Annotated in this window: 45 protein-coding genes, 1 tRNA gene and 1 pseudogene (2 of these 47 only partly in view); 26 read left to right on the top strand and 21 right to left on the bottom strand. The window is 70.9% G+C overall.

The features are described 5' to 3' along the window. Window positions 1-1,752: the 5' portion of a glycoside hydrolase family 6 protein gene (locus ACF08B_RS29415; RefSeq protein ID WP_392320165.1), read on the bottom strand. It extends 336 nt beyond the left edge of the window; the window shows 1,752 of its 2,088 coding nt (coding positions 1-1,752); the start codon lies at window positions 1,750-1,752; its stop codon lies beyond the left edge, outside the window. Window positions 1,753-2,627: 875 nt separating this feature from the next. On the opposite strand from ACF08B_RS29415, the gene ACF08B_RS29410 reads away from it, so the two are divergent. Next, window positions 2,628-4,454, top strand: coding sequence for a cellulase family glycosylhydrolase (locus ACF08B_RS29410; protein WP_392320164.1), 1,827 nt, complete (start codon window positions 2,628-2,630; stop codon window positions 4,452-4,454). A 124-nt stretch (window positions 4,455-4,578) separates the two neighbouring features. Here ACF08B_RS29410 and ACF08B_RS29405 read toward each other — a convergent pair whose 3' ends face one another. Then, window positions 4,579-4,896, bottom strand: coding sequence for a hypothetical protein (locus ACF08B_RS29405; protein WP_392320163.1), 318 nt, complete (start codon window positions 4,894-4,896; stop codon window positions 4,579-4,581). Between the two features lie 156 nt (window positions 4,897-5,052). On the opposite strand from ACF08B_RS29405, the gene ACF08B_RS29400 reads away from it, so the two are divergent. Next, window positions 5,053-6,705, top strand: a complete 1,653-nt coding sequence (locus ACF08B_RS29400; protein ID WP_392320162.1) for a penicillin-binding transpeptidase domain-containing protein — start codon at window positions 5,053-5,055, stop codon at window positions 6,703-6,705. Window positions 6,706-6,840: 135 nt separating this feature from the next. Here ACF08B_RS29400 and ACF08B_RS29395 read toward each other — a convergent pair whose 3' ends face one another. Then, window positions 6,841-8,271, bottom strand: a complete 1,431-nt coding sequence (locus tag ACF08B_RS29395) for a cellulose binding domain-containing protein (protein ID WP_392320161.1) — start codon at window positions 8,269-8,271, stop codon at window positions 6,841-6,843. 309 nt (window positions 8,272-8,580) lie between these two features. Between ACF08B_RS29395 and ACF08B_RS29390 the strand changes: the two genes are divergently transcribed. The 4 genes from ACF08B_RS29390 to rph all read left to right on the top strand — a co-directional run bounded on the left by ACF08B_RS29390 (window position 8,581) and on the right by rph (window position 14,135). Continuing rightward, a complete protein-coding gene (locus ACF08B_RS29390) occupies window positions 8,581-9,426 on the top strand; it encodes a GntR family transcriptional regulator (protein WP_392320160.1) in 846 nt (281 codons plus the stop codon). Window positions 9,427-9,482: 56 nt separating this feature from the next. Continuing rightward, window positions 9,483-10,565, top strand: coding sequence for a hypothetical protein (locus ACF08B_RS29385; protein WP_392320159.1), 1,083 nt, complete (start codon window positions 9,483-9,485; stop codon window positions 10,563-10,565). Further along, window positions 10,523-11,368: an endonuclease/exonuclease/phosphatase family protein gene (locus ACF08B_RS29380; protein WP_392320158.1), complete on the top strand. Its 846-nt coding sequence runs from the start codon at window positions 10,523-10,525 to the stop codon at window positions 11,366-11,368. The genes ACF08B_RS29385 and ACF08B_RS29380 overlap by 43 nt, the downstream gene beginning before the upstream one ends. 169 nt (window positions 11,369-11,537) lie before the next feature. Next, on the top strand, window positions 11,538-14,135 hold the full coding sequence (gene rph / locus ACF08B_RS29375) for a rifamycin-inactivating phosphotransferase (protein ID WP_392320157.1): 2,598 nt from the start codon (window positions 11,538-11,540) through the stop codon (window positions 14,133-14,135). Window positions 14,136-14,207: 72 nt separating this feature from the next. On the opposite strand, the gene ACF08B_RS29370 is transcribed toward rph, so the two are convergent. Next, window positions 14,208-16,595, bottom strand: coding sequence for a GH92 family glycosyl hydrolase (locus ACF08B_RS29370; protein WP_392320156.1), 2,388 nt, complete (start codon window positions 16,593-16,595; stop codon window positions 14,208-14,210). Window positions 16,596-16,951: 356 nt separating this feature from the next. Here ACF08B_RS29370 and ACF08B_RS29365 point away from each other — a divergent pair, with 356 nt between their 5' ends. Further along, on the top strand, window positions 16,952-17,557 hold the full coding sequence (locus tag ACF08B_RS29365; protein ID WP_392320155.1) for a hypothetical protein: 606 nt from the start codon (window positions 16,952-16,954) through the stop codon (window positions 17,555-17,557). Window positions 17,558-17,710: 153 nt separating this feature from the next. On the opposite strand, the gene ACF08B_RS29360 is transcribed toward ACF08B_RS29365, so the two are convergent. Beyond that, on the bottom strand, window positions 17,711-18,517 hold the full coding sequence (locus tag ACF08B_RS29360; protein ID WP_392320154.1) for an SDR family NAD(P)-dependent oxidoreductase: 807 nt from the start codon (window positions 18,515-18,517) through the stop codon (window positions 17,711-17,713). 226 nt (window positions 18,518-18,743) lie between these two features. Here ACF08B_RS29360 and ACF08B_RS29355 point away from each other — a divergent pair, with 226 nt between their 5' ends. From ACF08B_RS29355 to ACF08B_RS29335, 5 genes are all read left to right on the top strand, one after another. Then, window positions 18,744-19,619, top strand: coding sequence for a PhzF family phenazine biosynthesis isomerase (locus ACF08B_RS29355; protein ID WP_392320153.1), 876 nt, complete (start codon window positions 18,744-18,746; stop codon window positions 19,617-19,619). Between the two features lie 399 nt (window positions 19,620-20,018). Next, complete coding sequence (locus ACF08B_RS29350; protein WP_392320152.1) at window positions 20,019-21,029, top strand: L,D-transpeptidase; 1,011 nt, start codon at window positions 20,019-20,021, stop codon at window positions 21,027-21,029. A gap of 59 nt (window positions 21,030-21,088) precedes the next feature. Continuing rightward, window positions 21,089-21,595: a SigE family RNA polymerase sigma factor gene (locus ACF08B_RS29345; RefSeq protein ID WP_392320151.1), complete on the top strand. Its 507-nt coding sequence runs from the start codon at window positions 21,089-21,091 to the stop codon at window positions 21,593-21,595. Beyond that, window positions 21,588-22,283 (top strand): hypothetical protein, encoded by a 696-nt coding sequence (locus ACF08B_RS29340; RefSeq protein ID WP_392320150.1) that lies wholly within the window; start codon window positions 21,588-21,590, stop codon window positions 22,281-22,283. Before ACF08B_RS29345 ends, ACF08B_RS29340 begins: the two co-directional genes overlap by 8 nt. Window positions 22,284-22,401: 118 nt before the next feature. Beyond that, window positions 22,402-22,794 carry a nuclear transport factor 2 family protein gene (locus tag ACF08B_RS29335; RefSeq protein WP_392320149.1) on the top strand — a complete coding sequence of 131 codons (393 nt, stop codon included), beginning with the start codon at window positions 22,402-22,404 and terminating at the stop codon, window positions 22,792-22,794. Window positions 22,795-22,852: 58 nt separating this feature from the next. On the opposite strand, the gene ACF08B_RS29330 is transcribed toward ACF08B_RS29335, so the two are convergent. Next, window positions 22,853-24,199 (bottom strand): penicillin-binding transpeptidase domain-containing protein, encoded by a 1,347-nt coding sequence (locus ACF08B_RS29330; RefSeq protein WP_392320148.1) that lies wholly within the window; start codon window positions 24,197-24,199, stop codon window positions 22,853-22,855. Window positions 24,200-24,611: 412 nt separating this feature from the next. Between ACF08B_RS29330 and ACF08B_RS29325 the strand changes: the two genes are divergently transcribed. Then, the gene (locus tag ACF08B_RS29325; protein WP_392320257.1) at window positions 24,612-25,145 is read left to right on the top strand and encodes a hypothetical protein; all 534 of its coding nucleotides are present in this window, start codon (window positions 24,612-24,614) and stop codon (window positions 25,143-25,145) included. Between the two features lie 139 nt (window positions 25,146-25,284). Here the strand turns inward: ACF08B_RS29325 and ACF08B_RS29320 are convergent. Beyond that, a pseudogene (locus ACF08B_RS29320) lies at window positions 25,285-26,208 on the bottom strand (LysR family transcriptional regulator); the annotation flags it as partial. A 133-nt stretch (window positions 26,209-26,341) separates the two neighbouring features. On the opposite strand from ACF08B_RS29320, the gene ACF08B_RS29315 reads away from it, so the two are divergent. Continuing rightward, window positions 26,342-27,622 (top strand): MFS transporter, encoded by a 1,281-nt coding sequence (locus ACF08B_RS29315; protein ID WP_392320147.1) that lies wholly within the window; start codon window positions 26,342-26,344, stop codon window positions 27,620-27,622. A 74-nt stretch (window positions 27,623-27,696) separates the two neighbouring features. On the opposite strand, the gene ACF08B_RS29310 is transcribed toward ACF08B_RS29315, so the two are convergent. Both ACF08B_RS29310 and ACF08B_RS29305 read right to left on the bottom strand, forming a co-directional pair. Then, the gene (locus tag ACF08B_RS29310; RefSeq protein WP_392320146.1) at window positions 27,697-29,082 is read right to left on the bottom strand and encodes an APC family permease; all 1,386 of its coding nucleotides are present in this window, start codon (window positions 29,080-29,082) and stop codon (window positions 27,697-27,699) included. Continuing rightward, complete coding sequence (locus tag ACF08B_RS29305) at window positions 29,079-30,014, bottom strand: carbon-nitrogen hydrolase family protein (RefSeq protein WP_392320145.1); 936 nt, start codon at window positions 30,012-30,014, stop codon at window positions 29,079-29,081. Before ACF08B_RS29305 ends, ACF08B_RS29310 begins: the two co-directional genes overlap by 4 nt. Window positions 30,015-30,134: 120 nt before the next feature. Between ACF08B_RS29305 and ACF08B_RS29300 the strand changes: the two genes are divergently transcribed. Both ACF08B_RS29300 and ACF08B_RS29295 read left to right on the top strand, forming a co-directional pair. Continuing rightward, window positions 30,135-30,761: a TetR/AcrR family transcriptional regulator gene (locus ACF08B_RS29300; protein ID WP_392320144.1), complete on the top strand. Its 627-nt coding sequence runs from the start codon at window positions 30,135-30,137 to the stop codon at window positions 30,759-30,761. A gap of 156 nt (window positions 30,762-30,917) precedes the next feature. After that, window positions 30,918-31,784 (top strand): GyrI-like domain-containing protein, encoded by an 867-nt coding sequence (locus tag ACF08B_RS29295; RefSeq protein ID WP_392320143.1) that lies wholly within the window; start codon window positions 30,918-30,920, stop codon window positions 31,782-31,784. 74 nt (window positions 31,785-31,858) lie between these two features. On the opposite strand, the gene ACF08B_RS29290 is transcribed toward ACF08B_RS29295, so the two are convergent. After that, the gene (locus ACF08B_RS29290) at window positions 31,859-35,944 is read right to left on the bottom strand and encodes a discoidin domain-containing protein (RefSeq protein WP_392320142.1); all 4,086 of its coding nucleotides are present in this window, start codon (window positions 35,942-35,944) and stop codon (window positions 31,859-31,861) included. Window positions 35,945-36,685: 741 nt separating this feature from the next. Between ACF08B_RS29290 and ACF08B_RS29285 the strand changes: the two genes are divergently transcribed. After that, window positions 36,686-39,205 (top strand): Pls/PosA family non-ribosomal peptide synthetase, encoded by a 2,520-nt coding sequence (locus tag ACF08B_RS29285; protein WP_392320141.1) that lies wholly within the window; start codon window positions 36,686-36,688, stop codon window positions 39,203-39,205. Between the two features lie 291 nt (window positions 39,206-39,496). Continuing rightward, the gene (locus ACF08B_RS29280) at window positions 39,497-40,252 is read left to right on the top strand and encodes a GNAT family N-acetyltransferase (protein ID WP_392320140.1); all 756 of its coding nucleotides are present in this window, start codon (window positions 39,497-39,499) and stop codon (window positions 40,250-40,252) included. 194 nt (window positions 40,253-40,446) lie between these two features. Here the strand turns inward: ACF08B_RS29280 and ACF08B_RS29275 are convergent, their stop codons facing one another. After that, window positions 40,447-41,040, bottom strand: coding sequence for a peroxiredoxin-like family protein (locus ACF08B_RS29275; RefSeq protein ID WP_392320139.1), 594 nt, complete (start codon window positions 41,038-41,040; stop codon window positions 40,447-40,449). 68 nt (window positions 41,041-41,108) lie between these two features. On the opposite strand from ACF08B_RS29275, the gene ACF08B_RS29270 reads away from it, so the two are divergent. Further along, window positions 41,109-41,723, top strand: a complete 615-nt coding sequence (locus ACF08B_RS29270; RefSeq protein WP_392320138.1) for a TetR/AcrR family transcriptional regulator — start codon at window positions 41,109-41,111, stop codon at window positions 41,721-41,723. Window positions 41,724-41,868: 145 nt separating this feature from the next. On the opposite strand, the gene ACF08B_RS29265 is transcribed toward ACF08B_RS29270, so the two are convergent. From ACF08B_RS29265 to ACF08B_RS29255, 3 genes are all read right to left on the bottom strand, one after another. After that, entirely contained in the window at window positions 41,869-42,648 is a 780-nt protein-coding gene (locus ACF08B_RS29265) for a class I SAM-dependent methyltransferase (RefSeq protein WP_392320137.1), read from the bottom strand. Window positions 42,649-42,724: 76 nt separating this feature from the next. Further along, window positions 42,725-43,612 carry an SMP-30/gluconolactonase/LRE family protein gene (locus ACF08B_RS29260; protein WP_392320136.1) on the bottom strand — a complete coding sequence of 296 codons (888 nt, stop codon included), beginning with the start codon at window positions 43,610-43,612 and terminating at the stop codon, window positions 42,725-42,727. 270 nt (window positions 43,613-43,882) lie between these two features. Next, window positions 43,883-43,959 (bottom strand) — tRNA-Met (locus ACF08B_RS29255). 246 nt (window positions 43,960-44,205) lie between these two features. On the opposite strand from ACF08B_RS29255, the gene ACF08B_RS29250 reads away from it, so the two are divergent. The 4 genes from ACF08B_RS29250 to ACF08B_RS29235 all read left to right on the top strand — a co-directional run bounded on the left by ACF08B_RS29250 (window position 44,206) and on the right by ACF08B_RS29235 (window position 47,556). Next, complete coding sequence (locus ACF08B_RS29250) at window positions 44,206-44,820, top strand: hypothetical protein (RefSeq protein ID WP_392320135.1); 615 nt, start codon at window positions 44,206-44,208, stop codon at window positions 44,818-44,820. A 130-nt stretch (window positions 44,821-44,950) separates the two neighbouring features. Then, complete coding sequence (locus ACF08B_RS29245) at window positions 44,951-45,553, top strand: hypothetical protein (RefSeq protein WP_392320134.1); 603 nt, start codon at window positions 44,951-44,953, stop codon at window positions 45,551-45,553. 460 nt (window positions 45,554-46,013) lie between these two features. Then, window positions 46,014-46,865, top strand: a complete 852-nt coding sequence (locus ACF08B_RS29240) for a hypothetical protein (RefSeq protein WP_392320133.1) — start codon at window positions 46,014-46,016, stop codon at window positions 46,863-46,865. A gap of 223 nt (window positions 46,866-47,088) precedes the next feature. After that, complete coding sequence (locus tag ACF08B_RS29235; RefSeq protein WP_392320254.1) at window positions 47,089-47,556, top strand: hypothetical protein; 468 nt, start codon at window positions 47,089-47,091, stop codon at window positions 47,554-47,556. 45 nt (window positions 47,557-47,601) lie between these two features. On the opposite strand, the gene ACF08B_RS29230 is transcribed toward ACF08B_RS29235, so the two are convergent. The 6 genes from ACF08B_RS29230 to ACF08B_RS29205 all read right to left on the bottom strand — a co-directional run bounded on the left by ACF08B_RS29230 (window position 47,602) and on the right by ACF08B_RS29205 (window position 54,834). Continuing rightward, on the bottom strand, window positions 47,602-48,090 hold the full coding sequence (locus ACF08B_RS29230) for a hypothetical protein (RefSeq protein WP_392320132.1): 489 nt from the start codon (window positions 48,088-48,090) through the stop codon (window positions 47,602-47,604). Continuing rightward, window positions 48,087-50,576 carry a molybdopterin oxidoreductase family protein gene (locus ACF08B_RS29225; RefSeq protein WP_392320131.1) on the bottom strand — a complete coding sequence of 830 codons (2,490 nt, stop codon included), beginning with the start codon at window positions 50,574-50,576 and terminating at the stop codon, window positions 48,087-48,089. Before ACF08B_RS29225 ends, ACF08B_RS29230 begins: the two co-directional genes overlap by 4 nt. Before the next feature lie 140 nt (window positions 50,577-50,716). Then, window positions 50,717-51,304 (bottom strand): DUF488 family protein, encoded by a 588-nt coding sequence (locus ACF08B_RS29220; protein ID WP_392320130.1) that lies wholly within the window; start codon window positions 51,302-51,304, stop codon window positions 50,717-50,719. A gap of 214 nt (window positions 51,305-51,518) precedes the next feature. Continuing rightward, window positions 51,519-52,370 carry an SDR family NAD(P)-dependent oxidoreductase gene (locus ACF08B_RS29215; protein WP_392320129.1) on the bottom strand — a complete coding sequence of 284 codons (852 nt, stop codon included), beginning with the start codon at window positions 52,368-52,370 and terminating at the stop codon, window positions 51,519-51,521. Further along, on the bottom strand, window positions 52,367-53,335 hold the full coding sequence (locus ACF08B_RS29210) for an alpha/beta fold hydrolase (RefSeq protein ID WP_392320128.1): 969 nt from the start codon (window positions 53,333-53,335) through the stop codon (window positions 52,367-52,369). Before ACF08B_RS29210 ends, ACF08B_RS29215 begins: the two co-directional genes overlap by 4 nt. Beyond that, window positions 53,332-54,834, bottom strand: a complete 1,503-nt coding sequence (locus ACF08B_RS29205; RefSeq protein WP_392320127.1) for a flavin-containing monooxygenase — start codon at window positions 54,832-54,834, stop codon at window positions 53,332-53,334. The genes ACF08B_RS29210 and ACF08B_RS29205 overlap by 4 nt, the downstream gene beginning before the upstream one ends. 127 nt (window positions 54,835-54,961) lie before the next feature. On the opposite strand from ACF08B_RS29205, the gene ACF08B_RS29200 reads away from it, so the two are divergent. Next, window positions 54,962-56,179, top strand: coding sequence for a PucR family transcriptional regulator (locus tag ACF08B_RS29200; protein WP_392320126.1), 1,218 nt, complete (start codon window positions 54,962-54,964; stop codon window positions 56,177-56,179). A gap of 73 nt (window positions 56,180-56,252) precedes the next feature. Then, window positions 56,253-56,846: a hypothetical protein gene (locus ACF08B_RS29195; protein WP_392320125.1), complete on the top strand. Its 594-nt coding sequence runs from the start codon at window positions 56,253-56,255 to the stop codon at window positions 56,844-56,846. A 31-nt stretch (window positions 56,847-56,877) separates the two neighbouring features. Here the strand turns inward: ACF08B_RS29195 and ACF08B_RS29190 are convergent, their stop codons facing one another. Beyond that, on the bottom strand, window positions 56,878-57,453 hold the full coding sequence (locus ACF08B_RS29190; protein WP_392320124.1) for a hypothetical protein: 576 nt from the start codon (window positions 57,451-57,453) through the stop codon (window positions 56,878-56,880). Window positions 57,454-57,621: 168 nt separating this feature from the next. Here ACF08B_RS29190 and ACF08B_RS29185 point away from each other — a divergent pair, with 168 nt between their 5' ends. Beyond that, window positions 57,622-57,671: the 5' portion of a sensor histidine kinase gene (locus ACF08B_RS29185; RefSeq protein ID WP_392320123.1), read on the top strand. 1,261 nt of this gene lie beyond the right edge of the window; the window shows 50 of its 1,311 coding nt (coding positions 1-50); the start codon lies at window positions 57,622-57,624; its stop codon lies off the right edge, out of view.

Below are 57,671 nucleotides of genomic sequence, written 5' to 3'. Positions count from 1 at the left end.
CACCCTGGACAGGTCGACGGCGCCGGTGCCCGTGTTGACTAGCTGGAGACCGGGCTTGATCTGGTTGTCGCCGGTGGCGGAGTCGTTGTTCTTGTACTGCGCCTTCAGGCCGCTGGTGCCGCCGCCCCCACCGCCGGACGTCTTCGTCGTCGCGGCGATCGCCGCCGAGGCCGCGGAGACGTTCCCTGCCGCGTCGCGCGCCTTGACCGTGTACCTGTAGGTGGTGGCGGGCGACAGACCCTGATCGGTGTAGGAGGTGCCGGTGGCTGTCCCGGCCTTCACGCCGTCGCGGTAGACGTCGTAGCCGGCCACTCCGGTGTCGTCGGTGGCGGCGGTCCAGGTGAGGGAGACGCTGTCTGCGGTTGTCGCGGAGACGGTCAGGCCGGTGGGTGCCGTCGGCGCCTTCGTGTCACCGCCGGTTCCGCCGCCCGAACCGTCCACGGGCGGGTAGGCGTTGGCGAGCAACTGGCGGAACTGGGCGGAGAACCAGTGACCGGCCAGCGGCGCGTCGGCCAGCGCTCCGGTGGGGTTGTTGCCGTTGCGCGCGTTGCCGGTGTACGTCGGGTCGCACATCCGGTCGAAGCTCTTGCCCTCGTCGTTGTCGATGGCCTTGCTCGCGCCGTCCGACTCGCCCGGCGGCTTGGCCCAGACGTAGGCGTCGACGCCGGGATCGGGTGCGGTGGCCGGACGTTCGCCGAGTCCCGCGCCGCTCTGGTTGCACCAGTTGCCGGCGTGGATGCGACGGTCGACGCGGCCGCCGTCGACGTAGGCGTCCACGCTCGTCGCCGGACCGGGACCGGTCGGCCTCGCGGAGCCGCCCCAGCCGTTGCGGGAGGTGTCGATCAGCATGCCGATGCCGCTGTCGAAGCCCTGGGCGACCAGCGCGGTGCGCAGGCCCTGGGCGTACGTCGTCTCGTCCACGTACTGGTTCCAGTCGATCCACTTCGACTGGCGGACGGTCTGCCCGTTCACCGTGTCGGTGATCTTGACGTTGGGTTCCTTGGTGGCCGAATAGTTGGCGGTGTTCACGATGAAGCCGGTCACGTCGCCGACGGTGGCGCCGCTGGTCGTCGCGGCCTTCTTGAACTCCTGCGCGGAGGGCACCAGGTTGCTGTCCCAGCCGAGCCAGCCGTGGTGGCCCGCGTCGATGTAGTTGTACGTGTTCGGCAGCGCTCCGAGCTTGTGCAGGGCGTAGCCCACGCCCTTCTCGTAGTTGCCGTTGGACTTCATGGTGGCGCACTCGGGAGTGGACCCGGCCGTGCCGCCGGCGTTGGTGACCAGATTGGGCAGCGAGTCGGGTTCGACGAGGTTGACGATGCGCAGGCTCGCGTAGGCCGGGTCGGCGAGGACCGTGGCGATGGGGTCGATGTACTCGGTCTCGTAGCGCCCCAGGTCGTCGGGACCCAGCTCGCCGTTGGAGGCGAGTGCCGCGCAGTCACGGCCGGGCAGGTCGTAGATCACCAGTTGCACCAGGTTGGCGCCCTGTGCCTTGGCCGCGTCCAGGTGCGCCTTCAGACCGCGCGCCTCGGAGGTGCCGTTGATCGCGGCGATGCGGTCGAGCCAGACGAAGGTGGGCTGGTCGGCGACGGCTGAACCGCCGGGTTCCGCGGCCTCCCTGGCCGACCAGTCGGGGTTCACATAGGGCTTGGCGCCCACGTAGGGGTTGTCGAGTTTGGCGGCGGCCGACGCGGTGCCCGGCAGGGCCGCCACGCACAGTCCCGCCGCCAGTACGACGGACGCGACGGACGCCATGGCCGCTCGCTCGCGGCGACGTCGGGGCTGCGGTGGCGGGGCGTCCGGTTCGCACAAGCGTGTGATGGGCCTAGGGAGGGACATGAAGCGACTCCTGATTGACGGCGGTCCGGTGACCGGCGGTGGGGCAGGCGCGGTCCGACCGCGGACGGTCGGCTTCGCGGGCGCCCGGGCGTGCCCACTGGGCGGGCACGGGCGGTTCAGGCTGCTTGTACGGGGTGCGCGCGTGCTGCGACGGGTGCGACTGGTGCGATCAGGAAGGTGCGCGGCGTACCTCGGTCCGACCGGAGCCCGGTCTGCGACACCGTGGCTAGGGGCGCCCTACCGATCACGGGGAGTGCGGGCGGACGGAGAGAAGCGGGCCGACGTGTGCCCCACCGCCCGGCCGGGGGCGCACCGGCAGTCCGGTCCGGCCTTCCGTCGAGCGGGCAAGCGATGAACCGACCGGCTGAACGGCCGGCCGGCGGGGCACGATCCGGTGCCGGGGTACGACGACCGTGGCGGAGCACTCGGGGGGGGGCGGTGCCCGGCCGCTGGAACACGCGGAGGACAGGACACCGGAACTGGGAGCGCTCCCACGGTGATGCCGTCCGGCCACTCGTGTCAACACCCTTGCCGCGAAGGGTCTTTCGCTCCGGATCCTCACGCGGGGCACAGCGATTGCGACCGCAGGTATTGACGTGTGCACGCTTAGTGGCTTCCATGGGCGCAGTCCGGCTCCGACGAGCCGGGCCGGCCCGGGGCGGGACACCCCGGACGGCCCGCGGGAGCCGCCGGCCGGACGCCCTCCAGCACCCGAACCCGGTAGGCAGTACCCCACGCCTGACCATGGGAGCGCTCCCACCCCACATAGGCCCGCCGAGAGGACCCCCACGATGCGTCATCCTCCCGCTCACCGCCTCGGCCGCACCCTCGCCGCCCTTCTCTGCGCGACCGCCGTCGCGCTGGTCCCCCTGCTGTCCCTACCGGCCACCGCGCAGGCCGCGGCGCCCTCCGAGCCGCATCGACCGGCGGCGGCCACCGCTCCGGGTGCCGGCTACTGGCACACCAGCGGGCGCCGGATCCTCGATGCGCAGAACGCGCCCGTGCGGATCGCCGGGGTCAACTGGTTCGGCTTCGAGACCGCCAACTACGCGCCGCACGGACTCTGGTCGCGTGACTACATGTCGATGACGGACCAGATGAAGTCGCTCGGCTACAACACGATCCGGCTGCCCTACAGCGACGACATCTTCAAGAACACCACCCCCAACGGCATCTCGTACGCGGGCGGCATCAACGCCGATCTGGAAGGTCTGACGTCGCTCCAGGTCATGGACAAGATCGTCGGCTACGCGGGCTCGGTCGGCATGAAGGTGATCCTCGACCGCCATCGACCCGACTCCTCGGGGCAGTCGGCGCTCTGGTACACCTCGGCAGTACCCGAGACCACCTGGATCGGCGACCTCAAGGCCCTGGCCGCCCGCTACCTGGGCGACACCGCCGTCATCGGCATCGACCTGCACAACGAACCGCACGATCCGGCGTGTTGGGGCTGCGGTGACGCGGCCACCGACTGGCGGCTCGCCGCTGAACGCGCCGGCAACGCGGTACTGTCCGTCAACCCGGACCTGCTGGTCTTCGTGGAGGGCGTGCAGACGGTCGGCGGCCAGAGTTACTGGTGGGGCGGCAATCTCGCCGGCGCCGGTTCGGCCCCGGTGCGCCTGAACGTGCAGGGCCGCCTGGTGTACTCGGCGCACGACTACGCCACCAGCGTGGCTCAGCAGCCCTGGTTCGGCGACGTGTCGTTCCCGGCGAACATGCCCGGCATCTGGGACAAGTACTGGGGCTACCTCTTCAAGCAGAACACCGCCCCGGTGCTCCTCGGCGAGTTCGGCACCACCCTCCAGTCCGCTGTCGACCAGAAGTGGCTGGCCGCGCTGGTGGACTACCTGCGTCCCACCGGTACGTACGGCGCGGACAGCTTCAACTGGACGTTCTGGTCGTGGAATCCGAACTCCGGTGACACCGGCGGCATCCTCAAGGACGACTGGCAGACGGTGGACACGGTGAAGGACGGCTACCTCGCGTCCGTCAAGGCACCCGGGTTCGGCGGAGGCGGCTCCGGCGGCGACACCACGGCGCCCTCGGTTCCGACGGGGCTCAAGGTGACCGGCACGACGGCGTCCTCGGTCTCGCTCACGTGGTCGGCGTCCTCCGACGACACCGGCGTGGCGGGGTACGACGTCTACCGGGGCACGGGCAAGGTCGGTTCGGTCACCGGCATCTCGTTCACCGACAGTGGGCTGACGGCGGGCACCGCGTACGACTACACGGTCCGGGCGCGGGACTCGGCAGGCAACACTTCGGCGGCCTCCGCCACCCTCACCGCGACCACGGCCGGCACCGGCGGGGGCGGGGACACGGGGTGCTCGACCGCCTACAAGGTGAGCAGCGACTGGGGCAGCGGCTTCAACGCCGACGTCACGGTCACGAACACCGGCCGCGCCACGACGAAGTCATGGCAGGTCACCTGGATTTGGCCGGGCGGCCAGACCGTCACCGGGATGTGGAACGCCTCCTACACCCAGAGCGGCCGGACGGTGACGGTCACCGATGCCGGTCACAACGGCGCCGTCGCGCCCGGCGCGTCCACCTCGTTCGGCTTCGGAGCGGCCCCGGGCGGTGCGGGTACACCGGTCCTGGCCTGTCACGCGGGCTGAGGCCCGACGCACCGTGCGGGGAGAGCCGGCCGGCGGGACGTAGCACGGGGCGACGGAGTGGCCGGTCGCAGTCGTACGCCGTGGCCGGCCACGGCGCTCCCCCGTCCCCGCGGACCGCGGAGGGTCAGGTGAGGGCGTCGCGGAGGTATCCGGGCAGCATCTGACAGACCGAGGGGTTCACCGTCGAGCCGTGCGTGCGGAGGTCGTCCGGCGAGATGGTCAGGCTGCCGCCCGCGCCGGTGCGGACGACGGCCCGGAACGTTTCCCCACCGCGGGCCGGAACCCTGGCGAGGTGGCCGGCCAGGGCGGCACGGCCCAGCTCTCCCGGGTCGACGTCGGTGGTCGTACGGCCGTAGCCCTTGCAGATCCACACGCGGCTGAACGGCTCATACCGCTGGACCTCCCACACCACCAGGCCGTCGGCGTCACTCTCAGAAGACATGACTGCGATCATGCCCCGAACCGCCGACCACACCGCCGCTACCAGCGAGTACTGGCCGAAAACAGTGATGGGCGGCGGGAGCCAGAGGTTGACGTCCGGTAACGATCTCCCGATGTCGGCCACACCAGTACATGGAACATACATACGATCCCCCGTATGAACAGAGCTGTGAAGATCGGCCTCGCCGGTACGTGCACCGCCCTGCTCGTCCTCGGGGGAATCGGTACGTACAACATCGTGCACAGCCTGAGCTCCCCGGGCGACGGCACACCGGCTGCCGGGGGCACCTTCGACGCGGCGGCGCTGTCGAGCACGCCGCCGTCCAACGCCGAAGCGGTCGAGCTGACCCGCGCGTTCCTGGACAGCTGGTCGCATCAGCACCTCGACGGCGCGGCGAGCGACACCGACGTGCCGAACACCGCCGGACAGGCTCTGCGGGACTACGCGGAGGGCCTGCGGCTGAAGAAGCTGTCCTTCGCTCGCGTGCACGCCGCCGGGCCCTCGGCGGTCACCCAGGGCGCCACCAAGGTCGACTTCGAGGTCACCGCACGCGTCGCGGGTGGCACGTGGACGTACCCGAGTGCGGTGGCCGTGCTGAAGAGCGCGGAGGGGGTGCTCGCCGTCCACTGGAACAACTCGGTGCTGTACCCGGGCCTGGCGGAGGACCAGTCGTTGACCGCGGGTGAGCTCCCCGCCGACGCGAGCGCCGTGAAGGTGGTGGCACGCGACGGGAAGACGAACCTGTCCGCTTTCCCGTCCCTGCGGGAGATCACCACGACGATCCGCCAGAACGCCCGGGCCACCGGAGGCAGCACCGGGACCGGCGTCGCCGTGGTCGACGGCGGCGGCGCACTCGTGGAGCGAGTGAAGGTCTTCTCCAAGGGACGGGCGCCGGTCATCAAGACGACCATCGACGCCCGGCTCCAGGCGGTCGCCGAGAAGGCGGTGAAGGACTCCCACTTGCAGGACAAGCCCGCCGGGACGGTGGCGCTCGACTGGAACAACGGCCACATCCTGGCGATCGCGCACACCGGTGCGGACGGGGACATCGCCATCAACGGCATCAAGTCACCGGGCTCCACGATGAAGATCATCACCTCGGCGGCGCTGTTCGACCAGGCCGGCCTGACGGCGAACAGCCCGGCGCCGTGCACCGATTCACTGATGGCCAACAGCCAGGTGTTCCACAACGATCCAGGCGTGAAGGCCAACCCGTCCTCGTCCCTCGCCCAGGCGTTCACGGTGTCGTGCAACACCTCCTTCATCAAGGACGGCTTCCACCATCTGGTGCACGGCGGGGACGCCTCCGCGCTGCACGACGAGGCCGTGAACGTCTTCGGCATGGGCAGTTGGTCGATCGGCGGCGGAGTGGCCACCACCGACCCGAGCATCCCGCCGGACGTACAGGGCAGTGACCAGGCCGCGCAGTTCATCGGCCAGGGCAAGGTCACGGCCACTCCCCTGTTCATGGCGTCCGTGGCGGCGACCGTGCGCAATGTCGGCTTCGAACAGCCGGTCATCCTTTTGGGGCAGCACCAGGACACCGCGCCGCGGCCCATCTCCGCGCGAACGGCCGGGGCTCTGCAGTCGATGATGCGCGGCGTCGCCGCCTCGGGTACGGCGGCTCCGCGGCTGGGCGGCCTGGCGGGCGTCGGCGCCAAGACGGGCACCGCCGAGGAGGGCGACCACACCAACGGCTGGCTGACCGCCTACAACTCCCGCATCTCGGTGGCAGCCCTCGTCGAAGGCGGCAGGTCCGGCGTGGACTCCGCCGGCTATGTCGTACGGCAACTGCTCACCGCGGGCTGACGCCCGTCCCGCCCGAACCGGCGGGCGCCGGGCGTCGTGACCGCGCCCGTCCTCCACGCGCCCTTCTCCCGGCGTGATCGCCGCGGGGTCCCGGCACGCGAGGTGCCGGGACCCTGTGCACGGACGGGCTGCCGGTCAGGACGAAGGCACGGTGTCCTCGAACGTGGTGCCGGCCGAGCGGTAGGCGGCCACCTTCGCCGCCACCGTCGCCGGGGTGAGCACCTGGTCCTTGACGTGCAGGACGTAGTCGACCTGCTCGTCGTACTTCCGCGGGCTGGTGCTGCTCTGGCCCGTCAGGTCGATGAGCCACTGGTTGAAGTTGATCGACATGGGCCGCTCCGGCAGGTAGGCGGCGTCGTGCGTGCCGAAGAGCCGGCCGTCGATGTAGTAGCGGATCGTGCTGTTGTCGATGGTGAGGACGACGTCGTGCCAGCCGTCGTAGCTCTGCCGGCCCTCGGTGTGCTGGTTCACGGCCTGCCACGGGTCGGGGTTGTAGGTCTCCCAGGACGTCGTGTACAGGATGTTCGACGGCTCGCCCCAGCCCCCGTTGGGCAGGTACTCGAAGTCGTACTCCGCGTAGTCGTCCGCCATCGGTGCCTTGAGGTCGTTGATGGTGAAGAACGTCTGCACCAGGTGGTCGCCGTCCGGGCCGCTCCTGGGCGCGTCGCTGAACTTGATGCGTGCCGCGTACGTGCCGTTCTTGAACTTCGTGGCCTTGGTGAGGACTTCCGTCTGCCGGGTGCTCTCGCCGGTGCCGGAGGTCGAGGTCTCCAGGTTCATCACCGAGTTGCCGCCGGAGGAGGAGAACGTCACGTTCTCGGGCGCCCAGGTGGCGCCCGGCACGCCGGGGCCGCCGGAGTTGGAGCGCACGTTCCAGCCGTGGGCCGAGATCTTCGGGTCGTTGTACGCGGTGTACCCGAAGTCGTCGAAGAGGGTGGCCCCTCCGGCGGGTGGATCGGTCGGATCGGTGGGATCTGTCGGGTCGGTCGGGTCGTTCCCCTCGGGTGCGCTCCCCCAGACCACGGCCCCGTCGAGCTGGGCGGTGACCTTGCTCCAGTTCCCGTACGCGGTCTGCGCCGGACCGAAGGAGTAGTCGTCGGCCTGGTTCAGCGGTTGCCAGTCCGAGCGGTAGAAGCGCAGTTGCAGGTCGCCGGTGTCGGTGCCGGGGGCGAGTGAACCGGCGCCGGCGGTGAACCCGATCTCCAGGTAGCGGTCTGCGTTCGCGGTGGGACGGGCCAGGGTGCCGAACGTGCCGGTCACGTTGGCGCAGCCCTTGACGGCCCACGAGCAGGCGAAGCGGTAAGTGCTGCTCGGTGTGTCGGACTTGAAGTAGTAGCGCACCTTGAGGCCGCTGAGCGCGACACTGGCGGCGCCGCCGTTCTTCACCTTCAGCCAGGGTTCGGCCTGGTCGCTGCCGGTGGACCCGGTGTGGTACTGCACGGTCAGCTCGCCCTGGGCCGCGTTCGCGGTCGCCGGCTGCGCGGCGAGGCCGGCGCAGCCGAGCACCACGGCTGTGGCGAAGGTCAGCGCGTTCTTCCTGGTTCTGCCGAGGCTGGGGGTGGGCATGTGCGTCCTCCTCATGGCTGTTCACTTCCGAAACGGTGGGGGCGTCGGGATGTGCGAGTCGGGGACGTACGGGTGTGGCGGCCCGTGCCGGGTGCGATCGGCGGTGCACGGACGGGGAGGTCGCACGGCCGACGTGTCCGGCCATCGGACCTGACCAGTTGGACTGGTCAGGTGACCTCTCGTAGGGGAGAAAGTGGCATAGACCAAACGCGCCGTCAACTCCCAGGCGGCGCAGTCTGGTTGTGGATCAGCGTCGGTGCGTGGTCAACTGGACAGGTGACTGGTCAGCCGGCGCCGAGGGGGCGGAAGGTGGACGCCGACGAGAAGAGGGGCGCGCCCGGGGCGGTGCTGAAACGCGAGCGCGTGCGCGAGCACATCCTCGAACTCATCGAGGCGCGGCGCCCCGGCGACCCCATCCCCTCCGAGCGCACGCTCTGCGCGCACCTCGGCGTCTCCCGGCCCACGTTGCGCACGGCGGTCGGCGAACTCGTCACCGCGGGCCTTCTCGTCCGCGAACACGGGCGCGGCATGTTCGTCGCGCCGGAGAAGATCACCCAGGAACTCGTCTCCCCGGGGCACGCGTTGACCGTGACCCAGGCCGCGGGCGCCTGGTCCAGCCGGCTGCTCGAGTTCACCACCATGCCGGCCGGCGCTCGCGTCGGCCGCAAGCTGCGTCTTTCACCGGCCGCCGACATCGTCTACGTTGCCCGGCTGCGCCTCGTCGACGGCGCACCCATGGCCATCGAGCACCTGCACATCCGCGCCGACCTCGTCCCGGGCCTCAGCTCTCAGGAGTTGGAGAGCGGCGATCTCTACGAGCATCTGCGTGAACACCACGCCGTGCACGTCCGCGAAGCCGTCCAGGCGATCGAACCGACCGTCGTCACGCGCGCGGAGGCAGAACTCCTCGGCGTACCGGAGCTGTCGCCCGCCCTGTTGTTCGAACGGCTCACCTCGGACGCGGACGGACGGCCCGTCGAGTACGTCCATTCGCTCTACCGGGGTGACCGCTACCGCATCGTCTCCCGGCTCACCCTGGGCCCGGCCGCGAACCCTCCCGACCCGCTGCCGGGGCATCACCCGGGCATCCCGCCGGGGGACTTCGCCCACCGCGACCCGGTCGCCTCCTTCACCCGGGGCGACGTGCAGGCGTAGCAGCTCCACGTGCGCGTTCAACTGAGCGACGGTGAGAGGAATTTGGGGAGACCTGCATGACAAGCGGCAGAGGGGCGTTGACGGTCCTGCATCTCTTCCTGGTCTGGGCGACGACGGCGGCCGCGATGCCGGCGCTCGGCTTCGCGTTGGTGGTGGCGGGCTGGGGCGGTGGCACCGGGGCAGCGGTGCCCGTCCTCGTGCTGGGTGTGCCGATCATGGTGGTCCTCCTGGCCATGGCGGGCCTACCGGCAAGGACGGTGGTCCCCTTGTGCGGCTCGGCGGGCCGGCGGGTCGGGTGGGCGGTGGCGGTCTTCGCCCTCGGCACGCTGGGCGTCCTGGCCGGGCTGGCCGCCTACAGCGGGGACGTCGACCTGGGGAGCGCCGGCACACGGATCGCGTTGACGGGGGTGCCGTACGCCGTCGCCGCGGCGTTCTTCGTGCCGAACCCGTGGGTCCGGCTGGGAGCGGTGGCCGTGCTGGCAGCGGGCCTGGTCTACGGGGGCTTCGTCGGCCCGGCGCAGGCGCGGCAGCGCCATCACACGGCGGAGATCTCCCGCTACCGGGAGCATCCGGGACTGCTGTACCTGGGCGCGGCGCCGTCCGGGATGCGGGTGTCCCGGGCCGTGGTCGGGCCCGCCTCCTTCATCGTGGACTACCGCCCCGTGCGGGAGGGATACGAGTCGGGGTACGTGGGCCTGGTGGTGCGCCCACCGCTCACGCGGGCCCCCCGATGCCCGGAGCCCGCCGACAAGGGCGCGACCTGCACGGTGGACGCGCACGGTGTGATGCGCGTGGTCCGCCGTCTCCCCGGCGGCGCCGTCGCCGTCACCCTCACCCGCCGCCACCACGGCGCGGAGGTCGAGGTCAGCAGCCAGTCCCTCGACGAACCCGGCCTGCGCCATCTGCTGCACACGTTGCACCCGCTGTCGGACACGGAGCTGGAATCGCTGATGCGGGAGAAGGCGATCAGCCAGGGCTACTGGCCGGGCCGCCTCGGGCCGAGTACCCACCGGTGCCGGCAGCGGTCGGCGTCGCGCAGGACGACCCTGTGCGTGTTGGATGGGCACAGGCGGTGTGCGTCCACGCTGAGGAGGAGATGGTGCTCGGAAGAAGCACTCGGCTGTTCGCGGGCGCCCTGACCGCGGTCTGCATGTTGCTCATCGGCTCCAGCGCGCCGAACAGCGCCCTCCTCGCCAGGCCACTGCCGGTAGACGCCGCCGAGGCCGTCGTACCGAATCGCGTCATGACGTGGAACATCTGCATTCCCTGCAATCGGAGCGGGTACAACCTCGGCCGGGCGGCGGAGATCGCCACGTACGCGCCCCAGGTCATCGGCCTGCAGGAAGCGTGCGTGCGTGACGTCGAGGAGATCCGGAAGCTTCTGAAGAACCTGTACGGGTTGGACTACCACGTCGAGTACGGGACCGTGCTGCGGAACTGGAACCGCTGCGGGGGTCTGCCGTGGCGACCGGGAGCCTACGGCCAGGCCATCCTCTCGGCGGCACCCATGACCGAGCGCGTCAGCGTCGAATATCCCGACGGCGGATCCGAGGACCGTGGGTACATGGCGGTGACCACCCTCGTGGGCGGCCGGCCCGTCCGCGTCTTCACCACCCACCTCGCCCAACGACGTCAGGAGGCGGTCCGGGCGGACCAGGTGGACGTGCTCGCCCCACAAGTCGCCCGGTACGACCGCGTGATCGTGCTCGGCGACTTCAACTCCGTGCCGTCCGCCCCCGAACTCCGGCGGATGTGGGCGCTGGCCTCGGATGCGGATCCCCATTGCCGGCCCTCGCCCGCCGACGCCTGTGAGACGACCACCGACTGGCACAGCAAGTTCGACTACGTGTTCCTGCGCGGCATCGCCCCACTCGCGCACGGTGTGCACCCGAGCCCCTACTCGGACCACCACCTCTTCCGCACCGACCTGAGGCCGGCCTGAGGCATGTCCCGCCGGATCCACCGCTGTCCGCCGGGCGGAAAAGGCAAAGGCAAGGAGAGACCTCTCCTTGCCGTACTCAAGTTATAGCGCGTGGGGGGGCTTGCGGCAAGACCCGGGTCACGGCGCAGAATCGTCGGCCGATGCCACAACCTGCAGAAATGGGAGCGCAGTGATCGAGCGGTACGTGTTGGATCTTCAAGAGGCCGACGAGAATCAGGTCTCGCTCGTCGGTGGCAAGGGCGCGCACCTGGGCGGGCTGACACGGATCGAGGGGATCCGCGTACCGGACGGGTTCTGCGTGACGACGGACGCCTTCCGGCGGATCATCGCGGAGGCTCCGTCGATCGATGATCAGCTCGCTCGGCTGTCGCGCTCGAACCCGGACGACCGGGAGACGATCCGCACACTCAGTGCGGAGATTCGCCGGACCGTCGAGGGGATCGCCGTCCCGGACGATCTCGCGAGGGCGATCACCCAAGCGCTCGCCCGGCTCGGTGAGGAGACCGCCTGTGCCGTACGCTCCAGCGCGACGGCGGAGGACCTGCCGACGGCCTCCTTCGCCGGCCAGCAGGACACGTACCTGAACGTGGTGGGGCCGACGGCGATCCTCCGGCACATCAGCCGGTGCTGGGCCTCGCTGTTCACCGAGCGGGCCGTGACCTACCGCCAACGCAACGGCATCGACCACCGTACGGTCCAGATGGCCGTGGTCGTCCAGCGGATGGTGTTCCCGCACGCGGCAGGCATCCTGTTCACCGCCGACCCCGTGACGGGGAACCGGACGGTCGCCACCGTGGACGCCGGCTTCGGCCTCGGCGAGGCCCTGGTCTCCGGCCTGGTGAACCCGGACGTCTTCACGGTGCGGCACGGCGAAGTCGTCGCCAGGACGATCGCCGTCAAACAGCGTGCCGTGCACGCCCTGCCGGCCGGCGGAACACGAGAGGTGGCGGTCGACCCGCCGCGGCAGGAGCAGCCGGCGCTGACGGATGCGCAGGTCGTGCGGCTCGTGGGGCTCGGGCGGCGGATCGAGGCGCACTTCGGCCGCCCGCAGGACATCGAATGGTGCCTGGCCGACGACGGCTTCCAGATCGTGCAGAGCCGGCCGATCACGACTCTGTTCCCCGTTCCCGACATCGGCGACCAGGAGAATCACGTCTACGTCTCCGTCGGCCACCAGCAGATGATGACCGACGCCATGAAGCCTCTCGGGCTCTCCATGTGGCAGCTGACGGCCATGGTGCCGATGCACGAGGCCGGTGGGCGGCTGTTCGTGGACGTCACCCGGCGCCTGGCCTCCCCCGCGAGCCGCGCCGGCCTCCTGGACCTCATGGGGAAGGGCGATCCGCTGGTCAGGGACGCACTCGAGACCGTCCTCGATCGCGCCGACTTCGTCCCGTCGCTCCCGGACGCGGGCCCCGGCGGGCCGCCCGCGGGCGGCGCGTCGGCCCCGATCCCGACCGATCCGGCCGTCGTCGCCGAGCTGATCGAGCGCAGCGAGGCGTCCCTCGCCGCCCTGGAACGCGACATCCGGACGAAGACCGGACCGGCGCTGTTCGACTTCCTGCTGGAGGCCTTCGAGGAGCACAAGCGAGTCCTCGGTGATCCGCTGAGCATCCAGGCGATCATGGCGGGCATGGAGGCCACCTGGTGGCTCAACGACAGGCTGCGGGAGTGGCTGGGCGAGAAGAACGCCGCCGACACGCTCACGCTGTCCGCCCCCGACAACGTCACCTCGGAGATGGGCCTGGCGCTGCTCGACGTGGCGGACGTGATCCGTCCGCGGCCCGAGGTGGTGGAGTTCCTCCAGGGCGTCGAGGACGAGGGGTTCCTGGACGAGCTGGCGAAGCTCCCGGGCGGGACCGAAGCACGTGACGCCATCGAGGCCTATCTCGACCGGTACGGCATGCGCTGCGTCGGCGAGATCGACATCACGAGGCCGCGCTGGCGCGAGCGGCCCGGCACGCTCGTGCCCGTGATCCTGGACAACGTCAGGAACTTCGAACCCGGTGCGGCCGAGCGGCGCTTCGAGCTGGGGCGCCGGAAGGCAAGGCAGAAGGAGCAGGACGTGCTGGCACGCCTGCGGGCCCTGCCGGACGGGGACCGGAAGGCAGACGAGACCAAGCGGATGATCGACCGGGTCCGCACCTTCATCGGGTACCGGGAGTACCCGAAGTACGGCATCGTCAGCCGCTACTTCGTCTACAAGCAGGCCCTGCTGGCGGAGGCCGAACGCCTCGTGCGGGCCGGCGTGATCCCCGAGCAGGAGGACGTCTTCCACCTCACGTTCCAGGAGTTCCACGACGCCGTGCGCTCGAACCGGGTGGACCTGCGGCTGATCCAGCGGCGCAAGGACGCGTTCCGGTCGTACCAGGCGCTCACACCGCCCCGGGTGCTCACCTCGGACGGCGAGGCCGTCACCGGGGCGTACCGGCGCGACGACGTCCCGGCCGGCGCCCTGATCGGGCTCCCCGTCTCCGCGGGGACCGTCGAGGGAAGGGCCCGCGTCGTCCTCGACATGGCGGACGCCGATCTCGAAGCGGGCGACATCCTGGTCACGGCCTACACGGACCCCAGTTGGTCCCCGCTGTTCGTCGGCATCGCGGGCCTGGTGACGGAGGTGGGCGGTCTGATGACCCATGGCGCGGTGATCGCCCGGGAGTACGGCTTGCCGGCCATCGTGGGGGTGGAGCAGGCCACCCGGCTGATCCGGGACGGGCAGCGGATCCGCGTGCACGGCACCGACGGGTACGTGGAGATCCTCCCGTGACCGACCACGGTTCGTGAGACCCGCCTCGCCGGCCCCTCCGTGGCGGAGGGGCCGGCGAGGCGTGGACCGGCGTCACTTCAGGGCGGGAGGTGCCGCTTCCGTGCCGGTGCCCCAGGCGGAGGGCGTCGGGCCGACCTGGAAGGACAGTTCGCGCAGCCGGCGGAGGTTCTCGGTGGTCAGGTACGTCTTGCCGTAGGCGGTGCCGTCCGTCCGCGCGGCCTGGATGTAGCGCTGGGTGTCCGAGGTGCCCGGCGCGCGCACGGTCAGCCGGCCCTGCGGGTAGTAGCGGCGGTCGAGCGTGATGTCGACGCGTTCGAAGACGGGCGTGGACAGGCCCCAGGTGTCGGTGCCGGGCTGCACCGGGAAGAGGCCGATGGACGAGAGGACGTTCCAGGCCGACATGGTGCCCAGGTCGTCGTTACCGGTCATACCGGTCGGCGCGTCCGTGAACAGGGTCAGTGCCGCGTGGACCACGTCGGTCGCCTTCCAGGGCTGTCCGGTCGAGAGGTAGGTGTAGGGAGCGATCAGGTCCGGTTCGTTCTGCGGGTTGTACTTGTCCGCGTTGTAGTAGTCGTACGGCCCGTTGACCCACACCTCGCGGGCGGTCTTCGCGGGGTCGGCGACCAGCTTGTCGTAGGCGAAGAAGGAGTCGAGCCGCTGGTTGGCGGCGTCCTTGCCGCCGATCAGGTCGATCATGCCGGGCAGGTCCTGGGGCACCAGCCACTGGTACTGCCACGACGTCCCCTCGTGGAAGCCCTCGCTGCGGGCCGGGTCCGCCGGTCCGGTGAAGGCGCCCGAGGCGTCGCGCGCGCGGAAGAACCCGGTCGACCGGTCGTAGATCTTCCGGTAGTTGCGTGCCCGCTCGGTGTACCGCTGTGCGTCCGCGCGGTGTCCCAGGTCCTTGGCCATCTGCCCGAGCATGGCGTCGGACAGGGCGTACTCCAGGGTGGCCGAGGCGCCGTGGTCGTAGTCGGAGTCGCCGGGCTTGGCGTGCGGCCGGCCCTTGATGTACGGAGCGAACCCGTCGGCGAGGTACTCCTTGTTGGCCTCACGGCCGACGGGAGCGGAGTCGGCGGGCGGGACGCCGTCGGCGTTGCGCTTCAGCGCCCGGTAGGCGTCCCCCTCGTGCCCTTTCAGCAGCCCCTGCTGGTAGGCGTTGGTGAGGAAGGGGGTGACGGGGTCACCGGTCATGATGTTGGTCTCGACCGTGCCGTACCCCCACTTGGGCAGCCAGCCGCTGTCCTTGTCGACACGGATCACGGACAGCGCCATGTCACGTGCCTCACGAGGCGCCAGCAGGGACAGCAGCTGGGTCTGGGTCCGGTAGGTGTCCCACAGCGACCAGTTCTGGTAGTAGGTGAAGTCCTCCGCGCGGTGCACCTTCTGGTCCCAGCCGGTGTAGCGCCCGTCGACGTCGCTGCCGATGTTCGGTGCGAGGAACGAGCGGTACAGCGAGGAGTAGAACGTCCGCCGCAGGGTCGTGCTGCCGCCCTGGGCTCGTACGTCGTCGAGCCGGTCCTCCCAGGCGTCCACCGCGGCCCGGCGGGCCTTGTCGAAGGAACGGCCGCCCTCGGCACGGAGGTTGAGATCCGCCCCTCGCGCGTCGACGTACGACAGCGCGGTGGTCGCCTCGACGGTACGGTCCTCGGAGGTGTCGAAGCGTACGAAGGCGCCGTTGCGCTCGCCGTCCGCCTGTGACTTCTTCGAGCCGTCGGTGACGTCGGCGCCCTTCCAGGTTCCGGACGCGGTGAACGGCCGGTCGAACCGCGTGATCGTGTAGACCGTGTACGGCTTGGTGTCCTGGCAGAAGCCGCTGCCCGTGACGGCCGTCCGCACGGTCCGGTTGTCGAGGACCTCCACCTCGGTGTGGAGCGTCTTGTGCAGCGACTGGCCGGCGTTGATGAGCACGTTGGCCTTGTCGGTGGCCGGGAACGTGTAGCGCTGCACGGCCGTGCGCTTGGTGGCGGTCAGCTCTGCCCTGACACCACTGTCGAGGCCGACGCCGTAGTAGCCGGGTGAGGCCGTCTCGTCGTCGTGGCTGAATCCCGCGGCGTAGGTGGCGTCGTCCGTGCTGGTGATGTCGCCCGTCGTGGGCAGCACCGGGAGGTCGCCGCCCAGCCCGCAGCCGACCCCGGACAGGTGGACCATGGAGAAGCCGCGTATGTGGTCCTGCGAGTAGTCGTAGCCGGTGTTGTGCCCGGTGTCGGGGGAGAACTGGACCATGCCGAACGGTACGGCCGCGCCGGGATAGGTGTTTCCCTCGTTCTCCGTGCCGATGAAGGGGTTGACCAGATCGGTCAGCCGGTCCGCGCCGCGCGTCCCGTCGACTGCGGCGTGCGCCGCCGGTGTGACGAGTCCGGTGCCCGGCACTCCGGTGCACAGTCCCGCGCCCAGCAGAGCGGCGACCGCCAACGCGCTCAGGGAGCGCGGCCGGTGACGGCTGATGCGTTGTTTCATCATGCGCCTTTCGACAACGTTGTCAGGGCCGCGGGTCATTCTTCGTGAGCGGTATTGGGGCGTCAAGGTGGCGTACGGCGGCGGTTGTTGGGGACTCCTGCGTTGTTCGATGGACCGGACGCACCCGGGTGCGACTGCCGATCGGCCGACGACAGCCGTTCGGTGGACGGCCGGCCGGTAGGTGACAGCCGGCCCCCGCCGGGCTTCAGCGGCACCGTGTCGATGGCAGGTACCGATGAGGCACAGTGGGAGAGTCACTCCCACGTCCCGTCGCCCGACGGCCCCCGCACCACGCCCCCAGGCCCCACCTGGCCGAAGCCGGCCAATGTCGATGCCAGCACTGGAGCAGGAGGACACCGATGCGTCTCTACGCCCAGACCCCGCCCCGCCGGATCCGTCAGGTGCTCGCGGACCTGATCGCCGTGGCTCTGATCGCGGCCTCGGTCTGGTTCGCGCTGACCGTCCGCGACGTGATCATGTCGCTGGCCGAGCCCGGCCGGAAGGCACAGAGCGCGGGTGACGACCTCGCCACGGGCCTCAACAACGCCGCCGACAGCGCCTCCGGAGTACCGCTGATCGGGGGCGCTCTGAAGAAGCCTCTCCAGGCAGCGGCCGGCGCCGGCGACGGTCTCTCCGACGCCGGCCGGTCACTGCAGGACGTCGTGGGCCAGGTCGCCGACCTGACCGCCCTCGCGTTGATCGCCTTTCCCGTCGCCTTCGTCCTGGTGATCTGGCTCCCGCCGCGCCTGCACTGGATCCGGCGCAGCGCCACCACCCAGCGACTCCTCGACGCACCCGGGGGTGCCGACCTGCTGGCCCTGCGGGCCCTCACCGGACCGCTGCGCGATCTCGCCCGGGTCCCCGTCCCGCCGGGTGGTCTGGCCGACGCCTGGCGCCGCGGAGACCCGCAGGCGATCGCCGACCTCTCCGAGGTCGCCCTGGCCCGGGCGGGGTTGCGGGCTTGACCGCCGGAACGGGGCGGTACGGGCGGCGCCCCGGCTGATTGGGCTCTCCTCCTCCTGGAGGGAGGACGCACCCCCCGCCGTGACCGTCCTCCCCCGCTCGGGTCGGCCGGCAAGGCGCCGTGAGCCAGGCCGGCCCGCTCCGCACGACAGGCCCTAGCCGCGTGGGGTGATCCGGTGGTCGAACCCGAGGGTCCCGGGATCGAGGGCCGTCGCGCCGCCGTCGACGGTGAGGACCGAGCCGTTGACGTACGACGCCGCCGGGGACAGCAACCAGTCGATCACCTCGGCGACTTCACCCGGCTCGCCCGGCCGGCCCATGGGCAGGAACGCGGTCGCCGCGTCGTAGGCGGCATCCACACCGCCGTCGAGGCCCGCTTCCTCCGCGAAACGCGTCATGCGCCGGTCGGCCATCTCGGTGCGCACCCAGCCGGGGCACACGACGTTGGCCCGCACGCCCTGGCGCCCATAGTCGACGGCAACGGAGCGGCAGAGCTGGAGCAGGGCCGCCTTGGAGGTGGCGTACGGGGCGTTGCTCGTGCCGTTGCGCAGCGCGGACACCGAAGCGACGGCGACCACGGCCCCGCTCGCCGCCACCAGGTGCGGGAGCGCCGCACGCAGGAGCATCAGCGGGCCGGTGACATTGGTCCGCATCACCTCGTCCCAGTCCTCCAAGGACAGGTCCCCCACGGCTCCGCCGCGCCCGATGCCCGCGTTGAGCACCAGCCCGTCGAGTCGCCCGTGGGCGGCCAGGGCCGCCCGGACGAGACCATCGGCCGCCGCGGGGTCCCCCACGTCCGACGGATGGGCCAGAACCCCGGTCTCGGCTTCGAGGCGTCGCAGGGGCTCGCTGCGCCGGCCGCACACGACCACGTGGTGGCCGCCCTGGCTCAGCAGCCGGGCGGTCGCCTCCCCGATACCCGAACCCCCACCCGTCACGATGACAACTCGCTTGTCCGTCACTGCTGTTCAACGCCCTCCTCCGGGATCACGAAGCACGACCGACCCTAGGTCCCGGCGATGCGTGCCGGACGACTTTGAGACAGGTCGCATCGCGGGCGACGCAGCGCAGGTGAGGGACGGCGGGCTGGCCGGCGGCTCCGCCGGACGGCCAGGCGGAGGCCGCCGCGCCCTCTCCGCCCGATCTCGTCGGCAGGCCGGGAATACCGAGGTCACGCCCCGCGTTGCCATGATCATGACGTCGCCACTGCCCGAAGTTCTGCGATACACGGCCTTCTCCAGCGACCCGGAGGGGGGCAATCCCGCCGGGGTCGTTCTGGACGCCGCCGGCCTGAACGATGATGACATGCTGGCCATCGCCGCCGATCTCGGTTACTCCGAGTCGGCGTTCCTGACCGTCCTGCCGGAAGGCGTCGAGGGGCGCACGGAGCGGGCCTACGGCATCCGCTACTTCAGCCCCAAGGCCGAGGTGTCGTTCTGCGGGCATGCCACCATCGCGACCGCCATCGCGCTCGCCGAGCGGACCGGCCCTGGAGAGCTGGTGTTCGCGACGCGCGCGGGTACGGTGCCGGTCGAGGTGGTCGCGGAGGGCAGCACGCTGCGGGCCACGCTCACCAGCGTCGCGCCGCACATCGAGGAGGTCTCCGACGCCGACGTCACCGAGGCGCTGGCAGCCCTCGACTGGCGCCGGACCGAACTGGACCCGGCCTTCCCACCCCGCATCGCCTTCGCCGGCAACCGCCATCTGGTCCTCGCCGCAGCCACTCGCGCCCGCCTGGCCGACCTCGCCTACGACTTCACGCGTCTCGAAACGCTCATGCATCGCCTCGGCCTGACCACGGTCCAGTTGGTGTGGCGGGAGTCGGACACCGTCTTCCACGCCCGTGATCCCTTCCCGGTCGGCGGCGTCGTCGAGGATCCGGCGACCGGCGCCGCTGCCGCCGCGTTCGGTGCGTACGCCCGCGAACTCGGCCTGGTTCCGGAGCAGTCCGTCCTCACCCTGCGCCAGGGCGAGGACATGGGCCGCCCGGGCGAGCTCACGGTGACGCTTCGCGCGGACGACCCTCGCGTCCGGGTGAGCGGAGCCGCGGCCCCCATCGGCTGAACTGGGCCCGCATCGGCTGAACGGGGCTCGGCGCCGACGCGCTCGCGCTGACGCCGCCGAACGAGCGCACACCTGGGACGGTTCGAGTCGAGCGCCGACCGGGTCCGCCGCCGCGTGGGGCCCGCGTCGTCGGCGGACCGTGCCTCGACCGGCCCTCGGCACCGTCCCGTGTCGCACGCGCGGTTCGGACTTCGGTCGGCGTCGCCGCTCGGGTCGGCGCCGTGGTGTCCGTGCACTCCGGTCTGCCCTGGCGGTGCCCGCGCAGTCCCGGCCTCCGCGACAACCACGCGCGGCACCGCCCGAATCTCCTCGTTCTCGAAAAAGTTCCGATCCGATGCAACCCGGCCCCCGGCCCGTGCGTATACGAGGCAACACTGCACCTCATACGGGGGAACACCCATGCATCTGGACCGTTCGGCCGGTCGGACCGCCGGCCGTCCCGGCACCGCTGTCACGGCCTGCGCCGCTGTCACCGCCTGCGTCGCTCTGCTCGCGGCCGTCGGCTGTTCGACGGACGCGGGGACCGGCGTTCGTGTGGCCGACGACGCACCGCTCACTCGGCACTCCGCGACGGCCCCCGCCCAGGCCGATGGCAGGACGGCCCATGCACGCCCCGCTCCGTCCACGCCGGAACCCGCGGTACTGGCGCGGGCGACGGTGGACATGTCCGACGGCCAGACGGTCGGTGTGGGCATGCCGATATCCGTCACCTTCCCCCAGCCGGTTCCCGCCGCCGACCGCAAGGCCGTCGAGGACTGGCTGCGCGTGCGGACCTCGTCCGCGGCCACCGGCGCCTGGAGCTGGGTGAAGGGACACAACCTCCTGGACGGGCAGCGTGTCGACTTCCGCCCGAGCAGCACCTACTGGGCGCCGGGCACCGAGATCACGCTCCGTCTGGGCTCGCACGGCGTGCGCCACTTCACGATCGGCCGTTCACTGGTCGCCACGGTCGACGCCGAGGCGCACGAGATGACCGTCGTCACCGGGGGGAGGACGCAGCGTCTCCCCGTCACCACCGGGGCACCCGGGACGGACACCTGGAACGGAACGATGGTCGTCATGGACAAGCAGCCCAAGGTGCTCATGGACTCCCGCACCGTCGGCCTCGGCGACGAGTACCGCGGCGACTACTACTGGGCGGTGCACCTGACGACGTCGGGGACGTACGTGCACCAGAACCCGAGGGCGAACACCGAGGCCGGTCACCGTAATGTCACCCATGGCTGTGTCGGACTCGCCACCGACGGCACCGCCAAGCGCTTCTACGACCAGGTGCGGGTCGGTGATGTCGTGAAGGTCGTCGGGGCGAAGAAGGACCGCGTCGCCGCCGGCAACGGCTACGGCGACTGGAACCTGACCTGGAAGCAGTGGCTCGCGCACAGTGCCTCCGGCGCCACGACCACCGCGTGACCCCCGCCGCACCGGCCCACCAGACGCGCCCCGCGCCGTGATGAAGAGAGCACGAGAAGGTGACCGAGGACGAGTTCGACCTCTTCTACACGGCTGCCTGCCCGCGTCTGGTCGGCCAGTTGTACGCCCTGACGGGCGACTACGCCGAGGCCCAGGACGTGGTGCAGGAGGCGTTCGCCCGCGCCTGGGAGCGGCGTTCGTCCGTCCTGACCGGCGACCAGTCCCCCGAGGCGTGGATCCGTACGGTGGCGCACCGTCTGGCGATGAGCCGCTGGCGGCGGGCACGTCGCTGGTGGGATCTGGTCCGCGGCGAGTCCGCGCCGGGGCCGGTGCCCGAACCGAGCCCGGACCACGTGGCGTTGGTCGCCGCTCTGCGCCGCCTGCCGGAGGTCCAGCGGACGGCGATCGTGCTGCACCACCTGTGCGATCTGAGCGTGGAGCAGATAGCCACGGAGACCGGTGCGGCCGTAGGCACCATCAAGGCACGCCTGTCACGCGGCCGTACGGCGCTCGCCGCTCACCTGGTGAGCGAGGAAACCCACTCCACGGAGGAAGCCCGTGTCTGACCGGACGCCACCGCATCCCCTGACCGAGACGGCGCTGTCGGCCCGGCTCCGTGGCCTGGCCGCGCACGGCGCGGCACCGGCCACCGGGTCTCAGGCGAGGAGCCGGGCCCAGCGCCGCCGGCGCAACCGCCGCGCGGTGCTGTCCACGGGCGGGCTCGCGGCAGTGGCCCTGGCGGCCGTCGCGGCGGTCACCTCGGGCGCCCTCGACTCCCCCACCAAACCGGCCGTACCTCCACCCACCCCCTCCCCGGTGCCCGTCCAGCGGGTGATGGTCGACCTGGACGCCCACACGCTGACCATCGGCGGGAAGATGTTCACCATCGGCGCGCCGGCGAGCTTCTGCTCGATCGGCGAGACCACGGTCACGGTCACGGCCAAGTACGCCACCGTGGACCTCCAGCCCAGCAAGCAGCGCGTCGGCCGGCCGGGGCCCAGGAAGTGGGCGGTCACCTTCACCGACCGCGGTCACCGTCAGCGGCTGCTGCTGTTCGCGATGGAGAAGTCCGATCTCCCCTACCTCGGCAAGGACCACATCCTGGGCGCCATCGCCCTCGCTCCGGCGGACGGGAAGCGGGTGTACGACGCCGTGCGGCCCGGCGCACGTGTGGAGATCAAGGGCCGGCACGCCACGAGCAAGGGCTCGGACTCGGCGTGCATCGACCGTCAGCCGATCACCCCCGGCCGCTGACTCCGAACCTCCGACGCGCCGCCCGGGACGAAGGAGGCCGGGCGCGTGCACCGGACGTCCGCGCCGGACGAGCACTCGCCGGGCACGCAACCCCGGATCATCAAGGAGAGGAAGTCCCATGGCCCGCACCGGCATCGAGGCAGCTCTGAACGATCTGCTGTTCAACCGCGCACTCACTCTGCAGGAGGCGGCCGATCGCCACTTCACCCCGGAGTACCGCCAGCGCACCGACGGCCGGTGGGCGGATCGCAACGAGTTCCTGGAGCACATCGCTCACCTGCGCACCCTCGTCGCCGACGGGCACGTCGAGGTGCACGAGGAGCTGTACGACGGAAGCAAGTACGCCGATCGGCACACCGCCCACATCACCAAGAAGGACGGCACGGTCGTCCGCATGGAGGTGTACGTGTTCGCCGATCTCGCGGCCGACGGCCGGTTCAGCCGCATCGAGGAGACCACCCTGATGCTCCAGGGCTCCAGCTCGGACCGCGACCTCGGCAGCGCCCGCTGACCGCCCCCGCCGAGCGTCGTCGGACTCGCCCGGAGGAACACGCCGCCCGCGGCAGGCGTCAGGAAGCGCTCGCGAGGATCTTCCGCGCCACCTCGGCCGCCTCGTGCCCGCCGTCGTCCCCACCCGACGGCGGGGACAGCCCTTCGATGCGGACGGCGACGGCGGTGCGGCGTCCGCCGGGCGCGTCCGTGCAGCCGATGAACCATGAGGTGGCGGACTCACCCTTGCCGCCGACGGTCCAACCCGACTGTCCGTTCCGCCCGATGACCTCCCGCAAGGCGTCAGCCGTGCCCCGGGAGATCGCCCGCTTCGTGGAACGGCCGTCCTCGGCCTCGGGCGGCCGGTGGGTGGAGCCGTCCGCATCCGTCACCCGTTTCACCAGCTGAGGGGGAACCAGCCGTCCGCCGTTGGCGACCGCGGCCACCACTCGCGCCATGGCGAGCGGAGTCGCCCGCACCTCTCCGGCACCGATCCCGGTCAGAGCCACACCGGCGGACGACGTGCCGACGGTGGGGTAGCTGCTCTCGGCGACGGACAGGGGCACCTTGAGCGTGTCGTCGTTGAAACCGAACTTCCCCGCCATCGCGCCGAGTCGCGTCAGACCCATGTCGGCGGCCATCTTGACGAAGACGTTGGCACAGGAACGGCGGAGCGCCGTACGGATCGAGGCGTTCTCGCACTGTGGCGACGTGCCGGTGACCCGGGTCGTGGAGAGCGGCAGTACGAAGGTGAGCGGGCTGACGGTGGACCCGTCGACCGTCGTGTAGAGCTTCTGCTCCAGAGCCGCTGCCGCCACGACGACGCTGAAGGTGGCCCCTGGGGCAGCGGGCTCTTTCAAGGCCCGGTTGAGCATCGGTGAACGGCTGTCGGTGGTGGCCGCCTTCCACGCCTGAGCGTCCTTCGCTCCCCGGCCGCTGAATCGCGCCGGGTCGTAGGACGGCGTACTCACGACGGCCAGGAGCTCCCCGGAGTCCGCGTCGAGCGCCACCGCGGCGCCCTGCTGGTCGCCCAGAGCGTCGAACGCGGCCTTCTGGAGGGCGGGTTCGACGGTCGTCGTGACGTTGCCCGGTGCGGCACCGGCCGCTCCGGCGCCCAGCGTGTGGTCGTACACGGCTTCGAGGCCGCTGTTGCCGTACACCATCGACCGATAGCCGGTGACCGGCGCGTAGAGAGGGCCGTTCGTATAGGTGCGCTGGTACGGGACCTTGGCGAGGTGACTGGGCTCGGAACCGGTGACGGCCTGCCCGCCCACGATGATGTCACCCAGCCCGTGTGCCGACCTGGGCGGAGAGACGCCCTTGCCCGCGGCGCCGGTGCCCGTGTCCTGGCTGCAGCCGCTCGTCACAGCCGCAATGGCGACGAGAGCCCCCGTGACGCGGAGCGCCACTCTCGTGTTCGTGTGCATGGGTCCATCCTAGGGAACACGGCCAGGATGACGGGCAGTTGCGCACGAACGGTTCGTAAGTGCCGTTTCCCGGCGGGTATCTGGACAGTGTGTGGATGCGCGTCTTCCGCCTCCGCCAGGGCGATCGGAACCGCCTGGAGGCGCAGGTTCGGACTTCGGCCGCTCGCCCTCCGTCCCCGCGGCGCGGCCGAAATCGTCCGGCGCGGCCGTCGGCACGCCGCGGCTGCTCCGCGTGCGGATCTCCGCCGCGCCCTTTATCGTGCACGCGCGCGGGCCGACGACGGCTCCGGTTGAAGTCGTCGGCGGGCAGGCTGACAGTGGAGGGTATGAGCCGTCACCGGCGCCCGCCTCGCAAGGCCCCGTGGATCGCGGCCGGCGCGGCTGTGCTCGTGCTGGGGGGCGGCGTGGGTGTGTGGCTGGCGAACACGGACGGCGGTACACCCCGTCCCAGCCCGTCGCCCTCGAAGGACATCTCCCTGCCGACGTCGACCCCGCGCCCGTCCCGGACCCCCGCGCCGGAGACGCCGAGCCGCACGCCGTCGGCGACACCGACCACCCCGGCGCCCCGTCCGACGAGGACGGCACCGAGCAGGCCGCCCCGGACGGCCCCGGCGCCGAGCACCCCGCCGGCACACCGCACCGCGCCCAGCGTCTCCGCCCCACCACCGACCCCTCGGTCGACGCAGGCGACACCGAGACCGGTCCGGCCGCCGGTAACCACTCCGGCGCCGGCGACCACTCGCCCGGTAACGCCCTCGCGCCCCACGACGACCACGGCTCCACGGCCGTCGACTCATCCGCCGACCCGGCCGCAGGCACCTGCTCCCACCCGCACTCCCACTCCCGCCCCGACCGCCACCGGGTCCGTTCCGACGACGACGTGGTACACCTCGGCCGCCGCGATCGCCGCCGCGCAACGGATGGCGGCGGCCGGGACCGTCGGTGACCCCGCGTGTTCGATGGCCTCCGTGGGCCGGCCGGATCCGAGCCTCGTCCCCCAGGGCGGCCGTATCGGCATCGGGAGTTACGGCGGCTACTGGTGCCTGATCTGGTAGGAGCGGCCGGACGGACGGTCGGTCCCGACGCACCCAGTCCGGCGTCCAGGTTCCGGCGGTGTCGTGGCCGGTGGCCGTGGCTGCCAGGTAGGTCCGGAGGGTGGCCAGTGCCGGGTGGGGGTTGTCGCGGTGCCAGACGAACGAGTGCGGGTAGACGGGCTGCGGGTCGGTCACCGGGATCCGGCGCAGGCCGTGGGCGGCGGGCCAGACGTGACGGGTGTGCTCCCCCATGAAGGTGGCCAGCGCAGGGGTGTCGGCGATGGTGTCGAGGAGTGCGTCGGAGCCGAAGTTGGGGCCGGTCGCCTCGATCGTGAGGCCGAACGCGGCGACGAGGTCGTCGTAGTACGCGGCCCATTCGGAACCGGGGACGATGCCGGGCATCCAGATCCGGTGCCCGGCGAGCTGAGCGACCGTCACCGAACGGGCACCCGCCAGCGCGTGGGCGGGGCCGGTGAGGAGCTGGAGAGGCTCGTCGAGCACCCGGGCGGACTCGATGTCGTCCGGGAAGGGTCGGCCGGGCATGGCGACCGCGCGGAAGGACGCGTCGATCGTGCCGGACCGGATGGCGGCGACGGCAGTCTCGATGTCGAGGAGCATCAGCACGTCGAGGTCGATCTCGGGGTGTGCCTCGTGGAAGCCGCGCATCAGGCCGGACGCCGCGCCGCGTGAGGCGATCACGTCGACGCGCAGCGGACGGCGACTGGTGTGCACGGACGCGACCGCGCGCTCGGCGACACGCAGCAGCTCGCGCGCGTGGGGCAGGAAGGCCTGCCCGTCGATGGTGAGCTCGGCACCGCGCGGCGTGCGGGTGAACAGTCGTACGCCGAGAGTGCGCTCCAGCGCCGCGATGCGCTTGGACACCGCCTGCTGGGTGACCGCCAGCTGGGCGGCGGCCTCCTGGAAACGCCCTGCGGCGGCGGCGACGACGAAGGTCCGGACGGTGTCGAGGTCCATGACTGCACCCTACGGCCACAACCATGGGTTGTGGGTGGCGCCTCTGGAGTTGTTTGACCCGTGGATACAGCGCTCGCTTTGATGATTCCGATCGCGATTCGGTTGTGCGGCTGAGCGGTGTGGGGGGGCAGGCGTGAGGAGCGGGCACCGGCTGGAACGGCTTCGCGGACATCGGCTGGGGAGGCCCTTCGGGTGGCTCTGGGCTGCCTACGGGACCAGCGCGCTCGGCACCTGGCTCGCCTTCGGCGCGTTCCCGCTGATCGCCGTCCATGTGCTGCGGTGCGGGCCGGCGGAGGTCGCGGCGCTCTCCTCCGTGGGGGCGGCGGTCGGCGCGGCCGTGGCGGTGCCGCTCGGGCCGTGGGTGGAGTTCCGTCGCAAGCGGCGGGTGCTGATCGCGATGGACCTGGTGCGGTTCGCGGCGCTGCTGACGATTCCGGCCGCGTTCGCGCTCGGCGCGCTCACCTTCGTTCAGCTCGTGCTGGTCTCGGTCGTCGTCGTTGCGGCGGACATCACCTTCCGCGCGGCCTCCGGCGCATACCTGAAGGCGCTGCTGCCGGCCGAGGATCTCCTCGTCGCGAATGCCCGGTTCGAGTCCACGTCCTGGACGACGACGATCATCGGACCGCCACTGGGAGGTGTGGCGATCGGGCTCCTCGGTCCGCTGGCGACGGTGGTCGCCGACGCGGTCAGCTACCTGCTGTCCGCTCTGGGGCTCCGTGCGATGGGCGGGGCGACGGGCGGGGACGAGCCGCGGCCCGAGGGCCGGAGGACCGCGCGCTTGCGAGCCGGGGACCTGCTCGACGGCTGGCGGTACCTCCTCACCGACGTGGCGCTGCGGCCGCTGTTCTTCAACACCGCCCTGTTCAACGGCCTGGTGATGGCCACCCAGCCGCTGCTGGCCGTCCTCATGCTCGGCCGGCTCGGGTTCTCGCCGTGGCAGTACGGCCTCGCCTTCGCGGCACCGTCGATCGGCGGGCTGATCGGTTCACGGCTGGCCCGGCCGCTCGTCACCCGGTTCGGACAGCACCAGGTCCTGGTCGTGACCGGGGCGCTGCGCGCGCTCTGGCCCGTGGGCCTGGCCTTCCTGGGACCGGGCACCGGAGGGCTGGTGCTGGTGATGGGCGTCGAGTTCGGGCTCATCCTCTGCTGCGGGGTCTTCAACCCCGTCTGCACCACCTTCCGCCTGGAACGCACCGCGACCGACCGGGTCACCCGCGCCCTGACCGCCTGGGCGGTGTCGACGAAGGCCGCGACCGCCCTCCTGACGGCCCTCTGGGGTGTGCTGGGCAGTCTGCTCGGCCCGCGTACGGCCATCGGGCTGGCCGGCGTGTTCCTGCTGGCCACCCCGCTCCTGCTCCCCCGCCGGGCGGCGGGGCGTGTCCCGGAGCCGGCAGCGGCACCGAACCGCGCCTGACCTCCAGGCGGCACCGAGGGCGTGCGAGGCCCGGGCCCCCGACCGCTCTCCGCGGTCGGGGGCCCGGGCGTTGTTCATGCCGTCGGCAGCAGCGGGCCGGAGGCTTCCGGTTCGGTGGCGCCGCCTTCTTCGCCGGACCGGAGTCGCAGCTCGGGGGCGGGTCGGCGGAAGCCCTTGGTGATCACCGCGAGCCAGACGATGCCGATGACCAGCCAGCCGAGACCGAGTCTGACGGCGGTGCCGCCGAGCTGGGTGATCAGGTAGACGTCGATCGCGGCACCGGCGGCGGGAAGGAGCAGGTACCGCACGGCCGAGTGGCGGGTCCCGGAGCGCCACTGGCGCACGGCGTAGGCGATGACGCAGATGTTGACGAGGGTGAAGCCGAGGAACGCGCCGAAGTTGATGAAGGAGGTGGCGTCGGCCAGCGAGAGGTTCATGGCCAGCAGACCGACGGCACCGATGACCAGCACGTTGGTGACCGGGGTGAGCAGCTTGCGGTGCAGGCGTCCGAAGACCCGGCGCGGCAGGGCGCCGTCGCGGCCCATGACGAACATCAGGCGGCTGGTGCTGGCCTGGATGGCGACGCAGGAGGCGAATCCGCCGAGCATGCCGACGATGTTGGCCACGTCGGCGAAGGTCCTGCCGCCGACGGTGGTGGACAGCAGGTACCCGGCGGAGTTCTCGTCCGGGAAGGTGCCACCGGGGTGGGCCCACTGCATCAGGAAGGAGATCGCGATGAAGATCCCGCCGCCGGTGAGCACGGTCAGGATGATGCTGCGCGGGATGGTGCGCTGCGGGTCGCGCACCTCTTCGCTCAGCGTGCTCACCGCGTCGAAGCCGAGGAAGGCGTAGGCGGCGACGGCGGCGGCCGCCGTGACGGCGGAGATGCTGGTCGCGTTGTTCCAGAAGGCGTGGCCGGCGGCGGGGGTGCCGCCGTGGCCGAGGCCGTAGTGGACGCAGAGCGCGGCGAGGACGACGAGGACGGCCGTGACACCGAGGAGCAGCACCCGGTTGATCCGGTCGGCCACCTTGAGGCCGATGACGTTGATGGCGGTGGCGAGGGCCACGTTGACGACCAGCCACGCCCACTCCGGGACGGCGGGGAACTGTGCGTGGAGATAGATGGCCTGAAGCAGCCAGGCGACCATCGGCAGGAAGAGGTAGTCGAGCAGCAGCGCCCATCCCGCGAGGAATCCGACGCGGGAGTCGAGTTCCTTGCGGGCGTAGGTGTAGACGGAGCCGGAGCTGGGGTGGACCTTGGCCATCTTGGCGTAGCTGAGGCCGGTCAGCAGCATGGCGCCGGTGGCGATCACATAGGCGGTGGGCGCGGCGCCCCCGCTGGTGGCGGCGATGACGCCGAAGATCGAGGTGACGACGGCGGGTGCCATGTAGGCGACGCCGAAGGCGACCACGGACAGGAGTCCGAGGTCTCCGCGCATGTGGGTGGGCTGGTCTGTCACGGCATTCTCGCTTCCCCGAGTGTACGGCGGGTGTCGGTGGGCTCGCTGGGGATCGGGGTGGCGGCGGTGGTGCCGGCCCAGGTGGCGGGGTCGATCCGGCCCTGGTAGAGCGGCAGGGCGAGGGGCTGGTCGTCGGGGCGGAACTGCTGCCAGGGCCGGTTGAGCGCGGCGGTCCCGAGCCGGCGGACGTTGGCGACCTCGTCCAGGTCGATCACGTCGGTGAGGGTGGTGTCGCTGTCGGCGGCGGCCTCGGTGCGCACGTTGCCCTGCGGGTCGACGAGCAGGCTGCGGCCGGTGCCGACGGGCTTGGCGCAGTTGACGCTGGCGACGAAGACCTGGTTGACGATGGCGTTGGCGCGGGCCAGCACGACTTCCTGGGCCCGGTCGCTGCCGGAGGTCTGGACGAAGTTCAGCACCAGCTCGGCGCCCATCCAGGCCAGGTGACGGGTGGTCTCCGGGAACCATGCGTCGTAGCAGATCGACAGGCCGACGCGGCCGATGCCGTCGAGGTCGAAGACGGTGAACTCGGCACCGGGGAAGACGGTCTCGTAGGGCCGCCACGGGAAGATCTTCCGGTAGGCGGCGATCCGTTCGCCGCGCGGGGAGTACACGGGGGCGGTGTTGTGGACGCGTCCGTCGGCGCCACGCTCGTACAGGCTGCCGGGGGCGAGCCAGACACCGAGGTCGCCGGCGAGTTCGGCGAGGGCGCGGTCACGCGGGCCGTTCAGCGGCTCGGCGAGGATGTCGGGCAGCTCGGCGGGGGCGGGGGTGGTCCCGCCGGTCGGGCCGCCGAGGTGCAGCTCGGGGTAGACGACCAGTGGTGCGGCGGGGAGCCCCGCCGTGCGCCTTCGCACGTCGGCGGCCAGGCCGTCCAGGTCGTCGGCGGTGCGCTGGGCCGCCTGGGCCAGGACGAGAGGGAGGGGACGGGACATGGGTCACCAGGTCTGACTCGGGGATTTGTTAAACGAAATTTAGTTAACGAATGGGGGCGGGTCAATGGGTCGCGACAGGGGAGATCAGGGGCCGTTTGGCGGTGTGCGAGCATGTCCCCCATGGCCCGACCGAGAAACCAGGCGGAACGCCGCGCCCAGCTCATCGACGCGACCGCCAGGACCGTGGTGGACCTCGGAGCCACAGCCACCAAGCTGCGCGACGTCGCCAGGGCCGCGGGTGTCACCCCCGCCTCGGTGCTCTACTACTACGCCGACATCCAGGAACTGTTCTCCGCCGTGTTCGAGCGCAGCGCCGCGACGTACTTCGTCAGCCGCGAGGAGGCCATCGCGGCGGCGGCGGGCCCGGTGGCACGGTTGCGTGCCTGCGTCCACACCGGCGTCCCCTGGCCCGGGGAGGGCGAGGAGAGCACCCGGCTGCTCTTCGAACTGTTCCCGGTCGCGCTGCGCAACGAAGGGGCGGCCGACCAGCAGCGCACCTTCGCCGGCCGGCAGACCGAGCTCTACCGCCAGGTTCTCGAACTCGGGCAGAAGAGCGGCGAGTTCACGCTGGCCGGCGACGCGTGGACCCTTGGCCGCTCCTTCGTGGCCCTGGAGGACGGGTACGCGATGGATCTACTGGTCGGCAGCGCGACCGCCCAGGACATCGAGGACCGCCTGCTGGACCACGCCCGTATCGTCACCGGCAACCAGGCGTTCGCCCGACGCTCCCCGGCCCGGGAGATGTGATCTCGGCACGCCCGGGCGCGTGTCGTGCGTCCCGGCGGACGTGATGTGCGCGGCCACTCGTCGTCGGCCGTACCCGACCGGACGGGGCACAGGATGTCGGGTCCGCCCAGGTGGGTCCTTCCTAACGTGAGTGTTCGAAAAGGGAAGGAGGCCGGGGTGCTGGAGCGACTGAACCAGGCCATGGAGCACATCGAGTGCCGGCTCGACCGGCGGATCGAGGGCGCCGACCTCGCACGGATCGCGCTCACGTCGGAGTACCACCTGCGGCGGCTGTTCTCCGCGCTGGCGGGGATGCCGCTGTCGGAGTACATCCGGCGCAGGCGGCTCACGGTCGCCGGTGCCGAGGTGCTGGCCGGGGACCGGACACTGTTGGAGATCGGGGTGCGGTACGGCTACACGTCCGGCGAGGCGTTCGCGCGTGCGTTCCGCGCCGTGCACGGCGTCGGTCCCGGCGAGGCCAGACGGTCCGGCGCGCCTCTCCAGTCCCAGCCGCGGCTTTCCTTCCGTCTCACCGTCGAAGGGAGCAGCAGCATGCGATACCGGATCGTGCAGAAGGACGAGTTCCGTGTGGTGGGCAGGAAGGCGCGCGTCCCCCTCGTGCACCTGGGGGTGAACCCTGCCATCGCCGAGTTCGTCCGCGGCCTCGGGCAGGAGACGCTGCAGCGTATCCAGAGCCTGTCCGATCAGGAGCCGCCGGGGATCGTGGCGGTGACCGACAACCTGGACCCCGGTCGGGCGGAGGGGACCGAACTCGACTACTACCACGGGGTGGTGACCCGGGCCGCCGCGCCGCAGGACATGGACACGCTCACGGTGCCGGCCGGATCGTGGGCCGTGTTCGGGAACTCCGGGCCGTTTCCCGAGGCGCTCCAGTACCTCTGGCGGGACGTGTTCACGCAGTGGTTCCCGTCCAATCCGTACCAGAGCCGGCCGGGACCGGAGATCCTGCGGACGAGGCTGTCGCCGGACGCCACCGGGGCGGACGCGGAGCTGTGGATCCCCGTGGAGCGGACCCCGCTCTGACGGGAGCGTCCGTCCTGGTCGTGGGAACCGTGCCCCGGCCCCGGCGTCGTCCGCCGGGACCGGGCGCGGGGCCGTCAACCGCGCAACGTCGTCGGCGCGCTGTTGTACGCCTCCGCCGTCAGCACCGGGCGGCGGGACGAGCAGGCGTCCGACGGCCAGGACAGCCGGACCGTGCGCGACTCCCCGGGCAGCAACCACAGGTAGTTGTCGCTGTAGAGCGTGGGCAGCACCCGACTGCCGTGGGCGTCCTCCAGCAGGGACAGCCGGACCATGGCGGCCACCGCCGAACCGCGGTTGGCGACGGTGGCCGTCAGTCCGTGACGGTCTCCGGAGCGCGACACTCTGGTGATCGCACCGGTCAGTCTCACCTGCTTGACCTTGTTGAGGTCGCGCAGGGAGGAGGCGTCGCGGTACCGCCAGTACGTGTTCCGTGACACCTCCTCACCCAGGGCGTCCGTCAGGGTGAGCCGTAGCAGGTGCAGGTCCGGGAGATCCTTGCTCCACTCCGCCGTGAACGCCTTCTCCGTGCCCGCCCGGTCGACGTCCACGCGGGCCGTCCTGGCCGGGCCGAGCTGCCGGCCGCCCAGGTCGAACACCCGGGCCGAGACAGTCGCTCCACGCAGGTCGGTCGAGGTGTGGTTGACCGCGATGACCTGCCACTTCACCGGATCGGCCTGCACATGCAAGGGCTCGCAGGCCGAACGGGCGCCGTAGTAGGTCCCGTTGACGTCGAAGTCGTAGTCGTACGTCTGCCAGACCGTGCTGTGCCAGGCCGGATGGGACATCCACAGCATGAGGCCGGACGCGTTGTCCCACAGGTTGGCGTTCCACGCCTCGAACATGGCTCGGGTGTTCTCGTAGTTGACGAACTGCGCCTTGCGGGCGAAGTCGTCCAGGTCTCCCGCTTGGCCGAGGCGCGCTTCGATGGCCGCCTTGTAGACATGGGGTGCCTGGTTGCCACGCTCGCTCCAGTCGTGGAGGTACCAGGCGCCCTTGATGGGCCACTCCGGCTCGTCACCGGTCATGGTGCGCACGCTCGCCGCGGTGGAGACGACGGGCATGCCGATCTCGGTGTGGAAGCCGAAGTCCTTGCTGCCGTACGTCATGGGGTCGAAGTACTTCTCCGGCTCCACCCAGCCGTACGGGCCGCCGCCCGTGACGACGCCGCCCGCCGAATTGTTCTGGTAGAGCAGACCGGGCGCCTGCTCCTGCACGGCCGCGCGCATGCCCTTGTCGATGGTGGCAGGGGGGTTGCCCTCGTTGGCGCCGCACCAGACGACCACGCACGGGTGGCTGCGGTAGCGCAGCACGGTGTCGCGGGCGAGCGAGACGAACGCCTCGTGGTCCGGCGGGTCCATGCCCCAGGCGTTGGGGAAGTCGTTCCACACCAGGATGCCGTGCCGGTCGCAGGCGGCGAAGAACTCCTCCCGGTCGCTGCTGCCGACCCAGTTGCGGATCATGGTGAAGTTCATGTCGCGGTGCATGCGCACGGCCGCGTCCATGCGTTCCGCCGGCATACGGCGCAGCAGCTCGTCCCAGCCCCAGTTGCCGCCGCGGGCGAGCACGCGTACACCGTTGACGCTGATCTTCAGCGGATCGGGGGTGTTGGAGACGGACTTGACGTCGGTCCAGTTCTCGCCGTCGTCGGACACCTGGATGACGTACGTCTTCGGGTACGCGGTCTCCCAGACGACGGCGACGCGGTCGAACCCCCGCCGCGATCCGAGGTCGACCTGGATCCACTGGTGGTCCTCGTAGGCGGAGGACCAACGGGTGTTCGGGTTGCCGTCCGTGGCGTTGGACGCGGGCTTGTCGGACTCCTCGGTGGAGGCGGTCGCCTTCTGGCGCAGGGCGAGGTCGGTGCCCGGGTCACCGCGGTCGACGACGCTGAAGGTCCACAGCGAGTTGCCCCAACTGGTGTTCCGCAGACCGCAGTCGAGGCGGACGTAGCGTGCGGTGCGCCGGTCGAAGTCCTCGACCTGGAGGCTGGCGTTGCCGTTGCTGAACGGCAGCGGCACCGCGCCGTTGTCCACGGACTTCACGTCGGTCCAGTCCGAGCCGTTCGCCGAGACCTGCACGACGAAGGTCTTCGCGTACGCCTGCTCCCAGGTGAGGTCGACCCGGTCGAACGACTGGACGGAGCCCAGGTCGACGCGTATCCACTGGTCGTCCTCGTAGGCGGAGGACCAGCGGGTGCCGGCGTCGCCGTCGGTGGCGTTGGCCGCGCCGTTGCCGTCCTGATCGGTGGTGGAGGCCTCGGAGGCGGCGTGCAGGGCGAGGTCGACGCCGGGTCTCGCGCTGTCCCCGACGGAGAGCGTCCACAGGGAACTGCCCCAGGAGGTCGCCCGGGTCAGGCACTTGACGCGGAGATGCCGGGCCTGCTGCCGGTCGAAGGTCACGGTCTGCGTGTAGGCGTCGCCGGACGCGGTGAACGGGAGCGGCACCTCGTACTCGTAGCCGAACTGACGGATGCCGAAGCGGGTGGTGCGCCGGTCGCTCTCCTGTCCGCCGACCGCCGCCGTCAGCGTGAGGTCGTGCAGACGGGCCTCGCCCAGTCCGTTGGGCCACCACAGTTCGGGGTCGCGCAGCTTCAACTGCGCGAAGGCGTCGGGGGCGAAGACGACGTCGGCGCTCTCGCCGGCCTTCACGGTCACGCTCTTCGACACCCGCGCGCTTCCGAAGGCCGCCGTGACCGTCGCCCGTTGATCGACGGAGTCGGCGTTGCGCACCGGTACGACGACGGTCACCTCGGCGACCGACACGTCCGGCAGGTCGGGCAGGACGGTGTCCACCCGTGGATCGCCGATGACGACGTGCCCGGTCGAGCGCAGCCGCACGTGGTTCCAGATGCCGGCCGCACGGTCGCGTACGGCGGGCATCCAGTCCCAGCCCGACGACGCGAGGTACGTCGGGGAGTTGAGGTTCATCTGCTGGGCGCCGGCATCGACCCACGCCTCACCCTCGGGACCCTTGTCCCCAGGGCTGCCGGGCACCGGCATCGGGGTGATCCGTACGGCGAGCCCGTTCTCGCCGGCCCCCTCGAGCTGCCGGGTGATGTCGAAGGCGGCACGGGCGAACGGGTACGTCAGGTCGCCGACCTGCTTGCCGTTGAGCCATACCTCGGCCTTGTGGTTGACGCCGTCGAACTCCAGCCACACATGCCGTCCGGCGCCGGTGCGCAGGCCGCGCGGCAGCGTGAAATCCCTTTTGTACCACCAGGAGTGGCGTGACAGAGCCTCCGGAATGCGCAGGTTGTTCAGGCCCGCCACCGGGTCGGGCAGTTTGCCCTGGTCCACGAGCGAGCCGAGCACCGTGCCGGGAACGGTCGCGGGCAGCCAGCCGCCGGTGTCCACGGACGTCCTGGACAGGGCGGCACCGTCCGCGTCCGCCCAGTCGTCCATGGTGAGCCGCCAGCCCGACTCCACGGGCACGGTCCCGTCGTCGGCGACGGTGAGCCGGGGTGCCTTGCCCGGCTGGGAACCCCAGTCGGTCCAGCCGGTGGCCGAACGACGGTGATCCTCGGCGGTGCCGTACACCTCGAAGCCGTTGAGGCCGAGGGGCAGCGGGCTGGAGCGCTTCTGGGAGGTCATGCGCACCCGGCGCGCCCTGACCGGGCGCGGAAGCTGGATGTTCACGACGCCCCCGGTGCCCGCCGTGGTGCGGTACGCCGTCGTCCAGGACTCGCCGTCGGTGGATGTCTCCACCACGAAGGCCGTCGAATAGCTGGACTGGACCTCTTCGCCGGTCGTGCCGCTGTGCACATTGCCGCTGGTGGGCGGCGTGTACACCGGGGTGGAGGCATCCGCCTCGAAGGTCAGGCGGACATGGGTGACCTCGCAGACGGCCTGGAGGTCCACGGCTATCCACTGGGGGTCACCGCCCTCGGCGCGCCATCCGCTGCCTCTGACGCCCTGGACGGAGAGACGGTCGACGACGAAGGAACCGGGCGTGGCGGCGTAGGCGGTCGAAGAGACCGAGACCGGTCGGTAGAGGGCCAGTTCGCCGGGGGTGGAGCGTTCGACGGGTGCGCCGGTGGGGGCGGCGGCAGCATGCGGCACGGGGAGCACGGAGCCGAGGCCGAATCCGGCCAGCAGGGTGCTACCCGAGGTGACGACGGTCCGTCGCGACAGGTGGCGCGACGGACTCGACTGATCTGTCATGTGTGTGACGTCCCATCAAAATGCGCGGGCCGAACCGGCTCCGCACGCCCCGCGCCGAACCGGATGACAACGTTGCCAAAGGCTGTGTCGGATGGCGTTTCCTGTCAACCCCTGATCGCCGATTGTCTCCGCCGGCAACGAGTGATCCCTCGCGGCGATTGGCTGCGGCAAACAGTCGGCAGCGAGGTTCAGCCGACGGAGTCTCGAGCGCGTGGGGGGTAGCGGAAGGTTCCGCGAGACCTCGCCAGGCGGGAGTCGTGGGCCGCGACTTTCCTCATCGAAGCCGATGTCGGCCGACCCCCCACGCCAGGCGCCCGCCCCTGCCGACGCGATCCGGAGGGGCCGCGACGCGGCGCACAGTCGCCCGTCCGCCCCGGCCTTCCATCGCTTGTGCGACTGGCATGGTTGCCTGATGGCATACAGAGGTCGAGCCCCGGAGATCGGCCATGTGGCTGGTGATGTCCGGCCGGGCGGCAGAGATGGTTCGGACATGTGGCCGATGTTTTGCAGCCGACGTTTTGTCGCACCCTGGAAGCGTGGGAAGCCGCCCATTTGGGGGCCCGCTCTCCGGGTTTCCGACCTCGGGCGCCCCTTCCTGCCGTGAGTCGCTCACCCGCTCCGCCCGGCTCCTCCGTGCAGAGCTTTGGAGTGGGCCTTTCTCCATGTACGTGGCAGGGGTCGGCGGCAGGAAGCCTCGGCGGTTGTCAGACGGGTGCCTGGCCCGAACGGAGGCGAAGTCACATGTGCTCCGACGTCACCGCCGCCGATACGAGCGGTGCGACAGTCTCCACGGAGATGAAGATGGCCGAGGTCCTGGCCGGTGTCCTGCGCACTGAGCGGGTGCCGGTCGAAGGTGACTTCTTCACGGAGCTGGGCGCTGATTCGCTGGTGATGACGCAGTTCTGTGCGCGTGTGCGGAAGCGTGAGGATCTGCCCACGGTGTCGATGAAGGACGTCTACGGGCACCCTACGATCCGAAGCCTGGCCGCCGCGTTCACTGAGCATCCGGCCGCCGGCCGGCCGGAGTCGCCCGCCACCTCACAGACCGCCATGCCCGCCTCGGCGGAGAGTGACCACCGGTCCGACGTGCCGGCCGCGCCCCGGTTCGCCCCGTGGCGGTACGCGCTGTGCGGAATGGCCCAGCTCCTGGCCTTCCTCGTCTACTCCTCCGTCGCCGCCACTGTCGCCGTGTTCGGCTACCAGTGGACCGTGGAGGGCTCGGGGGCGGCGGGTGTGTATGCGCGGGCGGTCCTGTTCAGCACGGCGCTCTTCGTCGGCGCGTGCGCGTTGCCCATCCTGGCCAAGTGGGTACTCATCGGCCGCTACCGTCCCGGCCGGATTCCCCTGTGGAGCTTCGCGTACCTGCGCTTCTGGTGCGTCAAGACCCTCATCCGCACCAGCCCGGTACGTCTGTTCACCGGCTCACCGCTGTACGTGCTGTACCTCAGAGCACTTGGCGCACACATCGGAAAGAGGGTCACCATCCTGGCCCACCAGATCCCCGTCTGCACCGACATGTTGTCCATCGGCGACGGCACGGTCGTCCGCAAAGACGTTCTGCTGTCCTGCTACCGGGCGCACGATGGGTGTATCGAGATGGGACCCGTCGCCCTCGGGGCCGATGTGACCATAGGTGTGCAGGCTGTCCTCGACATCGACACGTCGATGGGCGACCACTCCCAGCTGGGGCACGCCTCCTCCCTGCACCCTGGACAGGCGATCCCGGCCGGAGAGTCGTGGCACGGGACGCCGGCGCAGCCGACGACGACCGACTTTCGCACCGTCGAACCCGCCACGTGCGGAACTCTTCGCAGGGTTTCCTACAGCCTGTCGCAGCTGCTCGCCTTCCTCCTGGTGTACCTGCCCCTGACCGTCGCCGGTGTAAGCCTCGTGTTCATGGCGCTGCCCCAACTCAACTCGGCATTCACGCCCGGCCTGCAGGCCCTGGACAACCCCGCGTTCTATCTCGAGGCACTGGTCGCCTCTGTCGTGGTCTTCTTCGGAGGTATCGCGGTGGGTCTGGTGGCGCTGGGCACGATGCCGCGGCTGCTCAGCCTGGCGATCCGACCAGGCAGGACCTACCCGCTCTACGGCTTCCACCACGGCGTCCAGCGCGCGATCACCCGTCTGACCAACGTCAGGTTCTTCACCACGCTGTTCGGTGACAGCTCCGCGATCGTGCACTACCTGCGGTGCCTCGGTTACGACCTGTGCCACGTCGAGCAGACCGGGTCGAACTTCGGCTCGGTCGTCCGGCACGACACTCCGTATCTCAGCACCGTGGGCCGAGGCACGATGATCGCCGACGGCCTCTCGATCGTCAACGCCGACTTCTCCAGCTCGTCCTTCCGCTTGTCCCGCGCCTCGATCGGGCCGAACAATTTCCTCGGCAACCACATCGCCTACCCGTCCGACGGCCGGACCGGTGAGAACTGCCTCCTCGCGACAAAGGTCATGGTCCCGATCGACGGCGAGATACGCGAAGGCGTGGGCCTGCTCGGCTCACCCAGCTTCGAGATCCCGCGTACGGTGCTGCGCGATACGCGATTCGAGCGGATCTCCCACGGTGAAGAGCGGCGCCGCCGGCTCGCCGCCAAGAACAGGCACAACACGACCACCGCGAGCCTGCACTTGCTGACGCGCTGGTTCCACTTCTTCGTGCTCGTGCTCATCACCATGACCGCCATAGAGCTCTACGACGCCATCGGCGTACCGGCGTACGCGCTGGCGGGCCTGCTCACCCTCGTGTTCACCGTCGTCTACTTCACTCTGATCGAAAGAGCCGTCACGGCGCTGAAGCCGCTGAGGTCGCTGTACTGCTCGATCTACGATCCGGACTTCTGGAGCCACGAGCGCTACTGGAAGCTGACGTCGCACGACTATGTGCACCTGTTCAACGGCACCCCGTTCAAGACCATGATCTGGCGATGGCGGGGCGCCAGAATCGGCCGTCACGTCTTCGACGACGGCTGCATGATCTCCGAACGCGGCCTCACCAGCATCGGATACGGCAGCACTCTCAATGCCGGCTGCATCATCCAGTGCCACTCGCAGGAGGACGGTGCCTTCAAGTCCGACCGCGTCGCGCTCGGCGCGGGTGTCACCATCGGCGTGGGTGCGCTCGTCCACTACGGCACGACGGTCGGCGACCAGGCGCAGCTCGCCGCCCACTCCTTCCTCATGAAAGGCGAGGAAATCCCACCTGCCGCACGGTGGGAGGGAAACCCCGCTGGGGGCGCGGACGCGCTCAGTCGGCGATAGGCCACGCGGCGGTGGGCACCTCCTGCCCCATAGGGGAAAACCTCTTGTCGATCTTCGAAGGGGTGTGGGACTCTACGAGCCGAGTCATCCGGCTCACCCGTCTCACGGATCATTCAAGGACTGAGGCCATGATCACGGCGTCCCCCAGCGGCCGCCGTCAGCACTGACCCGCCTGCCTCTGCAGCAGCGCCGGCGACCGGTGCGACTGACGTCTCCTCACGGCGGCCACACCATGCGGTGCCTTGCGCACCCGGTCAATGTCATGCCTTTTCACGTGAGGTCATCATCACCATGGACATCGATGTCCAGAGCTTTGCCGTCGCCAATCTCCGTCGCCGCCCCGTGGTGACAGAAGTCCGCGAATTCGTCGTGGGATTCGACCCCGGTACCACCAGCCCGTACGTCAACTACGCAACCCCGCTGCCGGGTGCGAGTCCCACCGACCGGGACATCGCCGCGCTGATCGGGGCGTTCCATGAGCGCGGTCTCAAGCCCCGGCTGGAGTTCGCCCCGGACTCCGCACCCGCCGTGCAGGCCGCCCTCCAGCGGTCGGGCTTCACCACCGAAGCGGTGCACCAGTACCTGACCTGCACACCGACCACGCTGACTCGGCCGTCGGGTCTTCACGTCGTCGAGACACCGAGCACCGACCAGGAGTACGCGGCGATCGACGGTGCCCTGGCCGAGGCGTTCTCCGGCGAGTTCGCCGCTTCCCCGGAGGGCGCGGATCGGCTGCGCCGCACCCAGGAGAACGGCGGGGCGGTCCGGTTCGTCCGGGCACCCGATGGCGGCTGCGCCGGTGCGGCCACCTGTTCCGCACCCGCCGTCGGCACCTCGGAACTGGCCGGGGTGGGCACCCGTCCCGCCCACCGCGGCCGGGGCATCGCCGCCTCGGTCACCGCCGCGCTGACCGAGGCCATGTTCGCCCGGGGAGCCCGTTCCGTCTGGCTGGAGTACTCGGGCGACGGATCGCGTCGCGTCTACGAGCGCGTCGGTTTCCGGCCCGGAGGCACCCGTCTGTACATGTCGCTACCGCACGAGGGCTGACGTCAGGGTTGGGGACGGCGCAGCGCCGTCCCCGACCCTGGCGCGGGCGAGCCGCCTCGGCACCTTACGGTTCGCCCGCCGTCCTCGGCGTTCTTCGCCACCGACATGCCCTGCGCGGACAACCACACCGTCCGGGCCCGCCTTCGGCTCATCACCGACCCGGACCTGCGCGGATGGCGTTGCCCGATGCGGCCCTAGGTCGGCTCCCGGTCGCCCATCGGCGCACCGGCCGCCAGCTTCAGCAGTTCGTCGACCGACCACTGGTCGTAGGCGTGCTCGCCGTATTTGGCGGCGAGCACGCGGCCGTCGGGCGCGACGAGGAAGTCGCCGGGCAGGCCGAGCCGGCCGCCGTGGGGGCGGGTGACGGGCAGACGCTCCCGGCCACGGACGACGTTCCAGGTGCCACTGAGGACGGCCCATACGATCGGTCCCCAGACACGCGGGTCGAGCAGGGCGCGGGGTGCGCTTTCCACGCCGAACTCGACGTACAGCCGCCGGTCCGGGTCGGCCACGACGGCGAACGGCAGATCCTCCACATGAGGCGCCAGTTCCTCGGCCGGCGAGTGGAACAGCACGACTTCGCGCACACCGGCGGCCTCTATCTCCTCGTGCCGCCGCACCACGGTCCGCAGGTGCAGATTGCAGACCGGGCATCCGGCGAAGCGACGGAACTGCAGGTGGACCAGTCGGTCAGGGTCGGGAAGGGCGATCCGCTCCCCGACGACGGTGGACAGACGGCGTGGGTCGACGGTGGATCCGGGCTCCACCGGGCTGCGGGTACGACGCATGGCTCCCCCTGTAGGCGTACGGCATACACTTACGAGTGTTAGGCGTATGCCGTACGCTGTCAACCGCCATGCCACGCCCTCGTTCGCTCACCCCGGACCAGCTCGCTTCGGCCGCCCTCGCCGTCATCGACCGCGACGGGCTGGCCGCGTTGTCCATGCGTGCCGTCGCCCAGGAGCTCGGCATGAGCACCATGGGCCTCTACCGGTACGTGGAGGACCGCGGGGAACTCGAAAGGCTCGTCGTCGAGCGGGTACTGCACGATGTGGACACCGGGACGCCGGATCCGGCAGCGTCATGGCGCGAGCAGGTCTCGGTCATGGCACGGCGCCTGCGCGACACCGTGGGCGCCCACCCGGAGGTGGTCCCCCTCACCGTGGCCCACCGGCATCACTCCCTCGGGGTACTGCGCTGGTCGGAGACGGTGCTGGCCGTCCTCACCGCGGCCGGACTCGAAGGGGAGCGGCGAGTCGTCGCCCTGCGCGGTCTCCTCAGCTACGTCATCGGAGCCATCCAGCTGGAGCACCTCGGGCCCCTGTCCGGCCCCGGAACGAGAGCCATCGCCCGACTCTCCCCCACCGACTTCCCGCTCATGACCCGGACCGCCCGGGACGCCCGTGACGTCGGCGCCGACCAGGAGTTCCTGGGCGGCCTCACCATGCTGCTCGACGGCCTGGGGCCGTAGGACTGCGAGCGGGTCCCTCCCAGGGCGCGGTGAACACGAGGGGCGCCGCCGCGCGGAACTTCGCCGGGGGCACGCCGGGTGGAGTCCTCCCCCGTGTGGCTGCGCCGGTCAGCCGGTTCTCGCAAGGCGCCGAGAACTCGGATGGTCACAGTCGCCGTACGCGCAGTACGCCGGTTCGCATCGGGAGAGTGAACTCGCCGCGAGCGGTCTCCGGTCGGATCGCGAGGAAAGCGCGGATCCGGGCCAGCGTGGCGTCCCGCTCCGGTTCCGGCATGACCAGCATCCCCGCGCGAGTCGCCAAGGTGGCGACGAGGGAATCGGCTGTGCGGCGCTGACCGTGCGGGAACTCGGCCTGCTTCGGCCATCCGAATCGGGCGGCCGCGCCGCGTCCGGGAAGGTGCATGTCGGCCGTCTCGGCGCGCCAACCGGCGGGCGTGTCACGGGGGCCGACAGCCGCGTCCCCGCTGACCCGTGCGAGAGCGGCCACCCACTCGACCTGGTCGTCCATGAGGTTCCACAGGCCGGCCAGGATGCCGTCGGGTGCGAGGACCCGGGCGATCTCCGGTCCCGCGGCGGCCATGTCGAACCAGTGCATCGCGTTGCCGGCCAGCACCGCGTCCACCGAGGCGTCCGGCAGCGGGATCGCCTCGGCACTCCCCGACAGGGCGCGGACACCGGGCAGACAGCGGCGAAGTCCGGTCCGCATCCCCGCATCGGGCTCGACCGCGATGACTTCGGCACCCAGGGCGACCAGCGTGGCGGTCAGCTTGCCGGTTCCGGCGCCCAGGTCGAGTACGCGGGGGCCGGGCGCGGGTTCGAGTGCCCAGCGCACCGCGGCCTGCGCACAGTCCGGTCGGTGCGCGGCGTACGCGTCCGCCACCGCACCGAACGACGAGGCGTGAAGCTGCCGTTCATCCTGATCCACGGGGTGACGCCAGCGGTGCGGCCGACGCTCGGCCACACCGCCCGGCCGGGCGCGTGCGCCCGTCGACGCGCGGGGGTCACCTGCGCGGTGAAGGGAACGCGATGCCGGTGGGGGTGTCGAGGCCGGTGAGGGGAACGGTGGTTTGCCGTCCTCCGCTCTCCTGGACCCTCACGACGCGATGGTGGGAACCATCGGCCACGTAGAGGTTCTCGTGACCGTCGACGGCGAGGCCCAGCGGACCTCGCAGACCGGTGATCGGCACCGTGATCTGCGATCCGCCGCGCCGCGCCACCTTCACCACGCGGTCGTTCCCGCTGTCGGAGATGTAGAGGTCGCCGCCGGCGTTCAGGGCCAGTCCGGTCGGCTGGGAGAGGCCCACCGTGGGCACGGTGGTCTGACCGCTTCCGTCCACCGCCACCTTGACCACCCGGTTGTTGATGAAGTCCGAGACGTACAGGCTGCCGTCGCCGGCGAGCGCGAGCCCCCAGGGGTGCAGCAGGCCGGTCGTCGGGAGGGTGCTGCGCCGCCCGTCAGGGGTCACCCGCACGACGCGGTTGTCGAAGCTGTCGGCGATGAACAGGTTCCCGCTTCTGTCGACTGCGAGGCCCAGGGGGCGTGAGAGGTCGCCCGCGGGCACCGTGGACTGCGTGCCGTCCGCGGCCAGCTTCACGACCCGGTTGTTGCCCGTGTCGGAGACGTAGAGGTCGCACTCGGCATCCCATGCCAGACCGGTCGGACGTACCACACCGTCGAGCGGAACGGTCGCCTGTTCGTCTCCCTCGGCCGGCAGCGTGACCACTCGGTTGTTGCCGTAGTCGGACACGAACAGTGCTGCCTCGGCAGACGCGCGCGCGTCGCCTTGCACGGCGCCGGCGGAGGGGATCGACAGCGCACAGACCATGAGGAGGCTCGCGGCGCCCGCCAGCCGCCCGGTCCATCTGCGCGTGCGGTCGGCTCCGGGCAAAGCCGTGTCCGTTCGTGACGTCGCGGTGGTGTGCTCCACGATTCACCCATCTGCCATCGACAGCCGGCGCCCTGCCGAACGTCCTCTCGCCGACCTTAGGAAGCGCTGCGACGGGGTGCGGGAACCACGCCACCGTCCGGTGTGCTGATCACTCCAATGCCCGCGCCCGGCCGTGCTCGGACGGCGGCGGCTGTCGGCTCATGGCGGCCGGCGCCCGGCGTTGCCCTGAAATGCGCGAAGGGCCCGGCCTGATCGGCCGAGCCCTTCGATTGGTAGCGGGGACAGGATTTGAACCTGCGACCTCTGGGTTATGAGCCCAGCGAGCTACCGAGCTGCTCCACCCCGCGTCGGTAAGACCACTCTACCCCCTCCAGAGCGGCTGCCCGACCAGCCGGCCCGCCGCGTCATGCCGAGCCGCCCCGGCGGGCCGGTCCGGGCCGGCGGGGACGGCATGGTCACGGCCGGCCCTCTCTTCGTCAAGTCCCGAGTCCTCGGAACGTGACCCCGTTCTCGCATTCGGGCCTACTTGAAGCACGGGCCGCACCGGAAAGACCGGAAGCCGAAAAGGTCCCCATATCAAGTAGGAGATGACCATGCAGCGCACCACCCACACCACCCCGGAAATCCGTACCAAGCGCGGCTTCCGTATCTCGACCCTCGTCGCCTCGGCCGTGGTCGTCGCCGGCGGAATCATCCTTCCGGCCACCGCCGCGTCGGCGGGCACGATGCCCGACTCGGTCGTGACGACGGTGGCCGCCCACCATAAGAACCACGATCAGAAGGATCATCACAAGAAGAGCCAGCACAAGAAGGAGCACGAGAAGAAAAAGGGCAATGCGACGGGTGGTAACGGGGGTAATGCCACGACCAACGGTGGCGGAAATGCGACCGGCGGAAACGGCGGCAACGCCACCACCAACGGTGGCGGGAACGCGACCGGCGGAAACGGCGGCGACGCCACGACCAAGGGCGGCGGAAATGCGACCGGCGGAAACGGCGGCGATGCGACCACCAATGCCGGCGGCGACGCGACGGGCGGCAAGGGCGGCGACGCCACGACCAATGCCGGGGGTGATGCGACCGGTGGAAACGGCGGCAACGCCACGAGCAATGGCGGTGGCGATGCGACCGGTGGAAACGGCGGCAACGCCACGAGCAATGGCGGCGGGGACGCGACCGGCGGAAACGGCGGCGATGCCACTGCCTGAGGCCCAGGCCGCTGACGGCAGCCAGTGAACGACGGGGGTGGGTGGCGCGACCACCGGCCGCGCCACCCACCCCCTGATCCTCGATTCCGAGCCCCGTACATCCCCGATCTCCAAGGAAACGGCACTCCTCATGACCCGCAACGTCCGGAAGCACGGCCTGGCCATGGCCGCCGCCTCGATCCTGCTCCCCCTCGGCATGGTTCTGATCCCGGCAGGCGGCGCGGTCGCCGCCACCGCACCGCACTCGATGGCGGCCTCGGCGAAGCACGACGACCACGGCAGCGGCAAGAAGGACCACGGTGACCACCGCAAGGGCGATCACCACAAGAAGCACGACGAGCACGGCGACCGGCACCACAAGGACCACGGCGACCACGACACCTGCCGCGCCGGGAACGGCACCGGCGGCAACGGCGGCAACGGCACCGGTGGCGACGCCACCGTCTGCACCGCCCCGGGCGGCACCGGCACCGGCGGCACCGGCGGCCGGGGCAGGGGCTCCTGCGGCGGCAAGGGAACCAACGGCAGCAACGGCACGGGCACCAACGGCAAGAACGGCCCGCCGTGCCCCGACGGGAAGACCCCGCCCCCGGACAGCGGCGGCGGCTCCAGCACCCCGGACGGCACCGGCAGCACCCCGCCGCCCGAGAAGCCCGCCCCCGAGCCCGACACCGGCGGTTCCGCACCGGACGCCCCCGCTCCGCCGCCCCCGCCCGACGTCGTCGTCAAGTGAGCACGCCCGGCAGACACCCCAGGTGAAGATCTCCGACCCACTGCCCCGCCGCCCTCCCCGCGGCGGGGCGGCGCTGTGTTCCCCGATCGGTCAGCCGACGCGGCGGGCTCGGCGTTTCGGCCACCGCCGGCTCGGAGCCGGCCCCTTGTGCGGCAAGGATCGATGCACGGCGCAAGCTGCCCCACACGCTGGCCCTCGCTGGTCCTACGCTCCCGGAAGATGGCATGGCAGGTGGACCGGGTGGCCACGGTGGGGCTGCTGGCGTGCCAGGTGGGAACGGGGGTGCTCGCCGCGCTCGGGCTGCTCACCGTGTCCGGTTCCTATTGCCGATGCGGATTGTCGCAAACTCCTCACAGAGGGTGACACCGTCTGTCATTCTGCACCCGGGTGGGCTCTCGGCCGGAGCCGCGCCCGTCACCTGGCCCGTGACGCCAGAATCGTCTGCTCGAGGAAGGCCTTCGTGCGTAAGTGGCACATCACCACCCTGTCCATGGCCGGCGCCGCCTGTCTGTCGTTGAGCGCGTCGGGGTGCGGCGGTACGGAGGACGCCGGCACCTCCGCCGCGAAGGGCCCGGCGGTCGCCCGTTCGTCCCAGAGCGCTCCGCCCTCCCCCTCGGGGGCCGAGCGTGACGGTGACTGGCACGTCGTCAACAGCGCCCGGCTGCCGCCCGATGAGGATGCGGCTACGGCGAAGAGGGACGACGACGGGAAGGACCTCGCGAAAGAGCGGCAGGCCATCGACGCCGGAACACCCGACCCGTGTGCGTTCATGACCATGCGGACCTACAGCAACATCACCAAGCACGACGCCTACATCGCCGTGCACGGCGGCGGCCCGTACGTGGGCGATCCGACCAGCTCCTCGCCCGCGGATCGCCGCAACTGCTACATCACCAAGGGCGAGTGGGACGGCAAGCTCAAGAACAATCCACTCACCGGCGAGGTGATCAGCGTGTACAAGGACCCGGACGGCTACATGGCCGGCCGGCTCCGCAAGCGACTGGCGGGCGATGAGCCGTGCGCCATCGGCCCGCAAGGGTATGTCCAGAAGGTCCAGGGATGCACGGTCGTCGACCTCGACCCGTACGGCGCAGGCTTCGACCGCAGCAGGAGCAACGCGAACGTTCCCGACGCGTGGTTCAACCTGCAGCGCGACGGTGACGGCGTCGACACCATCACGGTCGTCATCAAAACCAGCAACGGCTACCTGACGCAATGGACTTGCTACGGCGCCGACCAGGGCGCCGCCCTCAACGGCGGCCGCATCATCGCCAACGGACTGCGGGTCGCGTTCGGCCTGGACGACGCCTGAGCCAAGAAACCGCGAGGCGAAGCGGGTGAGCCCTTCGCAGGGCAGGCGCCTCGCCTCGCGCTCCTCCCGGTACGGCGGGCGAGACACCCCGCAGCGGCGGCCCTCAGGCGTCGCCGCGCCGTCCGTCTCCGTTCGCGGGAAAATCGGAGGGAGGGGTGCCGTGACGCCCCTCCGTCCGCATGGCCCCGATTCGGGAGTGAGCGCTGTGGGAAATCAGCCCGGCATGATCGAGAGCGTGGTGCGCGGAGGCGCGGCAGGCGCCGCCGGCACGACCGTACTGAACGCCGTGACCTATGCCGACATGGCGGTGCGAGGCAGGCCGTCGAGCCAGGCCCCGGCCGAGGTGGTGGAGAAGATCGCCCAGGACACGGGGCATCCGGTCGCCGGAGCGGGCGAGACCCGGGACAACCGCCTCTCGGGCCTCGGTGCGCTGTCGGGTATCGCCGTCGGCTGCGGGATGGGCGTGGCCGTCTCGCTGATGCGTCAGGCCGGCGTACGGATGCCCTGGTGGCTGGGTGGTGTCGTGACCGGTGGCCTCGCCATGGCCGCGACCGACCTGCCGATGGCCCGGCTGGGCGTGAGCGATCCGAGGACCTGGTCGGCGAAGGACTGGGTGTCGGACGTGATACCGCATGTGATGTACGGACTGGTCACCTACGGGATCGTGACGGCTTCCGACCACCGGACGTGAGGGACGCCGGGATCCGGCTGCCGTACGCAGGTGCCCGGCGCGGTCTCAGAGGCTCGCCAGGATCTGCGGCGACAGGTTCTTGATCATGGTGTTGGTCCAGCGGATCTGCCGCAGCGTCCGCGGATGGCACTCCGAGGCCAGGGTCAGCAGCCCCTCGTTCCTGGTGGCCTGTGCGACCTGGGCGAGCATCTCCCAGTGCAGGGAGTTCTCCGTGGCGTCGAGATGCAGTGCGCGCAGGTCGCGCAGGAGGAGCAGACCCGGCTCGGGACGGTGTCCGACCACTTCGGCCGCCTTCCGCCTGAGCTCGGCGAGGACGCCGGAGCTCGTCCCCGAGGAGTCGTCGAGGTCGAGGCCCTGGTCGTGAGCGGCCTGGGCCAGTCGCAGCGCGTGTTCCTCGGACCATCGGGCGAGGTCGGTCGCGACGTGGTGCACCTCGTGGTCGGTGCGGTGGCGGTCGGCCACCAGTCGGAGTTCTCTGGCCAGGTGCTTCTCCCCGTGGTGCAGCACGCCAAGGCTGAGGGTGATGCCGTTCACGGCGCGTCCTCCGTACGGTTGTCCCGGGCCGGCTCCGCGGTCTGCGCGACGACGGCGGACGGTCCTCCGACAGTGGCCAGTACGGCGTCGGCGTGCACCGGCGCGGACGCGGTCGTCGTCGGCGCCGGGGCCGGTGTGCCCCGACCGCGTTCGACCAGGCGGAGTGCCGCCGCGGCGGTCTTGAACAGCGGTTGTTTCGAGGCCGGGTCCCAGTCGGTGATCGTCGATTCGTTCGCGGCCCGTCCTGGGGTGTCGCCGTTCGGTCCGTGACCCGCCCTGGTGTCCCAGTAGCCGTAGTGGAAGGGGATGAACAGCAGTCCCTGGCGGATGCCGGTCACCCGCAGGCGTCCTCGGACGGAGCCGCGTGGTGTGGTGACCTCGACCAGGTCCCCCTCGTCCAGGCCGAGTTGGGCCGCGTCGACAGCGGACACCTCCACCCAGACGTCGGGAGCGGCCGCGTTCAGCTGTGGGGCGCGGGCGGTCTTCGTCCGGGTGTGGAAGTGGTAGACGGTCCGGCCGGTGGTGAGCTGGAACGGATGGTCGTCGTCGGGCAGTTCATGGGGCGGCAGGTAATCGGCGGCCTTGATCAGGGCCTTGCCGTCGGGGTTCAGGGAGCGGTATTCGACCGCCTCGTTCGGCGCGCCGGTCACCAGGTCCTTGCCGTAGCTTTCGCACTGGTCGGGGTGGGCCCAGCTGATGCCGTCGGTGTAGAGGCGGTTCGTGCCGTCCGGGGCCCGGTCGTCGCACGGCCACTGGATGCCGCTTCCGCCGCGCAGCCGGTCGTAGGTGAGGCCGGTGTAGTCGCAGGGCCGGCCGGCGCTGCACCGCTTCCACGCCTCGAAGGCGGACTCCGGGTCGTACCAGGTGATCAGCGGACCGCCGTCCTTGTCGCGGAAGTCCATACGGGCGGCGTAGTCGAGAAAGATGTCGAGGTCGGACCTGGCCTCGCCGGGTGGGCGGACGGCCCGGTCGGACAGGTGCACGGTGCGGTCCGCGTTGGTGAGCGTGCCTGTCTTCTCACCCCAGGTCGCCGCGGGCAGGACGACGTCGGCCAGCTGAGCGGTCTCGGTGAGGAACAGATCCTGTACGACGACGAAGAGCCGCTCCTGGGACAGGATCGCGCGGATGCGGGACAACTCCGGCAGGGACACGGCCGGGTTGGTGCCACTGATCCACAGCATGCGGATCGTGCCCTGTTCGGCGTAGCGGAACATCTGCATGGCGTGGGTGGGCGGTGCGAAGTGGGGGATCGTCTGCGGTTCGACGTTCCACACGCGGGCCAGATCGGCGACGTGACTGTCGTTCTGCCAGTTGCGGAAGCCCGGCAGGTCGCCGTTGGCCCCGCACTCGCGCGTGTTCTCCGCGCTGGGCTGGCCGTTCATCTGCAGGACCCCGGCGCCGGGGCGGCCGAGCATCCCGCGGATCAGGTGCAGGTTGTTGACCTGCACGGCCGCGGCGGTGGCCTGGTGGGACTGGTACACCCCTTGCAGCACCGTGGACAGGAGCCGGTCGGCCGAGCCGAGGAGTTCGGCCGCCTCGCCGATGGGCGCGGCCGGTACGTCACAGATCCCGGCGGCCCACTCGGGCGTGCAGCGCTCCACCCGCCGTACCAGTTCCTCGAAGCCGACCGTGTGCGCCGTGACGAAGTCGTGGTCGACCCGGTCCGTGCGGATGATCTCGTGCAGGAGGGCGTTGAGCAGGGCGACGTTCGTTCCTAGGCGCGGAGCCAGGTGCACCTCGGCATGGTGGGCGACCTGCGTGGGCCGTGGGTCGACGCACAGCAGACGCGGCGGGTCGCTGTCGGCCAGCCGGTCGAGGACGCGCATCCACTGCACGGGCTGGGTCTCGGCGATGTTGTGGCCGAACAGGGCGATGACGTCGGCGTGGTCGATGTCGTCGTAGCAGCCGGGCTGGCCGTCGCAGCCGAAGGATTCCTTCAGTGCCTCGCCCGCGGTGGCCGTGCACAGGCGGGTGTTGCCGTCGAGGTGGTTGGTGCCGATCCCGGCCCGGGCCAGCACGGCGAGGGTGTAGTACTCCTCCAGGAACAGCTGGCCGCTCGTGTAGAAGCCGAGGGAAGCGGGGCCGCGGTCGGCCAGCAGCTCGCGCGAAAGGGCGACGATCCGCTCCATGGCCGTGTCCCAGTCGCATTCCACGAGGTGCCCGTGCTGCCGGATCAGGGGGGTGGTCAGCCGGTCCGGCGACCCGTTCGCCTGCCACCCGAAGAGGTCCTTGGGCCCCAGCCGACCCCGGTTGACCCGGTCGTCGATCCGTCCGCGCACACCGACCATGCGCCCGTCCTTCACGGCGATGTCCATGGCGTCGCCGTCCGAGTGGAGAATCGACGCGGCCTGCACCCAGTGCTGTACCGCTTCGGCCTCGACACCGGCCTCCAGGAACGTGTCCACGCGTGGCGGCCACGGCTCGCGGCGGCTGTAGGGGGTGCGCAGTCCCCACGGCCGCGCGACCCGGTCCATCGAAGCGTCCATGCCGGCCTCCTGGTTAGCCGCACGGAATCCGCCGCGTGGCCTGTCCTGGGTACCCTGCGGAGCGGCGCCGTACCGTTCGGTGTGTGCGCCCGGCACCCGTAGTGCCTCGGTACGGCCGGCCGGTCTCGCCGACGTGCACGTCAGAAGAGGGTGGCCGCGCCCACCGACGGAGCGTCGTCGTAGACGAGGAGGCCGTCGTCGCGCAGGCGCACGCCGGGCGTCGGGGTGTGCGCGGTGAGGCGTCCGTCGTGCATGAGGTGGCGGACGGGCTCGCCCAGGGCCAGTACGGCGAAGTCCGCGATCAGGCGGCGGTGGCATCGCCACCACACGGCCTCGCTGCACATCACCGCGGTGCGTGCCTCACCCGCCTGCCGCATCAGCTCGTCCATGGCGGCGACGAACTCCGGGCTGCGGGTGTGCCCCGCGTAGTCGCGGAAGGAGTCGTTGCGCCAGACGGTGTCCGGCGAGTCCGGCGACGGCTTGCGCCATCCGCCCAGCCGCTGCTCCCACCGGTAGTCGAGGTGCTCCTCCGGCATCCACTCGGCCAGCCGCTGCCGTGACAGGTCGGGGTTGCGGCGGCTGCCGGGCGCGGTTCTGACGTCCACGACGGCGGTGACACCGGCTCCTCGGAGGAGTTCGGCCAGCGTGGTCCGGTCCGCTGTGCTGTGGCCGAAGGTGATCAGTCCGGCGTGGCTCGGTGGCCCCTCGGACGGGGCCGGTCCGGTCATCGCGGGCCCCGTCGCCGGACGACGACCGTGCGTGATCCAGCCGAAAGCATCTCGTTCCTCCGGTTGCGGGCGATGTGCTCCCCCGCCCCCGGTACCCGTCCCCACCCGGTCCGATACGTCGCGGCGGGCGGAAGGGCGGCCGAGGCCGCAAGGCGGCCCCGCACCACCTCCTCCGCCGGCCGGCCGGTCGGTCGGCGCGAAGGGACGTCGACGGTCAGCCGCGGCCGAACTTCCGCCGCTCCAGCGCGACGGCCAGATGGGGGTACCGGCCGGGAGCGAGTCGTACGAGCCGGTCCACGATCTTGGCGTCGGTGCCGACCCGGATACGGGGACGGCCGGCCTCGACGCCGTCGACGATGATGCGGGCCGCCTGTTCGGCGGGCATCTTCAGCAGCTTCTCGTTGTAGACACGGGCGCGGTCGAGCTGCTGGCGTGTCGGGGCGAGGCCGCGTGCTCGGGCCTGTTCCAGCGCGGCGGTCGCGATGTTGGTCTTCACACCGCCCGGGTGGACCACGCTCACCCGGACCGGGTGACGGCCGGCGAGCATCTCGGTGCGCAGCGCCTCGGTGAAGCCGCGGACGCCGAACTTGCTCGCGCAGTAGGCGGACAGGGTGGGCTGTGCGAGGTATCCGTTGAGGCTGGAGACGTTGACCACGTGGCCGTCGCCGGAGGCGATCAGGTGCGGCAGGAACGCCTTCGTGCCGTGGATGACGCCGAACAGGTTGACCGCCAGCGTCCGGTCGTACAGTTCCCACTCCGCGTCGAGGACCGACTGCCCGCCACCGGCGATCCCGGCGTTGTTGTAGATCTGGTGGACCACTCCGAAGTGCTCGGCGACGGTGGCGGCGTAGGCCTCGACCGCGGCGCGGTCGCTGACGTCCAGGTGGGCGGCGTGGACCTCGGTGCCGAGGGCCTTCGCCCGGTCCGCGGTTTCGTCGAGACCGAGGTCGTCGACATCGCTGACGGCCAACCGGGCTCCTCGCTTGGCCAGTTCGAAGGCAAGGTGCCGGCCGATGCCGGACCCGGCTCCGGTGACGGCGGCGACCTTGCCGCGGACGCTGCTCATACGGGATCTCCTGTCGGTGGGGCGGGCGTGACCGGGGCGGTGGCGGCGCCGGCGAGATCGCCGGTGAGCTCGACCAGGCGGTCGAGGAGGCCGGGGGCGAGATGGTGGCCCATGCCCGGGATCTCCATGTGCCGGGCGCCGGGGACGGCGGCGGCGGTGGCACGCCCCCCGCTGGGGTGCACCATGCGGTCGGCGTCTCCGTGCACGACGAGTGTGGGCGCGGTGATGCGGCGGAGCTCGGCGGTGCGGTCGCCGGAGGCGCGGATGGCGTCGATCTGCCGCGCCACCGGTGCGCCGGCGCGGTTGCCGCCGCACCGGTCCCAGACGGTGGTCGCCCAGGCTCGTTCGAGGGTCTCGTCGGGCCGGTACGACGTCCCGCCGATGTGGGCGAGCATCGCCAGGTGCCGCTCCACGGACTCCTCGACGGTGCGGGCCGGGGCCTTGGCCAGCCGGACGAGGGTCGACCAGGCCGGCTGCCCGACCCGTCGGCTCCCCGTGGTGGAGAAGATCGAGGTGAGCGTGGCGACCCGCTCGGGATGCCGGGCCGTGAGGGTCTGCGCGATCATGCCGCCCATCGACATGCCGACCAGGTGGACCCGGTCGATGCCGAGGAAGTCGAGCAGGCCGACGGCGTCGGCGGCCATGTCGGCGAGGTCGTAGGCGTCCGGCCGGGGCCGGGCGAGGAGCTGCCGCACCCGGCCCGGCGGCGGGGTGTCGATGCGGCTCGACCGGCCGGCGTCCCGGTTGTCGAACCGGACCACCCGGAAGCCGCGGCCGGTGAACCCGTCGACCATCCGGTCCGGCCACGAGGTGAGGTCGAGCCCGAGCCCGGCGATCAGCAGCAGGGGGACGCCGTCGGCCGGACCTTCGACGCGGAAGCAGATCCGCGGCCCGGCCGGCAGGTCGACGAAGCGGTCCCCGGTGGGGTCCTGCTCGGTGGACGCCACGCGCGCGAGGCCCGTCATGCGGTCACCTCCGCGGGGGCGGCGGCACGGGAGAAGTGCAGCTCGGGATCGGACACACCGCTGCCTCGCAGCAGTTTGACGTCGTCTCGGTAGTCCATCGAGGTCAGCCACGGCATCCGGTCGCCCTGTCGGGGCAGGGAGTCGACGGCGCGCCGGATGTAGCCGGCGCCGAAGTCCAGGAACGGCCGGGTCGGCATGTCCGGGTCGGCCGGTTCGGGCCGGCAGACGTCGTACGCGTGCCGGTCCATGTGCGCCAGCAGCCGGCAGAAGTGTTCGCAGAGGAGGCCGATCTTCAGCGTCCAGGAGGAGTTGGTGTAGCCGATGGCGTACGCGAGGTTCGGCACGCCGGAGAGCATCATGCCCTTGTAGGCGAGGGTGTCGGCGAGCCGCACCTGCCGGCCGTCGACGGTGACGTGGACGCCGCCGAAGGCCTGCACGTTCAGCCCGGTGGCGGTGACGATGACGTCCGCTTCCAGTTCCAGGCCCGACTCCAGCAGGACGCCCTTCTCGGTGAAGGAGGCGATGCGGTCGGTGACCACCGAGGCGTCGCCGTCGCGGATCGCCCGGAACAGGTCGCCGTCGGGCACGGCGCACAACCGCTGGTCCCACGGGTCGTACGGCGGGTTGAAGTGCTCGTCCACGGCGAAGCCCTCGGGCAGCTGCCTAACGTTGATCCAGCGGATCAGCCGTCGCGCCGCCTTCGGGTGCCGCTGGCACCAGCTCCAGATGAAGCGCTGCTGGGCGATGTTCTTGCGCCGGGTGAGCGCGTAGCCGCGCTCCGGGCCGAGGTACTTCTTCAGCGCGTTGCCGATCAGGTCCTTCCGCGGCACCGACAGGATGTACGTCGGGGTCCGCTGGAGCATCGTCACGTGCGCTGCGGTGCCCGCCATCGCCGGTACCAGCGTGACCGCGGTGGCACCGCTGCCGATCACCACGACCCGCTTGCCGGCGTAGTCCAGGTCCTCGGGCCAGGCCTGCGGATGCACGATCGGCCCGGTGAACCGGTCGCGGCCGGGGAAGGACGGGGTGAACCCCTCGTCGTAGCGGTAGTAGCCGCCGGCGCAGAAGATCCATCCGGCGGTCAGCGTGATCCGTTCCCCGGTGTCGGTGTGCTCCACGTCGGCGGTCCACCGCCCGTCCTCGGTCGACCAGGACACCGCGAGCACCTTGTGGTGGTAGCGGATGTGCGGGTCCAGGCCGTTCTCGGTCACCGTCTCCCGCAGGTACGACAGGATGCGGGGGGCGTCGGCGATGGACTGCTCGTCCCGCCAGGGCTTGAACTCGTAGCCGAAGGTGTGCAGGTCCGAGTCGGACCGGATACCCGGGTAGCGGAACAGGTCCCAGGTCCCGCCGGAGGCCTCGCGGGCCTCCAGGATCGCGAAGCGCTTCGACGGCAGCTCGGTCTTCAGATAGCGGGCGGCACCGATGCCCGAGATCCCGGCCCCGACGATGAGGACGTCGAGGTGCTCCGGGGCGGGTGACTGGGGGGCGGTTGACATGACTGGCGGCTCCAGGCGTTGTCGGTCGACGCGTCCATGGTGTGCGGCGGCCCGCAGGACCGCAAAGGGCATGTCGCACCGCTCCTGCCCGTTCGAGGTGGCGATCTGCACCTCTACGATGGGCGCCATGTCGTGGAAGACGCCGTCGCCCCGGGTCCGGGAGCTCATCCGTCAGGGTGCCGAGATCGCGCTCAATCCGCCGGCCGAGTGGCTCGCCGAGCTCGATGCCGCCACGCTGACCGGCCAGGCGAGGCAGCAGATCGCCGCGGACCCGGTGCTCGCCGCGGGCACCCGCCAGACCAACCGCTCCAACCTGCTGTTCTGGGCCGCCGCCAACGTCCGCGCTCCCGGTGAACCGGTCCCGGCGAACGACACCGAGGCACCCCTGGCCGTCGCCCGGGACCTCATCCGGCGCGGCCTGGACGAGTCGGCCCTCGACGCCTACCGCGCCGGCGAGAGCGTCGCCGTACGGCTGTGGACGCAGGTCGCCTGCTCGCTCACCACCGATTCCGAGGAACTGCGCGAGCTGCTCGACGTGTCCCTGCGGTCCATCGCCGCATTCGTCGACGACACGGTGAGCGCGATCTCCGTCCGTATGCGCGCCGAACGGGACGAGCTGACCCGCGGCACGCACGCGGAGCGCCGGGAGACGGTCGCCCTGCTGCTGGAGGGCGCCCCGATCACGCGCCGCCGCGCGGAGAGCCGGCTGGGCTACGGCCTCGATCCCACGCACACCGCCGCGATCGTCTGGACCGACGCCCCCGACGCCGACCTGCGCCACCTCGACCGTGCCGCCGACTCCCTCGCCGAGGCCGCCGGCCAGGCACGCCCGCTGAACATCCTCGCCAGCGCCGCCACCCGGTGGGTGTGGGTCCACGGCGGCCCGGACACCGACCGGCTGCGGGCCGCACTCGACAGGCTGCCGGGGGTGCGGATCGCCCTGGGCTCCACGGTGCCGGGCATCGACGGCTTCCGCCGCAGCCACCTCGACGCGCTCACCACCCAGCAGATGCTCACCCGCCTGACCTCGCCCTCCCGGCTGGCCTCCCACCACGAGGTCGAACTCGTCGCGCTGCTCACCGCCGACCCCGAGCGCGCCGACCGGTTCGTCAAGCGCACCCTGGGCGACCTGGAGACCGCACCGCCCGAGGTCGTCGAATCGCTGCGCGTCTTCATCGCCGAGCAGTGCAACGCCACGCAGGCCGCCGTACGGCTGTTCACCCACCGCAACACGCTGCTACGGCGCCTCGCCCGCGCGGAACGACTGCTGCCGCGCCCCCTCGCCGAGCACACGGTCGAGGTCGGCGCCGCCCTCGAGGTCCTCCGCTGGCGGGGACATCCCTGAGCCGCTCCTGCCCACACGTAACCGTTGGGTAATTGTCCGGTGCCGCGGTGTGGTTGCCGGGCAAGCTCGCCGGATGCAGATGACAGAGGACTTCGCGACGACGGCCGCATCCGTGGCCTCGGCCATCTTGATCGCCGCCACTGTGGAGGTCGGCGCGTACCGCAAGTCCCTCCAGAACTCGGCCAGGACCGGATTCACGAGCTACCGCCGTCTCTCCGAGGAGTGGCGTGAACTCTCGCCCGAGAACCGGCGGGCGGCCGCGCGGACCTTCTTGGAATCGGACGGTCCCGCCCTCGGGGTGGGAGCGCTCAAATCCTGGTGGACCGTGGTGGTGGCGTGCGTCTGGTCCGTGTTGATGCTGGCGCAGGGCGTGGTGATCGTGGCGAGCCTCGCATGGCTGGCCTCGGACCATCCGAAGGCGGAGCGGTTGGCGCTGGCCATGCTCGCGATCGTGGCGGGCGGATCGCTGATGGTCGCTGTGGTCCCGATTCTGCGAGTGCTGCGGACGCCGTTCGAGCCCTTTGGCGACATGTGGGCCGAACGGTTGATCCGGGACCAGGTGGAGCGGGTTCTGGCGGACGAGAACGCCGGTGCGGACACCGCTGACGGTGGCGCCCGGTCGCGGGCGGCGGCGGGCACGGAGGAACCGGCACCTCGCACAAGTTGACCTTGTGCGAGGTGCCGGCCTGTCTCAACCGTCAGCCCTGGGTACCGCCCTGGGTGTTGCCGCTGCCGCCACCCTGGGTCCCGCCCTGAGTGTTGCCGCTGCCGCCACCCTGGGTGCCACCCTGGGTGTTGCCGCTGCCGCCACCCTGCGTGCCGCCCTGAGTGTTGCCATTGCCGGAGCCCTGGGTACCGCCCTGGGTGTTCCCGCTGCCGCCACCCTGGGTGCCACCCTGGGTGTTCCCGCTCCCGCCACCCTGAGTCCCGCCCTGGGTGTTCCCGCTCCCGCCACCCTGGGTCCCGCCCTGAGTGTTGCCGTTGCCGGAGCCCTGCGTGCCGCCCTGGGTGTTTCCGCCCTTGGGCATGCTCTTCGAGGAGTTGCTCTTCGACGAGCTGTTGGAGCTGCTGTTCTTCGACGAGCTGTTCATGGAGCTCTTGGAGCTGTTGTGGGCGGAGCTGTGCTGGTGGTGATGGTCGCTGGCGTGGGACGCCGTGTGGTGCTTCATCATCGGCGCGGCCTCGGCGCTGGCCACACCGACCGATCCCGCGGCCAGAGCGGCGAGGCAGGAGATACCGGCGATACGGGCCAGGTGACGTCGAGCGTTCATCATGGGGATTCCTCGGATTTCTGAATTCTGTGATCTGTGTGGATTGCAGTTCGTGGTTGAACTTGCTTGATTTAATTTCAGCTCTTTCGGCCACCGCTGTACGTCCCCCAGCCGGTGGAGCGACCGGCTGACCCGCGCTTCGCCCCCTCGGCCGACCGGTTGCGGAGCCTCGTGAGTGGTGCGGACCAGATCCGTGAGGTCTTCTGGAAACACATGGCGAG

Source organism: Streptomyces sp. NPDC015139 (genome assembly GCF_043079785.1).
Lineage (GTDB): Bacteria > Actinomycetota > Actinomycetes > Streptomycetales > Streptomycetaceae > Streptomyces > Streptomyces albidocamelliae.
This window is presented reverse-complemented; position numbering and strand designations above follow the sequence as displayed.

What these genes read in the sequence shown, in the direction of transcription:
- ACF08B_RS29410 (WP_392320164.1), top strand. Translation starts at nt 2,628, where the DNA reads ATGCGTCATCCTCCCGCTCACCGCCTCGGCCGCACCCTCGCCGCCCTT.
- ACF08B_RS29405 (WP_392320163.1), bottom strand. Translation starts at nt 4,896, where the DNA reads ATGTCTTCTGAGAGTGACGCCGACGGCCTGGTGGTGTGGGAGGTCCAG.
- ACF08B_RS29400 (WP_392320162.1), top strand. Translation starts at nt 5,053, where the DNA reads ATGAACAGAGCTGTGAAGATCGGCCTCGCCGGTACGTGCACCGCCCTG.
- ACF08B_RS29395 (WP_392320161.1), bottom strand. Translation starts at nt 8,271, where the DNA reads ATGCCCACCCCCAGCCTCGGCAGAACCAGGAAGAACGCGCTGACCTTC.
- ACF08B_RS29385 (WP_392320159.1), top strand. Translation starts at nt 9,483, where the DNA reads ATGACAAGCGGCAGAGGGGCGTTGACGGTCCTGCATCTCTTCCTGGTC.
- ACF08B_RS29380 (WP_392320158.1), top strand. Translation starts at nt 10,523, where the DNA reads ATGGTGCTCGGAAGAAGCACTCGGCTGTTCGCGGGCGCCCTGACCGCG.
- ACF08B_RS29370 (WP_392320156.1), bottom strand. Translation starts at nt 16,595, where the DNA reads ATGATGAAACAACGCATCAGCCGTCACCGGCCGCGCTCCCTGAGCGCG.
- ACF08B_RS29365 (WP_392320155.1), top strand. Translation starts at nt 16,952, where the DNA reads ATGCGTCTCTACGCCCAGACCCCGCCCCGCCGGATCCGTCAGGTGCTC.
- ACF08B_RS29355 (WP_392320153.1), top strand. Translation starts at nt 18,744, where the DNA reads ATGATCATGACGTCGCCACTGCCCGAAGTTCTGCGATACACGGCCTTC.
- ACF08B_RS29350 (WP_392320152.1), top strand. Translation starts at nt 20,019, where the DNA reads ATGCATCTGGACCGTTCGGCCGGTCGGACCGCCGGCCGTCCCGGCACC.
- ACF08B_RS29335 (WP_392320149.1), top strand. Translation starts at nt 22,402, where the DNA reads ATGGCCCGCACCGGCATCGAGGCAGCTCTGAACGATCTGCTGTTCAAC.
- ACF08B_RS29330 (WP_392320148.1), bottom strand. Translation starts at nt 24,199, where the DNA reads ATGCACACGAACACGAGAGTGGCGCTCCGCGTCACGGGGGCTCTCGTC.
- ACF08B_RS29305 (WP_392320145.1), bottom strand. Translation starts at nt 30,014, where the DNA reads ATGTCCCGTCCCCTCCCTCTCGTCCTGGCCCAGGCGGCCCAGCGCACC.
- ACF08B_RS29300 (WP_392320144.1), top strand. Translation starts at nt 30,135, where the DNA reads ATGGCCCGACCGAGAAACCAGGCGGAACGCCGCGCCCAGCTCATCGAC.
- ACF08B_RS29290 (WP_392320142.1), bottom strand. Translation starts at nt 35,944, where the DNA reads ATGACAGATCAGTCGAGTCCGTCGCGCCACCTGTCGCGACGGACCGTC.
- ACF08B_RS29285 (WP_392320141.1), top strand. Translation starts at nt 36,686, where the DNA reads ATGTGCTCCGACGTCACCGCCGCCGATACGAGCGGTGCGACAGTCTCC.
- ACF08B_RS29280 (WP_392320140.1), top strand. Translation starts at nt 39,497, where the DNA reads ATGGACATCGATGTCCAGAGCTTTGCCGTCGCCAATCTCCGTCGCCGC.
- ACF08B_RS29275 (WP_392320139.1), bottom strand. Translation starts at nt 41,040, where the DNA reads ATGCGTCGTACCCGCAGCCCGGTGGAGCCCGGATCCACCGTCGACCCA.
- ACF08B_RS29270 (WP_392320138.1), top strand. Translation starts at nt 41,109, where the DNA reads ATGCCACGCCCTCGTTCGCTCACCCCGGACCAGCTCGCTTCGGCCGCC.
- ACF08B_RS29250 (WP_392320135.1), top strand. Translation starts at nt 44,206, where the DNA reads ATGCAGCGCACCACCCACACCACCCCGGAAATCCGTACCAAGCGCGGC.
- ACF08B_RS29245 (WP_392320134.1), top strand. Translation starts at nt 44,951, where the DNA reads ATGACCCGCAACGTCCGGAAGCACGGCCTGGCCATGGCCGCCGCCTCG.
- ACF08B_RS29235 (WP_392320254.1), top strand. Translation starts at nt 47,089, where the DNA reads ATGATCGAGAGCGTGGTGCGCGGAGGCGCGGCAGGCGCCGCCGGCACG.
- ACF08B_RS29225 (WP_392320131.1), bottom strand. Translation starts at nt 50,576, where the DNA reads ATGGACGCTTCGATGGACCGGGTCGCGCGGCCGTGGGGACTGCGCACC.
- ACF08B_RS29220 (WP_392320130.1), bottom strand. Translation starts at nt 51,304, where the DNA reads ATGACCGGACCGGCCCCGTCCGAGGGGCCACCGAGCCACGCCGGACTG.
- ACF08B_RS29215 (WP_392320129.1), bottom strand. Translation starts at nt 52,370, where the DNA reads ATGAGCAGCGTCCGCGGCAAGGTCGCCGCCGTCACCGGAGCCGGGTCC.
- ACF08B_RS29210 (WP_392320128.1), bottom strand. Translation starts at nt 53,335, where the DNA reads ATGACGGGCCTCGCGCGCGTGGCGTCCACCGAGCAGGACCCCACCGGG.
- ACF08B_RS29205 (WP_392320127.1), bottom strand. Translation starts at nt 54,834, where the DNA reads ATGTCAACCGCCCCCCAGTCACCCGCCCCGGAGCACCTCGACGTCCTC.
- ACF08B_RS29200 (WP_392320126.1), top strand. Translation starts at nt 54,962, where the DNA reads ATGTCGTGGAAGACGCCGTCGCCCCGGGTCCGGGAGCTCATCCGTCAG.
- ACF08B_RS29195 (WP_392320125.1), top strand. Translation starts at nt 56,253, where the DNA reads ATGCAGATGACAGAGGACTTCGCGACGACGGCCGCATCCGTGGCCTCG.
- ACF08B_RS29190 (WP_392320124.1), bottom strand. Translation starts at nt 57,453, where the DNA reads ATGATGAACGCTCGACGTCACCTGGCCCGTATCGCCGGTATCTCCTGC.